The sequence below is a fragment of the Pseudoalteromonas sp. HM-SA03 genome (genome assembly GCF_002289345.1).
Classification (GTDB): domain Bacteria; phylum Pseudomonadota; class Gammaproteobacteria; order Enterobacterales; family Alteromonadaceae; genus Pseudoalteromonas.
The window spans coordinates 74,613-132,283 of record NZ_NSDG01000002.1 but is presented as its reverse complement, the minus strand read 5'-3'; the positions used below and the strand labels follow the sequence as shown (position 1 = coordinate 132,283).

50 protein-coding genes and 1 pseudogene (1 of these 51 only partly in view) are annotated in these 57,671 nt (G+C 42.6%); 19 read left to right on the top strand and 32 right to left on the bottom strand.

Translation table 11 applies throughout. From position 1 onward, the window contains the following. The 3 genes from CKO50_RS00525 to CKO50_RS00515 form a co-directional block, all read right to left on the bottom strand. On the bottom strand, positions 1-310 hold the beginning of the coding sequence (locus CKO50_RS00525; protein ID WP_095726591.1) for a DUF642 domain-containing protein. It extends 923 nt beyond the left edge of the window; only the first 310 of its 1,233 coding nucleotides appear in the window; its start codon is at positions 308-310; its stop codon lies off the left edge, out of view. A gap of 251 nt (positions 311-561) precedes the next feature. Then, positions 562-1,584 carry a substrate-binding domain-containing protein gene (locus tag CKO50_RS00520; protein ID WP_255228755.1) on the bottom strand — a complete coding sequence of 341 codons (1,023 nt, stop codon included), beginning with the start codon at positions 1,582-1,584 and terminating at the stop codon, positions 562-564. 90 nt (positions 1,585-1,674) lie between these two features. Further along, positions 1,675-2,562, bottom strand: coding sequence for a LysR family transcriptional regulator (locus tag CKO50_RS00515; RefSeq protein WP_095726590.1), 888 nt, complete (start codon positions 2,560-2,562; stop codon positions 1,675-1,677). Positions 2,563-3,321: 759 nt separating this feature from the next. Here CKO50_RS00515 and CKO50_RS00510 point away from each other — a divergent pair. Then, positions 3,322-4,545 carry an alpha-xenorhabdolysin family binary toxin subunit A gene (locus tag CKO50_RS00510; protein ID WP_095726589.1) on the top strand — a complete coding sequence of 408 codons (1,224 nt, stop codon included), beginning with the start codon at positions 3,322-3,324 and terminating at the stop codon, positions 4,543-4,545. A gap of 108 nt (positions 4,546-4,653) precedes the next feature. Next, positions 4,654-7,002: a hypothetical protein gene (locus CKO50_RS00505; protein ID WP_095726588.1), complete on the top strand. Its 2,349-nt coding sequence runs from the start codon at positions 4,654-4,656 to the stop codon at positions 7,000-7,002. Between the two features lie 579 nt (positions 7,003-7,581). Here CKO50_RS00505 and CKO50_RS00500 read toward each other — a convergent pair. Then, a complete protein-coding gene (locus CKO50_RS00500) occupies positions 7,582-8,766 on the bottom strand; it encodes an MFS transporter (protein WP_095726587.1) in 1,185 nt (394 codons plus the stop codon). A gap of 115 nt (positions 8,767-8,881) precedes the next feature. Here CKO50_RS00500 and CKO50_RS00495 point away from each other — a divergent pair, with 115 nt between their 5' ends. From CKO50_RS00495 to CKO50_RS00480, 4 genes are all read left to right on the top strand, one after another. Then, positions 8,882-9,769, top strand: a complete 888-nt coding sequence (locus tag CKO50_RS00495) for a LysR substrate-binding domain-containing protein (protein ID WP_095726586.1) — start codon at positions 8,882-8,884, stop codon at positions 9,767-9,769. 101 nt (positions 9,770-9,870) lie between these two features. Further along, the gene (locus CKO50_RS00490; RefSeq protein WP_095726585.1) at positions 9,871-10,992 is read left to right on the top strand and encodes an alkene reductase; all 1,122 of its coding nucleotides are present in this window, start codon (positions 9,871-9,873) and stop codon (positions 10,990-10,992) included. 213 nt (positions 10,993-11,205) lie between these two features. Then, the gene (locus tag CKO50_RS00485) at positions 11,206-13,101 is read left to right on the top strand and encodes a S9 family peptidase (protein WP_095726584.1); all 1,896 of its coding nucleotides are present in this window, start codon (positions 11,206-11,208) and stop codon (positions 13,099-13,101) included. A 96-nt stretch (positions 13,102-13,197) separates the two neighbouring features. After that, positions 13,198-14,142 (top strand): hypothetical protein, encoded by a 945-nt coding sequence (locus CKO50_RS00480; protein ID WP_095726583.1) that lies wholly within the window; start codon positions 13,198-13,200, stop codon positions 14,140-14,142. A 61-nt stretch (positions 14,143-14,203) separates the two neighbouring features. Here CKO50_RS00480 and CKO50_RS00475 read toward each other — a convergent pair whose 3' ends face one another. Together CKO50_RS00475 and CKO50_RS00470 are read right to left on the bottom strand one after the other, a co-directional pair. Then, positions 14,204-15,910: an alkaline phosphatase gene (locus CKO50_RS00475; RefSeq protein ID WP_095726582.1), complete on the bottom strand. Its 1,707-nt coding sequence runs from the start codon at positions 15,908-15,910 to the stop codon at positions 14,204-14,206. 106 nt (positions 15,911-16,016) lie between these two features. Next, positions 16,017-16,940: a sensor domain-containing diguanylate cyclase gene (locus CKO50_RS00470; RefSeq protein ID WP_095726581.1), complete on the bottom strand. Its 924-nt coding sequence runs from the start codon at positions 16,938-16,940 to the stop codon at positions 16,017-16,019. Positions 16,941-17,142: 202 nt separating this feature from the next. Between CKO50_RS00470 and CKO50_RS00465 the strand changes: the two genes are divergently transcribed. The 3 genes from CKO50_RS00465 (at position 17,143) to CKO50_RS00455 (ending at position 22,002) form a co-directional block, all read left to right on the top strand. Beyond that, positions 17,143-18,318, top strand: a complete 1,176-nt coding sequence (locus tag CKO50_RS00465; protein WP_095726580.1) for an efflux RND transporter periplasmic adaptor subunit — start codon at positions 17,143-17,145, stop codon at positions 18,316-18,318. Between the two features lie 2 nt (positions 18,319-18,320). Beyond that, entirely contained in the window at positions 18,321-21,494 is a 3,174-nt protein-coding gene (locus CKO50_RS00460; protein ID WP_095726579.1) for an efflux RND transporter permease subunit, read from the top strand. A 139-nt stretch (positions 21,495-21,633) separates the two neighbouring features. Next, positions 21,634-22,002: an MliC family protein gene (locus CKO50_RS00455; RefSeq protein WP_095726578.1), complete on the top strand. Its 369-nt coding sequence runs from the start codon at positions 21,634-21,636 to the stop codon at positions 22,000-22,002. 54 nt (positions 22,003-22,056) lie between these two features. On the opposite strand, the gene CKO50_RS00450 is transcribed toward CKO50_RS00455, so the two are convergent. From CKO50_RS00450 to CKO50_RS00365, 18 genes and pseudogenes are all read right to left on the bottom strand, one after another. Next, on the bottom strand, positions 22,057-22,485 hold the full coding sequence (locus CKO50_RS00450; protein WP_095726577.1) for a hypothetical protein: 429 nt from the start codon (positions 22,483-22,485) through the stop codon (positions 22,057-22,059). Between the two features lie 101 nt (positions 22,486-22,586). Next, entirely contained in the window at positions 22,587-23,498 is a 912-nt protein-coding gene (gene secF / locus CKO50_RS00445; protein ID WP_095726576.1) for a protein translocase subunit SecF, read from the bottom strand. A 1-nt stretch (position 23,499) separates the two neighbouring features. Next, positions 23,500-25,332 (bottom strand): protein translocase subunit SecD, encoded by a 1,833-nt coding sequence (gene secD, locus CKO50_RS00440; RefSeq protein WP_095726575.1) that lies wholly within the window; start codon positions 25,330-25,332, stop codon positions 23,500-23,502. A 118-nt stretch (positions 25,333-25,450) separates the two neighbouring features. Then, positions 25,451-25,927 carry a hypothetical protein gene (locus CKO50_RS00435; RefSeq protein ID WP_095726574.1) on the bottom strand — a complete coding sequence of 159 codons (477 nt, stop codon included), beginning with the start codon at positions 25,925-25,927 and terminating at the stop codon, positions 25,451-25,453. Positions 25,928-26,072: 145 nt separating this feature from the next. After that, complete coding sequence (locus CKO50_RS00430; protein WP_095726573.1) at positions 26,073-26,348, bottom strand: HU family DNA-binding protein; 276 nt, start codon at positions 26,346-26,348, stop codon at positions 26,073-26,075. Positions 26,349-26,502: 154 nt separating this feature from the next. Beyond that, positions 26,503-27,027, bottom strand: coding sequence for a DUF2878 domain-containing protein (locus CKO50_RS00425; RefSeq protein WP_095726572.1), 525 nt, complete (start codon positions 27,025-27,027; stop codon positions 26,503-26,505). Then, on the bottom strand, positions 26,999-28,261 hold the full coding sequence (locus CKO50_RS00420) for a cyclopropane-fatty-acyl-phospholipid synthase family protein (protein WP_095726571.1): 1,263 nt from the start codon (positions 28,259-28,261) through the stop codon (positions 26,999-27,001). Before CKO50_RS00420 ends, CKO50_RS00425 begins: the two co-directional genes overlap by 29 nt. Position 28,262: 1 nt before the next feature. Then, positions 28,263-28,976 (bottom strand): DUF1365 domain-containing protein, encoded by a 714-nt coding sequence (locus CKO50_RS00415; RefSeq protein ID WP_255228741.1) that lies wholly within the window; start codon positions 28,974-28,976, stop codon positions 28,263-28,265. A 14-nt stretch (positions 28,977-28,990) separates the two neighbouring features. Then, a complete protein-coding gene (locus tag CKO50_RS00410) occupies positions 28,991-30,244 on the bottom strand; it encodes an NAD(P)/FAD-dependent oxidoreductase (RefSeq protein WP_095726569.1) in 1,254 nt (417 codons plus the stop codon). After that, complete coding sequence (locus CKO50_RS00405) at positions 30,237-30,953, bottom strand: SDR family NAD(P)-dependent oxidoreductase (RefSeq protein WP_095726568.1); 717 nt, start codon at positions 30,951-30,953, stop codon at positions 30,237-30,239. Before CKO50_RS00405 ends, CKO50_RS00410 begins: the two co-directional genes overlap by 8 nt. Then, positions 30,950-31,375, bottom strand: a complete 426-nt coding sequence (locus CKO50_RS00400) for a nuclear transport factor 2 family protein (RefSeq protein ID WP_095726567.1) — start codon at positions 31,373-31,375, stop codon at positions 30,950-30,952. The genes CKO50_RS00405 and CKO50_RS00400 overlap by 4 nt, the downstream gene beginning before the upstream one ends. A gap of 6 nt (positions 31,376-31,381) precedes the next feature. Beyond that, positions 31,382-32,757: pseudogene (gene phrB, locus CKO50_RS00395) on the bottom strand (deoxyribodipyrimidine photo-lyase). 2 nt (positions 32,758-32,759) lie between these two features. Next, entirely contained in the window at positions 32,760-33,719 is a 960-nt protein-coding gene (locus CKO50_RS00390; RefSeq protein ID WP_095726566.1) for a DUF523 and DUF1722 domain-containing protein, read from the bottom strand. A 15-nt stretch (positions 33,720-33,734) separates the two neighbouring features. After that, entirely contained in the window at positions 33,735-34,385 is a 651-nt protein-coding gene (locus tag CKO50_RS00385) for a ChrR family anti-sigma-E factor (protein ID WP_095726565.1), read from the bottom strand. Then, positions 34,382-35,002: a sigma-70 family RNA polymerase sigma factor gene (locus CKO50_RS00380; RefSeq protein WP_095726564.1), complete on the bottom strand. Its 621-nt coding sequence runs from the start codon at positions 35,000-35,002 to the stop codon at positions 34,382-34,384. The genes CKO50_RS00385 and CKO50_RS00380 overlap by 4 nt, the downstream gene beginning before the upstream one ends. Before the next feature lie 60 nt (positions 35,003-35,062). Beyond that, positions 35,063-35,635: an LON peptidase substrate-binding domain-containing protein gene (locus CKO50_RS00375; RefSeq protein ID WP_095726563.1), complete on the bottom strand. Its 573-nt coding sequence runs from the start codon at positions 35,633-35,635 to the stop codon at positions 35,063-35,065. Between the two features lie 80 nt (positions 35,636-35,715). Then, entirely contained in the window at positions 35,716-36,036 is a 321-nt protein-coding gene (locus CKO50_RS00370) for an MGMT family protein (protein WP_095726562.1), read from the bottom strand. Continuing rightward, a complete protein-coding gene (locus tag CKO50_RS00365) occupies positions 36,002-36,916 on the bottom strand; it encodes a LysR family transcriptional regulator (protein ID WP_010377177.1) in 915 nt (304 codons plus the stop codon). Before CKO50_RS00365 ends, CKO50_RS00370 begins: the two co-directional genes overlap by 35 nt. 100 nt (positions 36,917-37,016) lie before the next feature. Here CKO50_RS00365 and CKO50_RS00360 point away from each other — a divergent pair, with 100 nt between their 5' ends. Then, positions 37,017-38,096, top strand: a complete 1,080-nt coding sequence (locus CKO50_RS00360; RefSeq protein WP_095726561.1) for an efflux RND transporter periplasmic adaptor subunit — start codon at positions 37,017-37,019, stop codon at positions 38,094-38,096. A 1-nt stretch (position 38,097) separates the two neighbouring features. Continuing rightward, on the top strand, positions 38,098-41,163 hold the full coding sequence (locus CKO50_RS00355) for an efflux RND transporter permease subunit (protein ID WP_095726560.1): 3,066 nt from the start codon (positions 38,098-38,100) through the stop codon (positions 41,161-41,163). Between the two features lie 82 nt (positions 41,164-41,245). Here the strand turns inward: CKO50_RS00355 and rnd are convergent, their stop codons facing one another. From rnd to CKO50_RS00340, 3 genes are all read right to left on the bottom strand, one after another. After that, positions 41,246-42,376, bottom strand: coding sequence for a ribonuclease D (rnd, locus tag CKO50_RS00350; RefSeq protein WP_095726559.1), 1,131 nt, complete (start codon positions 42,374-42,376; stop codon positions 41,246-41,248). A gap of 77 nt (positions 42,377-42,453) precedes the next feature. After that, positions 42,454-44,100, bottom strand: a complete 1,647-nt coding sequence (gene fadD, locus CKO50_RS00345; RefSeq protein ID WP_095726558.1) for a long-chain-fatty-acid--CoA ligase FadD — start codon at positions 44,098-44,100, stop codon at positions 42,454-42,456. Positions 44,101-44,292: 192 nt separating this feature from the next. Further along, positions 44,293-45,165, bottom strand: a complete 873-nt coding sequence (locus tag CKO50_RS00340) for an alpha/beta fold hydrolase (protein WP_095726557.1) — start codon at positions 45,163-45,165, stop codon at positions 44,293-44,295. Positions 45,166-45,352: 187 nt separating this feature from the next. Between CKO50_RS00340 and CKO50_RS00335 the strand changes: the two genes are divergently transcribed. Beyond that, complete coding sequence (locus CKO50_RS00335; RefSeq protein ID WP_095726556.1) at positions 45,353-46,645, top strand: alkaline phosphatase; 1,293 nt, start codon at positions 45,353-45,355, stop codon at positions 46,643-46,645. Positions 46,646-46,933: 288 nt separating this feature from the next. Here CKO50_RS00335 and CKO50_RS00330 read toward each other — a convergent pair whose 3' ends face one another. The 4 genes from CKO50_RS00330 to CKO50_RS00315 all read right to left on the bottom strand — a co-directional run bounded on the left by CKO50_RS00330 (position 46,934) and on the right by CKO50_RS00315 (position 50,468). Beyond that, positions 46,934-47,230, bottom strand: a complete 297-nt coding sequence (locus CKO50_RS00330) for a hypothetical protein (RefSeq protein WP_095726555.1) — start codon at positions 47,228-47,230, stop codon at positions 46,934-46,936. Between the two features lie 44 nt (positions 47,231-47,274). Next, entirely contained in the window at positions 47,275-47,961 is a 687-nt protein-coding gene (gene tsaB / locus CKO50_RS00325; protein WP_095726554.1) for a tRNA (adenosine(37)-N6)-threonylcarbamoyltransferase complex dimerization subunit type 1 TsaB, read from the bottom strand. Next, the gene (locus CKO50_RS00320) at positions 47,951-49,789 is read right to left on the bottom strand and encodes an ATP-dependent DNA helicase (RefSeq protein WP_095726553.1); all 1,839 of its coding nucleotides are present in this window, start codon (positions 49,787-49,789) and stop codon (positions 47,951-47,953) included. Before CKO50_RS00320 ends, tsaB begins: the two co-directional genes overlap by 11 nt. Positions 49,790-50,123: 334 nt before the next feature. Then, a complete protein-coding gene (locus CKO50_RS00315; protein WP_095726552.1) occupies positions 50,124-50,468 on the bottom strand; it encodes a hypothetical protein in 345 nt (114 codons plus the stop codon). A 278-nt stretch (positions 50,469-50,746) separates the two neighbouring features. On the opposite strand from CKO50_RS00315, the gene CKO50_RS00310 reads away from it, so the two are divergent. After that, positions 50,747-51,751, top strand: a complete 1,005-nt coding sequence (locus CKO50_RS00310; RefSeq protein ID WP_095726551.1) for a lipopolysaccharide assembly protein LapB — start codon at positions 50,747-50,749, stop codon at positions 51,749-51,751. Between the two features lie 92 nt (positions 51,752-51,843). On the opposite strand, the gene CKO50_RS00305 is transcribed toward CKO50_RS00310, so the two are convergent. After that, positions 51,844-52,080, bottom strand: coding sequence for a hypothetical protein (locus CKO50_RS00305; protein WP_095726550.1), 237 nt, complete (start codon positions 52,078-52,080; stop codon positions 51,844-51,846). A 333-nt stretch (positions 52,081-52,413) separates the two neighbouring features. Between CKO50_RS00305 and hisG the strand changes: the two genes are divergently transcribed. The 6 genes from hisG to CKO50_RS24320 all read left to right on the top strand — a co-directional run. After that, on the top strand, positions 52,414-53,313 hold the full coding sequence (gene hisG / locus CKO50_RS00300; protein WP_095726549.1) for an ATP phosphoribosyltransferase: 900 nt from the start codon (positions 52,414-52,416) through the stop codon (positions 53,311-53,313). 4 nt (positions 53,314-53,317) lie between these two features. Then, positions 53,318-54,613 carry a histidinol dehydrogenase gene (gene hisD, locus CKO50_RS00295; protein WP_095726548.1) on the top strand — a complete coding sequence of 432 codons (1,296 nt, stop codon included), beginning with the start codon at positions 53,318-53,320 and terminating at the stop codon, positions 54,611-54,613. After that, positions 54,606-55,673, top strand: coding sequence for a histidinol-phosphate transaminase (gene hisC / locus CKO50_RS00290; RefSeq protein ID WP_095726547.1), 1,068 nt, complete (start codon positions 54,606-54,608; stop codon positions 55,671-55,673). The genes hisD and hisC overlap by 8 nt, the downstream gene beginning before the upstream one ends. Further along, positions 55,670-56,731: a bifunctional histidinol-phosphatase/imidazoleglycerol-phosphate dehydratase HisB gene (gene hisB / locus CKO50_RS00285; protein WP_095726546.1), complete on the top strand. Its 1,062-nt coding sequence runs from the start codon at positions 55,670-55,672 to the stop codon at positions 56,729-56,731. The genes hisC and hisB overlap by 4 nt, the downstream gene beginning before the upstream one ends. After that, a complete protein-coding gene (hisH, locus tag CKO50_RS00280; RefSeq protein ID WP_095726545.1) occupies positions 56,728-57,318 on the top strand; it encodes an imidazole glycerol phosphate synthase subunit HisH in 591 nt (196 codons plus the stop codon). The genes hisB and hisH overlap by 4 nt, the downstream gene beginning before the upstream one ends. Positions 57,319-57,329: 11 nt before the next feature. After that, the coding region (locus CKO50_RS24320; protein ID WP_255228709.1) for a HisA/HisF-related TIM barrel protein at positions 57,330-57,671 on the top strand (342 nt) is incomplete at its 3' end.

Here is a 57,671-nt window from a genome sequence, read left to right as displayed (position 1 = left end):
GCGAGTAATAAAAACTCACTTTATACTTTTTACCAGCTGTTGTTGGAATATTCTGGTAGATTGTATAATTTGCAGTTGAGTCAAGCTCTAGGTATTGATTGCCGTTTTGAGGCGCGATAATACCAAGGCTTTGCTTTTGAATTTCGAATCTGGCACCTTCTCTATTCCAACCTTGGAGGTTGTCAAATAACGCCCAATCACCAGAAATATTGCCTGATGTTTCAAACGAGCCGTTAACGACTAAATTGTCGGCAGCACTTGCTGTACCAACAACTGATAATAATGCTAAGGTTGCAAAGTTAAGTTTCATAGCCACTCCAATAAAATAGAGTTAATGTAAATTTATTGTTTACAATAACATCACTTAATATACTACCATTGTCGTATTTTTTAAGTTAATGGTCAATGAATCACCGAAAAACCAGATTTTATGATGTTTTACGTCTCTAAATAGACTTTTAAATTGGTACTTTAGTATTGTTTTTTGCGTGAGAAATAGATATCGAAACCTATCCGTGATTTTGACCGAAGCTTGGGTTACGTATAATAAAGTCATTAAAGCTAATGGTTAACGGTACATCTAAGAGCGTTTGTTTGGTTGCAGTAATGAAAGTCTAAGTAGTAGTTGTCCTCGGAAGGTGTCTGGTCAAGCGCTACCCTATTGTAAAGTAATTCCGCTCCTTTTCGGCCCATTTCAAAGGGGTTTTGGCCAATATTGATTGTTGAAAGTCCCTTTTCCAAAGCGTTAAGTTGCATCTCTTCTGTATCTGCGGAAATGATCACTGCATTGTTATTTTTGATCTTCTCTTTGTGTGGTAATACGCGTTCAATATAATTAGAGTGAAATTGAGCGAAGCCTGCGACAGCAATAAAAATCGGGGGATTTTCATAACTTAGTAAGGTCAATAATTGGCTTATCGCATCCTCGCGTTTACCCATTGTGTAAAGTGGGCATCGTTCGTATTCTTGCCACCCCTGCTTGAGACCATTTTCTGTTGTTGTGAGGTTGTTTATTGTGTGTGTAGAGAGTGCATATCTAACGCCATTGATTCTTTTATCCAAATTAGGTGTTGAGTGATGACCTGTCTGAATACAAAACGATTGAAGCGCAGCCTTTTTATAAGGTTTAGCGGCTTCTCCAAGTGCAACACCAAACGCAAAGTTATCGGTTCCTACATAGGCGAGACGGTAATCTTTATGCTCTGTTAAAAGGTCAGAGTCAAAAGTGATCACAGGGATCTTCAATTGTTTTGCCTTTTTGAGTGAACGTGACACGAGATAGTTTGAATCGGTAATTGATATTAATATCCCGTCTACCCTTTTAGTCAATAATTCATTAATGATAAGGCTTTGCGTTCTAAAATCTTGATAGTCGTCTGCACCATCATAGATACATTCTACATCTGTATGTTGTTTCGCAAAGTCTAAGCACCCTTTATACGATTGTTCATAAAAGGTGTCATTTTTAGTTTTGCCAACAACCGCAATGGTTATTTTCGCTTGAGTACTTTGGCTCAGTATCGCAAACAATATTAGCCCAAATACCAAGGTACAACGGGCGAATAGATTTTCCTTTAACTTCATGTTTAGAGTGAAATAATATTCTTAAACTACTGCAAGCATAACGTAGATTTTTAGTAACGCAAATGAGGACAAAATTCCATCAGGCGTTCACTAGTGCATCGCAGCATTTTTTAGTACAAATTGATGAGCATCCATATAGCTTTTAATAGCACTTTGCGCAATTCGTATCGTCGCGGGTACATCTGTACTACCCTTATGAATGCAAAATACTCCCACTTTTTCCAGCTCGAATTCGGGATCTACTCGTTCCAGGTTATGATTATTAAATGCGATGATCTCTGGTACTAATCCAATACCCAAACCGCTTTCAATGAGCCCTATTGTATCGCTAATGGAATTGGTTTTGTGATGTGCTTTGAATGAAAGCGGTTTAACGATATTTTGTGTTGTATGTATAAATTCATAATTTGTGACTTTACTTTCCCAAGAGTTTGCAATGTAAGGAGCGGTTGTGTCGTTAAATTCACTGTCCTTTGCTTTATATAGCACGTCTCTAAATGAACCAATATATTGCTGTGACTGCTCCAAATCTGTGCTTTTACCCACTCTAACAGCAAGATCTATCCCCCGCTCCACTAGATTGAGATGGCGATCTTCATTAATTAAATTCAGGCGGATTTTAGGGTGCGTTTTAATCAGCTTACATAGTGCGGGCGCAACGATGGTTTGCATCAAAGCATAGGATGTTGTCACTGTTAACTGCCCTGCAAGTACTGATTGCTTAGATCTTGCTTTCTCCCAAGCTAACTCTGATAATTGGCTGATTTCAAGGCAGTACGCATAGAAGTCTTTACCAACGTTGGTCAATGATTGGCTTCGTGTGTTTCTATATAGTAGTGGTGTTCCTATCTCTTCTTCTAGTTTCTTAAGATGTTGGCTGATCACTGATTTAGACAAAGATAACTTCTCCGCGGCTTTGGTCAGTGATCCTGACTCTACCACCCCTTTAAATATCATCATTCTTCTTAGTTTGTTCATTTTGACTTCTCTTTTCACGTTACTTTATAAGATAAAGACCGCTTAATTTAAATAAAATCACATAAATATTACATAAATTAAACATGTATTTTTAATAGTTATAAATGAAATATGCTTATTGGCCTATACCAAGTTTAGCGTCAATTTCCCAACCTAGTTAAAAGTGGTTATTGATAGTCTTCTTAATCGTTTTAGATTCGACCTTGTTTGAATTTTTAAGTCATTTTTATAACTTAAAGTGGTTGTGCTAATAACGAGATACTTTGAACTTTCTGACCAAGGCCAGATGGCTGACAATCGATTGAATTTATTTCTTCAACAATGAATGCACGTCTCACTCGCAGCGATAGAAACATTGAGTTCGATTTTATGAAACAGTTTAATTAAGATTAAATTTTGAGCGAAAGTAACTGTCAAAATCAACTAATGACTACCTGTCTGTAACAAAACCCCCTACATCTATAGCTATGGATGGCTAGGTTACAGCTCATTTTTGTTAACTTTTATTTACTTAATTCGTTACTTTGCAGATTGTATACTGTAGTGTTTGGTGTTATTGAAAATGCAACTAAACCACTCAATTTGTTAGAAAGTGTAGAAGTTCTTCCATTCTAATTATCCCTATATCAATAATATTAAAAGTACATATGCTTAACATTTTAACTACATGTACTTTGTCTTCAGTTGCACCCTTAGAGACAGGAAAAGGTCTCGTGCAACTTAACAGTTAGAACACCGATTGATTAAGGAATATGAAAGATGAAATCAATTAAGTTAAAGAAAAGCGCAATTGCTATCGTAACGTCACTCCAATTATTTGGGCTTAGTCAGCTCGCAACTGCGAATACCAATGTCCCAGAAATATCACCAATTATGTACGATACACTTCAAGGCGATATCGAAGGTTCACCGTTGTTTATAGATGTTGGCTCGAATGACTTCCTACTTACTCAGGAGCAATGGCATACAATTCAAGTTTTTGCTGAGTCAGCTGTTAGCTTACCTAATAACGAAGCTGCCTTTAGAAGTGCGACGCGATATCCAGCAGATACGCCTTTAAATAACGACTACATTGCACTAATGACAACCTTTGAATCAATCAATGCGTCGGGTCAGAATTGGAATCATAAGCTTTATCCTAGCATCATTGATCTTGCGACAAAATTAGCGAATTACTCCGATACGCATGTATTGCTAATTCAACCATTTATCGATGAACTAACAAAGCTACATGACGCATCGCTAGGCGGAGATTTGCAAGCTGCTGAGCAAAGCAGACAAGTAGCAATTTCATTTCTAAACACCTTCATGAATTTTGTTGATGGTAATCTAACAAAAACCCAAACAGTGGTAGATCAACTTGTTACCTTCCAGGGAGATTTAACTACGCACTCTGGACAATTAAATACACTAGAAGGCACTTTCGAGGACATTTTAAATAAAGACCAGCCAGCTAACATACGTGACCGAATTAGCACATTACAACGACGACTCAACGATCTGAATGATGAAAAGAGTGATTTGAAAACAGGCATTGGCTTAAGTAGTCTTGGCGGCGTACTTGGGTTAATCATTGGCGGTAGTATCCAAGGTGCTCAGTTAGAGGAAGTAAAGAGCGAGATTAATAAAGTAGAATCTCAAATTGAGACGGCGAATAAAGAACTCGCTCACGCGATGAGTCTTGCGGCCTCTTATCAAATTGCCAAAGGGCAAGTGGAAGGCATGAACGAAAAAATTGAAACTGCGCTGAGTAATGTACGCAAAGTTCAAGTGCACTGGCAGTCTTTGTATGGAGATATGCAATCTCTTCGAGATGTATTGACCCAATTAGACAGTGAAAATGCGTTACGTAATGCCAACGTGATTGTTGCAGGGATCGTTTCTTCACCTCTTGCTAGCAATGCCAGCAACTCATGGAAAGACATTGCAGACAAAGCAAGGACGTTTCTACAAAACGCCTATCTGCCTACATCACAGCAGTAGACATCAATAAGTTTGAATTTTTAGCATCATAGATCAACTGCTATTGAGCGACCAACTCTCATAGAGCGTTCAATAGCTTCGTGTTTTATGTTGCAACAAGGAGTTACTATGAAACCAACTTTACTCAGCCTATTGATTGGCTGCACTTTTTCGAGCCAAGCTGCGACTTGGAACGACCTATATAATCTTGAGCTAAGTCAAAACCTACCGAGCGTTACGACTTCAAATCAACAACAGATAGACACACAAAATTATTTGGTCTCGGCCTTACATGTCAATTTGAATGACGTGCTTACCAGTGCAAGATCTCATAATACTATCGTCATTGCTGCTGACACGGTAGAAATCGACCGAAACATGATTTTCGATGCGCCAAACAAACGAATTTTTATCGTCGCACGTAAAATAATGGGTAAGGGTACGGTGAGTATCAATGTAGACACCCAAAATGCGCAAGCATCAACATTGGTATTTATGGCCGATAAAGTTGAGGCTAATATCAATATAATCACAGCTCATTCGCCAAGCGATGGTGAAATTGAACGCTTTAGTATTGCTCCAGACTCGTTTGGTACGCTATATCAAGTTATACAAGGCAATAAGTTCGCAACGCCTATTTCGCCAGCGTTAACGTCACTTATCTCTGTGCATAAAGCGTACTTTTTAGATGCATTTGAAAAGTCATTCGATATGGCGGCGGCCATTTATGATCAAAATCCAGCGTTAAGTATTGAGATGTTGAGCTGGCCTGAAGCTATTTTAAACGCAGCTCATGATGTTAGAGAATCTTCCGTTCAAGCAAATAATTTTTACTTGCAGCTTGCTAACTTTAAACAGTTTTTGTCGTACGCAACACTTAACAAAAACTATGTGCCTAGCCTATCCCGCGACTTTTATGAGTTAACGATGAAAGCATATATTGAAGCGATGGAAGCATATCAGGATAGCTACGATAATTTTCAGCACCAAGGCCGAAGTTTAGAAAACAAGCGCCAAGATCTCACTTTGATGCAGGATAACCTATTCGACGTTGCATCAGCTGAGCAACGAATTATCTCTCGCTCTGTAGAGCAACTGACGAGCTTGGTAAAGACACTTGATGAACAAAAAGCAGCATTCAGCGGACAAGAAAATAATGTCTTCTATTCTGGGGTCGAGTTTCAACAAGGAATTTTGGACTACAAACTAGATAAAATCACTGAAATTGGGCTTAAAGTACTTGAAACCGTAATTAGTGCGGGCACTGCATTTGCGGGTGCTGCGGGGGGAGATACCAGTGGCTTGAAAGACTTGGTTGCGAGCTTGCCCGCCACAATCCAAGAGATCAATGAGTTAAAAACCAAAATTGATGATATCGCGTCATTAATGGATAAAGTACAAAAGGTTAGCGGCCAGTTAAACGTATTATCGCAAAAAACTGCGGATCCGTTTTCTAGTAGTGAGCTTGCACAAGAGTTCAATCGCCTTAACTCACTCATTCCAACCAAAGAAGAGGCAAATCGAATTTGGGACGAATTTTTAATAACTGCTAAGGCACAAATGAAAAAGGCCATAGATGAAGACATTGATGGTGCAAGCGACTATCTTGTTGCTATCGAAAAGTTGATTAATCATGGTAAGGCAATTGTGGCGGTGGAAATTGATATTGCTCAGGAGCAGTCTAGACAGATAGATTTGCGGATCACCGCTGATGCAAAACTCAAGCAGATCAACCGTATAGATGCATTTTTACAAAACAATCAAAACAGTCTAGATGAAATTCAGGAAATGGAGGAGCAGCTATTTCGGACTCTGAATAATCTAAAACGTCCGATATTTGTAGCATTAACAAACTATCAGGCGGCATTTAGCTACTGGTCACTTGATGACACCATAGTGACACCAAGCCTTAATCAAAGTTATCAAGAATACCGCCGCGACTTAGCCTTGCTACGTGAGCAAGAGGCCGCGTCATTATTACGCTTTAACCCTCGACCTCAAGACTTTATGCTCACCATAGAAGAGTTGAATGCGCAGCAACAATTGCAGGATTTTGCGCAAGATGGTGAGATGAGTTTCACGCTGTCGTTAGAAGACATTGATTTTTCCCAATTTGATCGAGTTAGATTAGACGAGGTCAATGTTGTACTAGAAGGTTCGGGATTGAATGAGAACCAGCGCTACGATATCGAGGTAAGGTCAAGCGGTTCATATCAAGATAGGTTTAAAGGGCAACCCTATCAATTTAGTGCCGAATCGTTATACCGATTGGTGAGTTACGAGTTGTTAGATAGTGAAACGACACGCATAGATCCAATCACCAGTGGTGCAATAGCAAACGATTATGCGATTAATTACTTTAAACCAACTCCGTTTACCACTTGGTCAATTAAGCTGAAAAATCCACAGCTTTATGATTTAACTAAAGTGACGAATATCAAAGTGTCGTTTAAAGGAAATGCGATCCCCAAACAATAGTGCGCAGTTTAGTCTAGTAGGAGCCACTTCACGTGGCGATCTTTTAACAAAAGCTCGCAGGATTAACCTGCACCTACTTTGGTAAGACTTGAATATTCGCTAAATTAGATTACCTTTCGTAGGAGCCACTTCACGTGGCGATCTTTTAACAAAAGCTCGCAGGATTAACCTGCACCTACTTTGGTAAGACTTGAATATTCGCTAAATTAGATTACCTGTTCNGGAGCCACTTCACGTGGCGATCTTTAACAAAAGCTCGCAGGATTAACCTGCTCCTACTTTAGTGAGACCTGGAGATTTGCTAAATAAGATTGCCTTTTTNGGAGCCACTTCACGTGGCGATCTTTAACAAAAGCTCGCAGGATTAACCTGCTCCTACTTTAGTGAGACCTGAAGATTTGCTAAATAAGATTGCCTTTTTGTAGGAGCCACTTCACGTGGCGATCTTTAACAAAAGCTCGTAGGATTAACCTGCTCCTACTTTGGTGAAACTTGAATATTTGCTAAATCAGATCGCCTTTCGTAGGAGCCACTTCACGTGGCGATCTCTAAATAAAAGTCTCCATGATAAGCTACCACCTACTCTACAACTTGAGCCTTCAATAAAGACCTGTTATCTAGATAGCCACTAAACCGGGTTGCTAATAAGGCTACAGCGCTGATAAGTGCCCCTACCCAAGCGGTGTCCTGCAGCGACATATTTTCAACGATTTGGCCACCTAAAACAGAGCCGAGCGCAATTCCAACGTTGAAGGCGGCGATATTCAACCCTGATGCGACATCCACCGCTTTTGGACTAAACTTTTCGGCTAGCTGTACAACATAGACCTGAAGACCAGGTACATTTCCAAAAGCAAATGCTCCCCAAACTAGTACTGTGATCACCACGCCGATTTTCGACTGCATGGTAAATGTCAATACAGCTAAAATGACCGAGAGTAACGCGAAGATGATGGTCAGAGCGCTTATTGGCCCCTTTTTATCTGCTAATTTGCCGCCATAGATATTGCCAATGGCAACGGATACACCATAAACCAGCATAATAATACTGATTGTAGCGGCGTTAAAACCAGCTTCCTGTTGTAAAATTGGCGCAAGATAGGTGAATGCCGTAAAGGTACCGCCGTAGCCGAGTATGGTCATAACATAAACGAGCAATAATCTGGGTTGCAATAATACCTTTGCCTGCTCAGATAGACTGGCAGATGCGCTTTGCTTTAGCTCCTTTGGAATTGATAATGCACTTCCCAATAGAGCGATAACACCTAAAGCAGAAACTACTAGAAAAGTGGCTCGCCAGTCAAACTGTTGGCCAATCCAAGTACCCAAGGGGACACCTGTTACGAGCGCAACGGTCAGTCCCGTGAACATAATGGCGATAGCACTTGCCTCTTTGTCTTTTGAGACCAAGCTAGTTGCAATCGTAGAGCCAATCGAGAAGAATACACCATGAGCTAGTCCTGTCATGATCCTCGCCAAAATGAGGCTTTCATAACTTGGTGCTTGCCACGCAAGCAAATTGCCAAAAACAAAGAGTGCCATCAAGCTAAGTAATACAGACTTCCTATTCCATCGCCCTGTCAGTGCGGTTAAAACGGGCGCACCAACAGCAACGCCAATGGCATATAAACTCACCAGCAACCCTGCACTTGGCAGTGAAACTGATAAATCTGAAGCGATGGTAGGTACTAAACCAACAATGACAAATTCGGTGGTACCAATGGCAAATGCGCTTAATGTCAGCGCCAGTAATGCAAGTGGCATAAATAAACCCTTCTGAGGTGATAAGCAATAAGTTGATGTAGTGTGAAAGCTTTTTTATTTGCAAAAAACAGTAAAAATGACAAAATACTTTTGTAGAAAATGAAAAGGAACGCATATGCCCGTTAGCTCAAAAACCGAAGATCTAGACGCTTTTATCTGTGTTGTCGATACTGGCAGTTTTTCCGCTGCAGCAAATCTGATGGACGAACAAGTCGCAAAGGTCTCAAGAGCAGTAACTCGACTGGAAAAGTCCCTGCGTGTAACCCTATTCAATCGAACGACTCGACGGATAGAGTTAACCGAAGAAGGCGAGCTATTTTTACGCTATGCGCGGCAGGCACTTAATACCATTGAGCAAGGTGAAGAGGCGTTAAAGCTGTTACGATTTTCACCGGCAGGTAAATTAAGAGTTGATGCTGCAAGTCCTTTCGTTTTTCACCAGCTTACGCCTATATTAAAAGGTTTTAATGAGGCCTTTCCCGATATTACTTTGGAAATAACAAGTCATGACAGCATCATCGATTTGCTGGAGCATAAAACCGATATCGCAATACGAATTGGTGACTTAGCTGACTCTAATCTTCATGCGCGTTTGTTAGGTCGCAGTAAACTTCATCTTGTAGCAAGCCCTGACTATTTAAGTAAATTTGTAGGTAATGAACCACTGATTGATCTTCCACATCATAACTTTATAGGTTTTACCGATGCCCCACATCTCAACGTTTGGCCTTTACAAAATCCGCAACAACTCAAGTTTTCCATTAACGCATCCAGTGGTGAAACCGTGAGGCAATTATGTATTGCAGGCCATGGCATTGCACTGCTATCTAACTTTATGGTGAGGCAAGATATAAAAGCCGGAAGACTTGTTGAAGTTTTTACCGAGCAAATTATTTCGCCAAATCGCAGAGAAGCAGTACAAGCCGTGTATTATCAAAATAGTGGTGTATCCTCTCGGATTTCGGCATTTCTAGACTACATTGCGCCTAGGCTCACGCTATAGTTTTTCATTTTTTACAAATATATTTTGTATTTATTGCGGTTAATGAAAATATTTTAAATCGTTAAACTTCTCATTGTTAAAGTAAACGTTGAGGAGGCCAAATGGCTGATTTATTTGAGTCGATTAACTTAGCAGGTAAAACACTGAGCAATCGTATAGTGATGCCGCCTATGACCCGCTCGCGGGCAAGTCAACCTGGGGATACCCCTAACAGTTTGATGGCAACCTATTACGCACAACGTGCAACGGCTGGTTTAATTATTAGTGAAGGGACACAAATATCGCAACTCGGTAAGGGGTATGCTTGGACACCGGGGATCTATTCAGACGCCCAAGTTGCTGACTGGAAACGAGTCACAAAAAAAGTGCATGATACAGGCGGTGTTATGTTTGCGCAGCTTTGGCATGTTGGACGAGTATCGCACCAAAGCAATACAGGTGGGCTTCAGCCGATTTCAGCTTCAGCAATTCAAGCTCAGGGTGTAAAAGTTTTCATCGATGAAAATGACTCCCCTGATTTTATTCAAGCACAAACACCTAGAGCAATGACCCAAGCAGATATCAATAATGTTATTAACGAGTATCGACACGCAGCACGCAACGCGATGCAAGCAGGATTTGATGGAATTGAACTACATGCAGCGAACGGTTATTTGATTAATCAATTTTTAGACTCTTGCTCAAATCAAAGAACAGATAGCTATGGTGGCTCTGTTGATAACCGCATTCGCTTTTTGCGTGAGGTCGTGACGGCGGTGAGTGAAGAAATTGGCAGTGACAAAGTGGGTGTTAGACTTGCGCCGCTTACTACCTTAAATGGTACAGTAGATGAAAACCCTGAGCAGACATACCTCGCAGCAATTAAACAGCTAAATGCGCTCAACGTGTGCTATGTACACATCGCAGAAGCGGATTGGGAAGACGCGCCAGATATGCCTCTGAAATTTAAATACGCAATTAGAGAGGCATTTAATGGCGTGTTAATTTATGCCGGAAAGTATACGAAAGCGCGCGCCCAACAAGCTCTTAGTGAAGGTTGGGTTGATATGATTGGATTTGGTCGTCCTTTTGTCTCTAATCCTGATTTACCCTACAGACTGGCAAATGACTTGTACTTGAATGAACACCAGCCTGAGACATTATTTGGTGGAGGTGAACAAGGTTATACTGATTATCAAACCCATGCCTCAAATCCAATTAACGTAAAATCGACTAAAAGTTAGCTTTTGATCTGCGTACGAATTATTTAGTGCGTACGCAGTGCCAACAATGGCCATTTTAAGATGAGAACAAGGTAGCTAATTTCTGAGCTTGTTTTTCCTAAATTGCCGTTAATGATAGGTTGTTTGAATGTATATGGATTGGAGTTTGGTCTAAAAATAGGGAATAATGTCGCCAAATTAAAGACACATAAAAAGCTCTACTTCTATCAGAAAATGAAAAATATAATTCTATTTGCCACTGCACTACTCTACACCATCTCTGTTAAAGCCCAGTTACCCGTAGAGAGTTATGCACAACTACCTAATATGAGTAAAGTTTCACTTTCACCCAGTGGTAAGACTGTTGCGTATTTACAAAATTATGAAGGTGAGTTGGTTTTAACGACTTACGACCTTAAAGCCCAGAAAAAAAGATATATCCTAAAAACGGATAACAAAACCATTGCGTTAAGTTGGTATGACTGGGCAACAGACGAATTGTTAATTCTCGGTGCTGATTACACTGAGGTACAAAGAGGTGTTAAGTATACCTCATCACGTTTGTTCAAATATGACTTAGCCGATCAATCAGCAAAGTTAGTGCAAATAAACCAGCCTTATCGTAACCAAGTTTTAGCGCAGTTTCAGGATGGCGTGATCGGTTTACTACCAGATCAACCTAACAAAGTCTTGGTACAGAGCGATTTTGATATCGTAAATAAACCAAGTGTTTATCTTTTGGATATAAAGAGAGACCGTCGCCAAATAGTTGTTCGGGGCCGGAGTAAAATCTCCAGTTGGATAGCCGATCAGCAAGGTAATGTAAGAATAGGTTATGGGCTTGAAGGGATCACAGCCTATTACATGCTCTATGATAACGAGACGAAGGATCTAACCGATTTCTACACCTTTCAGGCCCGTGGCCCGGAAGCTATCCATATTCTTGGATTTGATAAAGACCCAAATATCATTTACCTCACTGCACTTCATAATGGTAAAAATGCGCTGTTTAAAGCAGACATTACTAAGCGCCCGCTTTTACCCCAGCTTATTTTCTCCGATCCAGACTATGATTTTGATGGCAGTATCATTTATTCACACGACGGCAGAGCCATAGGCTTCAGCCATTCCAACCTTGATAACTCGAGAGTCTATTGGGACGAAGACCGCAAACTCCTTCAACGCTCACTTAAAGCAGCATTACCAAGCTACGACACCGTTGTAATAAGTATGAGCGCGGATAATAAAAAATACATAGCGTACTGCGATTCTGGCCAAGACTCTGGTACGTACCTGATTGGTGACAGAGAAATCAGCTCTTTAGCAGGGTTAGGACGTTTATATCCTGATATTACTGGTGATAATTATTTGGGCAAACAAAGGGTGTCGTTTAAAGCGCGTGACGGCCTTGAAATTGAGGGTTACTTAACCCTACCTAAAGCATTCGATGCGGCTGCTCCCACAATCATCCTTCCACACGGTGGACCATACTCGCGTGACTACGCAGGTTTTGATTACTGGTCTGAACTATTGGCAAGCCGAGGCTTTGTGGTTTTCCAACCTAACTTTAGAGGCTCTTTTGGTTATGGCTTTGACTTCTTTAATGAAGCAAATCAAGGTTGGGGAGGCAAGATGCAAGATGACTTACAAGATGCGGCAAATTGGTTGGTTGCAGGAAAGTATGCGCTTAAAAATAAAATTTGTATCGGTGGTGCAAGTTACGGCGGCTATGCGGCACTAATGGCTGTGGTAAAGCATCCTGAAACGTTTCAATGTGCAGCAAGTTTTGCCGGCGTTACAGATTTAGAATCGATAGTCACTCGTGCGCGCTTTTTCACAAACAAAGCGCTTGTCCGCGATCAATTTGGACAAGATATTGATAAACTTGAAGCACAATCTCCTGTTAACTACGCTAAGCAAATTAACCGTCCTGTGTTACTTATTCATGGTGATGACGATAAAGTGGTGCCTGTGAGTCATAGTCGTGACATGGCAGACGAACTTGAGGATCATGATAAGAAGTTCAAATATATAGAGCTCGAGGATGGCAACCATTATCTGAGTTATCAAGCACATAGAGTGAAGGTGCTCACTGAGTTTTTAGCTTTTTTCGAAAAACATCTTAAGTAGCAAAGCGCCGCAATTAGCGGCGTTTTTTATTGAGAGCGCGACTTCTTCTGTCACAGAGTTGATGTATGATAGGGGCTAACATAAAGGAGAATTATTGTGCAGCTCGTTAAATTATTCGCCATGGCGTTGATGCCTATGCTCAGTGTATATCAGGCCTCGGCGACGTCCTTTTTAGTCTTTGGTGATATGCCCTATACGGAGATAGACAGAGGCATGTTGATGCCCAATGGTGCTCTGCATGAAAAGGTAAACGATATACAGCATGATTTTATGGTACACGTAGGGGATATGAAATCAGGTGCTGAGCCCTGTACTGACCAACTGCTTAAAGATAATTATGCTCTGATCTCAAGTGTGAGTAGTCAACCATTTATATTCACGCCTGGAGATAATGATTGGACAGACTGTGACCGCGAAACTCTGAACCCTAGGTTTGATGAGTTAGAAAGATTGGATTTCATCCGTAAACACTTTGCGGTGCAAATACCTGACCTTCCAAAGTTTAAACGTCAGCAAACAGTACCTGAAAATCAATCTTGGATAGTGGATGATGTGCAGTTTTTAACTTTGCATGTGCCTGGTACCAACAATGGTCGCAGACAAATCTTATTATCTGACAAAAAAGCAGTGCATGAAGAGTCCCATCGCCGTGATGTAGAGAATATTAAGTGGTTGGATAGCTTGCTAACACCAAGCCATAAAGCCGCGGTGATATTTCTACAAGCTGACCTGTATCAAAAAGAGAAGCACTCAGGACGTTGTGATAAAAACTCAAAAGCTAAATGTGATGGTTATCAGTTATATCGAGAGACACTTGCAGAATATGCGGCTCAACTCAGTTATCCGTTGCTGTTGATACATGGAGACACGGGAGAGTTTTGCTTTTCTGAACGGTCAAAGAATTTATGGCGTCTTAATGCCCCTGGAGACTTTCAATATTTAGATATTGCAAAGGTTAAAGTTAAAGGGGATAAAAAGAAGCCGTTCAAGGTTACAGCACTTCTTTCGCAAGGTAAAATAGCTAAATGCAAGGGGCTGTAAAGCCCCTTTACACACTTTTTACGCAGCTGTAATGAAGCGTAGCGCGAATAGCTAGCCGTACCTACAGTATAAGCTCGCGCTGTTTATTGTGGCTTTCAAACTGCTCTTGCTTGACTGTATTGACAAAATGCCACTCACTTTCCACCTTCTCTTTTGTGAAATTAAGCGTTAAATAACCACGCTGATGAATATTGGCATATTCAAGGTCATCGACTAGTAATTGTAATGCCTCAGCGAATTGTAGCGCCTGCTCATCGCCTAATTGCAAGTAATGCTCAAGCCCCGGAGAGCTGACAGAGGCTGTCGCATATTCTTGACCACAAATGGTTCCGCTTGCATCGCAGAGCTTACCGGACCATGCGTTGTGGGTATCTCCAGCAACGACTACTAAATTTTTATTGGCCGCTTTTGCTGTTTGTAAAATTACTTCACGTTCAATTGGGTAACCGTCCCATGCATCCAAATTATAAGGTGCGGTAAACGTGACTCGCGCTTTTTCTTGTTCAGATAACGTTGAGTCACCAGCAAGCAGTCTCCCCTTTATTTGAGCAAGCTCTGTTAATTGCGTCGACATCTGTGCGGAAGGGTTTGCAAGAGACATAAGTAGCTCGGCTGGGATCATCATTTTGGTCATCAATACTTGTTGCCCCAATACTTGCCATTTCGCTGCAGATGTCTTTAAGTTATCTGTGAGCCAAGTCAATTGATTTAAGCCCAATAGCTGTTGCGAAGGCGTGGTGAGATCCGCCTGAAATCCGACAAAATCCACTTGTCCTGTTGTAGGGTCAATGTAATCTTGATAGTTGAGTGCTTTAGCGCGGCTCTCGTGACGAGTATCTAGCATATAGAGTGATAACAAGTCGCCAAATTCAAATTTACGATAGAGGCTCTCAAGTTGATCCTTAACCATCGGACGCACAGGCATCCATTCATAGTAGGCTTGCAGCGCGGCAAGCTTTCGGGCAGTGTACTCCCCTTCTCCTTCGTTATGGTTCTCGGCGCCATCCATGTATGAATCATTACATACTTCATGGTCGTCCCATACCGCGATAAATGGCGTACTGGCGTGGAGAGCTTGTAGGCCAAGGTCCGTACGATATTTTGCATAGCGACGACGATAATCATTCAATGAAATAATCTCGCTCGCATTATCTGCATCCAGCCCGCGCCCCATGGCGTCGGCATTTTCAGTGGCATACCCACCCATACCATATTCGTATATGTAATCACCTAAATGTAACACCGCGTCTAAATCGCTGCGTTTTGCAGCCTCTGCGTAAACATGAAAGTAACCTGCCGGATAATTTGCACATGACATGACGGCAAGTTTTACCTGAGTTACATCGTTAACGGGCAAGGTTTTGCATTTACCTATAGGGGAATGCGTTTCCTTAGTGACGAAGCGATAAAAGTAGCGGCTATTTGCAGCAAGGCCATTAAGATCTACTTTAACGGTGTAATCGTTTTTTGCCAATGCGCCCAGCTGGTGGCTTTGTAGTAAAATGCCAAAATCTTCAGATTCTGATACTTGTAGAGTGACATCCACACGGTTAGGTGTACCTTCAGGAGTGACTCGCGTCCACAATATAACGCTGTCAGCTAAAGGATCGCCACTTGCGACACCATGGTTAAATGCGACAGCAAAATCGTTGCTCGCAACCGCTTTACTATTACTACTACCGCAACCAATTAACGAAACGCTAATTGTTGCCACGCCAACGCCCATAAATGCACTTTTAATAAAATCTCGACGGGTAATACTTGCCATTATTATTGTTCCTTAACTGCAAAATGCGCCATATTGGGCGCACTTATCTACTACTTGAAGGAACTAGCTTAGTTAAGCATTATTACAATTTAACGATTGGTCTTAATTAGTGCGGGTTTGGAACAACTCGATTTCTGCCACTGCTTTTGGCTTCTAGTAACATCGTATCTGCACGACGAATAATGCTCTCAACGCCAGACTCACCCTCGCCAAACTCAGCAACCCCAAATGAGCTGGTAATATCAACCTCTTCGCCTACCGCAATTTGAAATGGTGCCTGCTCTATTACATTGCGCGCCCGCTCGGCGACTAAGATTGCCCCCTCTAAGCCGGTATTAGGGAGTACCAGGGCAAATTCCTCTCCACCTAGCCGCGCTATTAAATCCGTGTCTCGTAACATTTCAGAGAGTAACGAGCTGACGTGAACCAGCACGATGTCCCCCGCTTCATGGCCAAATTGCTCGTTAATTGTACGGAAATTATCAAGATCGGTCAGTATCACACTAAATGGTGTTTTGTAACGTTCATATAACCTAATTTGACTGTCAATTTTATCGCTTAACTGCCTACGACTGGCTACGCCCGTTAATGGGTCAGTTTTGGTAATAAAATCAAGCTCTTTACGTAAGTGATCGAGTTCGCTATGCATTGCTTTTGTTGTGGTAATGTTGTCTCCGTAGATAACAAAGGCATCATCTTGCAGCGAAAAACATCGTAATCTGAAGAACTCACCGCTTAAGGTATCAATTTCAATTTCTGGATAGTCTAATTCACAGCCGTTGCTTAAGCCTAAAAACCATTCCGTGAGTTCATCCCCGTCGATTCTGTCATCAAACGTATCGTCTGTTTGTGGGTCGAAGATATTACTCAATGTGCGTCCTGTTATGTGGGACGAGGGTTGTCCAATTAGCTTCGCCATTGCTTTATTGCAAAATTCAAGAACCGACTTGTTGCTAACAATAGCAACTGCATCGTCACTTTTATTGAGCACGTCACTCAGTAGGGATTGTAAATGGTTAGCGTTAGACATAATTAAATTCCGTTAGGCTTTTTGTTATTTTAAATCAATCGGGAAGAATTATCTTAGATCTCGCGCAAATCACACAAAAAGACATTTTGATTTCGTTATCTACATCAATTGATTCTAATTTAGCACCAATCATATTCCATTTAACTTATGTTTAATGCAACAAATGAAACGTATAGTTACCTCCATACACAAAGGAGGAACTATGTTAAAACCAACGCAACTCGCAACGATTATTTCTGCTTTGCTACTGCTAAGTGCATGTGGCGAAGCTGAGCAGGCAAGCAGTCAAACTCCGCCTCTTCAACCAATTGATGTAGCAGCAACACCGCAAATTAGCATTGCTGATTGGCACACCTATACAACACGCCTTTCTTCTCCAAACGAAGTCGCACTTCGCGCTCGGGTCACGGGAGTGATCGGCTCGGTAAACTTCAAAGAAGGAGATACGGTGCACCAAGGCGATGTGTTATTTGAGCTGGACGATAGAACTTTCTTGGCTGAGGTTGCCAGTCTTGCCGCACAAGTGAAACGTGCCGAAGCGGCCCTTTCGCAAGCAAAAAGTGAGTCAGCGCGTGCGCTTCGATTAAGCAAGCAAAAAGCGATTTCAACCGAAGAAGTCGATGCCCGTGTTTCGCTTACCGCGCAGCGTGAAGCTGAACTAGATGCGCTTCGCGCTTCATTTAAAGCAGCTCAACTAAACTTAGAGTTTAGCAAGATCACAGCACCAATCAGCGGCAAAATTTCCTTTGCTGAGGTCACTCAAGGTAATACCATTAGAGCAAACGACACCTTGCTTACTACGATAGTCGCAACCGATAAGATGTATGCGTATTTTGATATCGACGAGCGAACTTGGAATAGCCAGTTTGCATCAGTGACGGAAGGTGAGCCGCTTCCTGTGAAATTACAGCTATTGGGCCGTGAGTCACAGCCAGTCATGGGTGAGCTAGACTTTATTGACAACGCCATTGATGACCACTCCGGAACCCTAAAAGTACGCGCTTCTTTTGCTAACCATAGTGGACAATTACGACCTGGCTCGTTTGCGCGAGTGAGTCTTTCATCCGGTGAGCAAAACGATCGAGTATTAATTCCAGACCGCGCAGTGGGTACGGATCTTAAAAATCGCTTTGTTCTTGTCGTCAACGACGCGAATACACTTGAATATCGTCTGATCACACTCGGTAATCGCTATGGCGAATTTCGTGCTGTTGAGTCGGGTTTAGCCGCAGGAGAGCGCATCGCGGTGAATGGTCCAGCGCGTGTAGGCCCAGGCATGCCGATAAGCCCAAATTCCGTGACGCTTACCTTGCCAGATAACATTGCCACAGAAGTGGTTGCGATGACGCCAAGCGATTCTTCACAAGGATTAAACTAATAATGAAATTTTCCCATTTTTTCATTAAGCGCCCTATTTTTGCGGCGATGATGTCGCTTGTGATATTAATCGCAGGGGCCATTTCCCTTTTCCAGCTTCCCGTGAGTGAGTATCCAGAGGTGGTACCGCCGACGGTTGTGGTATCTGCAACCTATCCCGGTGCAAACCCAAAAGTCATTGCTGAAACGGTCGCAACGCCGCTTGAGCAAGAAATTAATGGTGTTGAGAACATGCTGTATATGTTTTCTCAAGCAACCAGTGATGGTCGCTTAACGCTTACCGTGACTTTTGCACTTGGTACTGACCTGGACCGTGCCCAAGTGCAAGTACAAAACCGTGTAAATAGCGCTATTCCAAGATTACCGCAAGAAGTACAACGTTTAGGGGTTGTGGCTGAGAAGGCGTCACCAGATCTTACTATGGTGGTGCACTTGGTATCGCCAAGTGGCTCGCATGATACAAGCTACCTCTCTAATTATGCCGATATTTATGTCAAAGATCAGATAGCGCGCTTGCCGGGAGTTGGTGATGTAAAGCTATTCGGCGGCGGTAAATACGCGCTGCGGATATGGCTAAACCCCGAGCAATTGGCTGAAAGAAACTTAACCGCAAGCGATGTGGTCCGAGCAATCCAACAACAAAACCGCCAAGTAGCAGCTGGCTCTTTGGGTGCTCAACCCACAACGAATGAAAATCAATTCCAAATTCTGTTAAACGTTAAAGGCCGTTTGGCAGATACCAGTGAATTTGACAATATTATTGTTAGCGTATCGGGCGATGGTGCGATTACTAGACTCAAAGATATTGGTCGTGTTGAGCTTGGACAAGATAACTACGCGTTAAGAGCTTTGCTAGATGGAAACGAAGCGGTGGCAATGCCGATTTTCCAGCGTCCTGGTTCTAATGCGATAGAGCTGTCGGATCAGGTGCGTGAAACCATGAAAGAGTTATCGACACGTTTTCCTGAAGGGGTTGAGTACGATATCGTTTACGATCCGACAATTTTTGTTCGTGGCTCAATCGATGCGGTAATTTCGACATTATTAGAAGCCATCGTACTTGTTGTATTGGTTGTTATCTTATTCTTGCAAACATGGCGCGCTTCGATTATTCCGCTGGTGGCAGTGCCTGTATCATTAGTTGGTACCTTTGCGGCAATGCAGTGGCTTGGTGTTTCTATCAATACTTTGTCGTTGTTTGGTTTGGTACTAGCAATTGGTATCGTAGTCGATGATGCCATCGTCGTGGTTGAAAACGTTGAGCGTAATATTGAAAACGGCCTAGCGCCCTTTGAAGCAACTAAACAAGCGATGTCTGAGGTGACAGGCCCTATTATAGCGATTGCATTGGTGCTTTGTGCAGTGTTTATTCCAACTGCATTTATTACCGGGTTGTCAGGCCAGTTTTACAAACAGTTTGCCCTCACGATCACGATTTCGACGCTGATCTCAGCATTTAACTCATTAACATTATCACCAGCGCTCGCTGCACTACTGTTAAAGCCGCACGGTGCTAAACCAGACAAACTCACAATGGTGTTAGATAAATTGTTTGGTCAGTGGCTATTCAAACCGTTTAATCGCTTTTTTGATAAGGCAGCTCACGGCTATGTTGGACTGGTAAAAAAACTTATTAGACTGAGCACCATTGTGTTGGTGGTTTATTTAGGGTTAATTTTTGCTACTACTAAGTTGTTTAGCACCATCCCAGGTGGCTTTATTCCACAACAGGACAAACAGTATCTTGTTGCGATTGCCCAACTGCCAGACGCTGCGAGTTTGGATAGAACAGAAGCCGTTGTACGTGAGATGGAACAAATTGCATTACAAACTCCAGGCGTTTTACATTCCGTGTCTTTCCCTGGGCTTTCAGTAAATGGTTTTACAAACAGCCCAAATAGCGGGATTGTATTTGTTGCCCTAGACAAATTTGAAAATCGCACATCGCCTGAGTTATATGCGTCTTCAATCGCTGCGCAGCTTAATCAGAAGTTTGCCATCATAGATGAAGCGTTTGTCGCGGTTTTCCCACCGCCACCAATACAAGGGTTAGGCACCACAGGTGGATTTAAACTGCAAATTGAAGATAGAGCAAACCTTGGCTTTGAGAAGCTATTCTCTGACTTACAAGCTGTGATCGCAAAAGCGCAGCAACAACCGGAGCTAATGGGACTGTACTCAAGCTTTAGGATCCAAGTACCACAAATGGACATTGATATCGACCGTGAGCAAGCAATGGTACAAGGCGTACCGCTCGAGGAAGTGTTTAATGCATTACAGATCTATTTAGGTTCAATGTATGTCAATGACTTTAACTTATTTGGTCGCACTTATCAGGTCACCGCTCAGGCTGACGCGAACTTTCGGGCAGATCCAGCGCAAATTTTGTCTTACAAAGTCAGAAACAACTATGGTCAAATGGTGCCACTTGGCGCGGTACTCAAAGTCACGCCGACAACGGGACCTGATCGTGTTATGCACTATAACGGGTATCCTACTGCCGAGTTAAATGGCAGCCCTGCGCCCGGCTATTCTTCGGATCAAGCGCAAATGGCAATTGAAGCGGTGCTAAACGAAACGCTTAGCGAAGGCATGGCATTTGAGTGGACTGAAGTCACCTATCAGCAGATCCTCGCGGGTAACGTGATGGTGTATATCTTCCCACTGGTTGTACTCTTGGTATTTATGGTTTTGGCATCGCAATACGAAAGTCTAAAGCTACCATTTGCAATCATCCTCATTGTGCCAATGACCATACTTTCAGCATTGGTTGGGGTGTGGCTAACTGGGGGAGACAATAATATCTTTACCCAAATTGCACTTATCGTTTTGGTTGCTTTGGCGTGTAAGAATGCAATCCTAATGGTGGAATTTGCCAAAGAAGAGTACGAGCAAGGCAAGACTAATTTGGAGTCAATTATTGAGGCATGTAAACTACGTTTACGCCCTATTCTGATGACGTCGATTGCCTTCACCGCAGGAGTTGTACCTCTGGTACTTGCAACTGGTGCGGGTGCTGAAATGCGTGAAACGATGGGAATTGCAGTATTCTCTGGAATGATAGGGGTTACCTTGTTTGGTCTATTGTTTACGCCTATTTTCTTTATGGCGATGACTAAGCGATTATACACGCCAAAAATACGCGAAGCGCAGAGTACTATTCCAGTAAACGATTAATAACTTGTAATCATGTTTAAAGGTCCATTGGGCCTTTTTTATGTTGCTTTTTATTGCCCTGTAACCGCACCATTCACCTTAACTTCATCCGTTTACGCTACATTGTCAGATACCGTCTTTTTCTCGCCGGAGTCTGTTTATGAAATCTCAAATTGCCTTTGCTGTTTTAATTAGCGCTGTTCTCGGTGCGTGTGGCGAGGACGTCTCAAGTCGTAAGATTGAGCTTAGTGAAACACTTAGCCGCTATCAATGTGATAATGATTCGGTGATAAAGGTTGACTACAACGACAGTGATAAAGCAACGGTCCATTTTAACGAACAAGTGGTTAAGATGAAGATTGCTCGTTCAGCCAGCGGTGCAAAATATCAAGGTGATGGGTTTGTGTGGTGGACAAAAAATGACGAAGGTATGTTGCTTAGACAGGAAGAAGATAAAAACAACCGCATCATCGCACGTTGCGAAATGCGGCCCAATGAAGCCTTAACAGTGAAGGCGCAATCAAATTGATTATAAATGCTCGTCCCAATAGGCAACGTCACTTATATATAAAATTAGGATGCCTTATACCGACAACTTTTCAGGTGTAGCTAAAGTACTTTTTACAAACTCAATGGCAGCGCTTACATCAGCAAATAAAACTTGATCCAATGGCTCTGGCATACCTATTTCTTTGCGCATTTTTTCGATCTGGCTTTTTGCAATTGCCGACTTCAACACATACGCAGCACTAACACAGCCTAACTGCAAACAGCGCTTTGCAGTGTTTACCAGTAACTTGTAGGCTTCTGGTGTTGCAGCTATGGCCTTTTCGGAATAACTTACGTAACCCCATGTCGATGCGTGGATCTCAGTTCGGCATTGCTCTAATGCTCTAGAAAAATAATGGATCATAGACTCATTAATATTTCCTTCGAAACAGGCAAAGAGGATATTTTGCTCGGCCCAAAGGGTTACTTTCCCGCACCGAGTTTGATAACTATATTTTGACATTAATCCTTATCCGGCTCCTTTCGAAGTGCGGATTATACATCAGCACGACAAGGTTAAAAAAGAGCTATTGCTACTTTTTCAACCTAAATCAACTATAACGCTTATGGCTCAGCGAGTTGCTGTTTCGCTGCCTCAGATTCTTCCTTTAGGTAGTTATTAAATGACAAGCCTAAAAACTGCGGTAAAGTTGCGCTAATTGCCAAGGAAGACAAAGTACCAATGAGAATGCCACAACACAACGCCATGGCAAAACTATTAAGTCCTGCGCCGCCTAGCCACCATATCGCTAACACCGTTGTGAGCGTCGTTAATGAGGTGATCAGTGTGCGGCTCATTGAATCCTTTATCGCTTGGTCTATGGTATTGCCCACGGGACTGGTTTTCCACTGATCTTCGAACAAAAGCTCTCTAACTCTGTCACCAATTACAATCGAATCGTTGAGTGAGTAACCAATAATCGCCAGCAGCGCTGCCAACACCGTTAAGTCAAACTCTACTTGCGTTATTGCAAATAAACCAAGCGTCACAATCACATCATGAAAAAGCGCGATACTTGCGGAGACAGCTAAGCGCCACTCAAATCTAAACGCCAAGTAAATCAATACACTAAGTAATGCGAATATAGCTGCAAGGCCACCTTGTTCGATTAACTCATTACCCACCTGCGCACCAAGGTAACTGGCATCTAATACGCTTGCTTGCCATTGTGTTTCAAGTCCTTCTATCCACTGTTTGACGTGTGTTTCATCGGTGGACTGAGGGGTTTGGAAAACTCGCCAGCTACCATCGTTTTGTAGAGAGATTCGCGCATTTTGAACGCCAAGTTCAGCCAGCTTGTTTTGCATTTCTGTTTGGCTCGTTTGCTTGGGTAAGTCGATAACCGTAACGTAACCGCCGGTAAAGTCTTGGCCTAACACAATGCCTTTTTGGGTGATGGCTATGAGACTTGCAAGGACAAGTAACAATCCTGAAATTAGCCCGGCGAATCTTGCCTTTTGCGTTTTACTTGTCATTTTACTTTACGCCTTTACGTGATTTTGAATAAAGAGATTCTGATAACATACCGGAGACGACCACACCGGCGAAAATACTGGTTACTATGCCCAGCGCCAAGGTGATCGCGAACCCTTTTACTGGTCCATAACCGATACCAAGTAGAATAAGAGCAGTTATCATTGTGGTTAAGTTAGCATCGATAATACTCGACATGGCTTGTTGATAACCTTGCTTTAATGCAGTAACCATCCCGATGCCTTTACGCCTTAATTCGCGAACTCGCTCAAAAATAATCACATTGGTGTCGACAGCCATACCGATAGTCAAAACTAGGCCCGCAATGCCGGGTAAGGTAAGCACAACACCAGGAAGCAGAGACATTAATCCAATCAGGCAGACTAAGTTTACCAGTAATGAGGTAATGGCCACTGCGCCTAGCTTGCGATACCATACTGCCATAAACAGCAAAGTTAGGCTTAACCCTAACGCCAATGCTTTAAAGCCGCTTTCAATATTCTTTTCGCCCAATGAAGGACCAATGGTTTGCTCTTTCACAATAGTGATTGGTGCGTCAAGAGAACCCGCCCGCAACAATAATGCTAACTCCTGCGCGCGTTCCATTGACTGCATATTGGTAATACTGAATCGGGTATTTAATACTTGTTGAATAGTGGCTACTGAAATTACTTCCGTTTTGCGCTTAATCTCTCCTTTTGGATCCGCGTAATATTCGCTGAATACAGTAGCCATTGGCTTACCAACACTGTTTCTAGAAAATCGGTTTATCTTTTCACCACCTTGAGAAGATAAGAATAGTTGCACTAGAGGCTTTCCGTATTCGTCTCTTCCTGCTGTTGCGGACTCTATTTCATCCCCACCAAAAATGGCAACTGGGTCGACTGAAACCGGAGCACCAGATTTGTCTTTTAATTTTTGACCTCCCATTTCTTGTAATGCATGAAATGAAAGCTTTGCTGTTGCACCGATAATACGCTTGGCTTGTTCTGGGTCTTGCACGCCAGGTAGTTCAATTCGTATATAATTAGTGCCTTGACGTTGCGTAACCGCTTCTGTGATCCCGAGTTCCTCAATACGCGAACGTAAAGTAGACAGTGCTTGGGTCATTAACTGCTTATCGAACTCTGCTTTTTTTGCTTCGGCAAAGCGGAAATTCACTTTCGTTAAACTGCCTTGTTTATGAGTTATACTGGTAAATTGTGGATAGAGCTCGCGCAGTGTCGCGGTAAGCGCTGCGAGTTCATTTTGCCCTTGCGTTTTAGCAATGACCTCAACCTGCTCGCCACTGATAACTTGAGGAGTAGATAGGTTACGATAACGATTTTTGATCCGTAGGCTATTGGCTTCGTCTGCGAGTGACTGCAGTTTATTTTGCGCCGCTTGTTCTGTGTCAACCTTGAGTACGAACAACACACCGCCGTCCAAGTCGAGTCCAAGCTTGATAGGTTTGAGTCCAGTGCTTTCTAACCACTGTGGCATCGTTGAAGCACTAACAACCTTAACACTTAGCTTGGAGTTAGACTCTGCCATATAAGCACGTGCCTCGGCGGTTAGCGTGCGGTTTTCAAGTTCAACTAAATAGCCACCTTGATGAGACTCGATTTGCTTGACTTTGAATCCCTCTCCTTCTAGCTGAGATTTAAGTTCAGGCAACGACAGAGACACTACTTCGTTACTGCTTGCTTGAATTTGAATCAAATTCTTATTGGGATACAAATTTGGTAGTGCGCAAAGGATCAACAGGAACACAATAAGCGCAGTAAAAAAGCGTTTCGCACGCGCGCTGGTACCACGAGGGGTTGATGGCCTCGTTGGCGGATTTATATCTTTCATATTTTTCTCATTATCTATCTGAGCGATACCGATTTGCTAACGAATACTGGTCATACAGACGTTAGGGTACTGGTATCAAAAACTACTATTTGGGTGCTTTATTGGTAGTAGATAATGATTAAGAGGCGAAGTTGAGACTGCCTTTGAAGGTTAAGTTTGCCGGCTTACAGTTGTCGATAAAGCCATTGTTTGGCCGAGTATCACACATATACCAAGGTACAGGTCTAGGTCTATTGATGTCATAGACTGAGGCTGGTACATATTTTTCTGCTGCAAGCTCATATACAAGCGCATATTCGGCTTGTTGTTTAGGATGTAGAAAATAACTAGGGTGGCTAGTACGCTCACGTTCCGGCAATAAACCCTTTTCGTGATGCGTGGTTTCACCACTGAGCTTTATTGGAGTCGCAGGACTTGGCTTACTGGGTAACTGATTAGAGTCAGCGAGGCCTTTTTGGGTGATGTTTTCGAAGCTCGTACTGTGAGTATTAGCGGTATGGGATAAGTGCTTATCAGGCGTTCCTGTCGCGCACGCAGCAGCTACCCATAACAACATGAGTAATGACATAACGGCAAAAAGGTTAGAACGCTTCATGAAAACTGATTAAACAACTTATTAGATATAAATATGAGATTGGGGCGATAGTAGCAAATTCAAGATAGCGATACCAATTATAATGAATATGGCAGATATAAAAAAACCTCCACCTTGGGAGGTTTTTCTTGTCCAGCGAAGTGGATTAAAGATTTACTTGGTCTTTTAGGCCTTTACCTGCTTTGAACGAAGGAATGTTCGCCGCTGGGATTTGGATTTCAGCGCCAGTTTGTGGGTTACGACCAGTACGCGCTGCGCGCTCTTTTACTGAGAATGTGCCAAAACCAACTAAAGCAACAGAACCGCCATCTTTTAGTGTGTTAGTTACTGCGCCAGTAAACGCCTCTAAAGCGCGAGTTGCCGCTGCTTTTGAAATCTCTGCGTCTGCCGCCATCTTTTCAACTAGTTGAGCTTTATTCATTATTAGATTCCTATAACTTTATAATTTGCCTAAGCAAAACCTATGTTTATGCATTTTGCGCTGATGTGCAACCCCAAAATTGCGAAATTCGACGAAATATTTATTATTTTATTGCGTTTCGCCCCAGATCCTGTGGGTTTGTAATCAAACGCTATCAATTTGCTCGCAACTGCGCAAGCTTTGTACCCCATAAAATGCGATTAAAACTCACTATCAGGTAGAATCCCACGCTCCACAGCGCGCCGAATACAGGCCAAAAAACGTACCAAGGCATTGAAATAGAAACTACATTAAAGTTTGCTGCACCAAGATAGCTTGGTGGCGCACAGACTAAAAGTATCACTACTAATATTGGCGCTTTGAGAGTTAATAGTTTGGAAAGTGCATTATTTATTGTCAGTACCAATGCAATCCATAAAACCCAAAGCCAGATCGGAAACAACTCACTATCTTGGTAATTGATGAGCTGGGCTTTGACCGCAATCAATTCAATGCCCATTCCTATGGCGGGGCCCACAAGTGCAAGCACTAAGTTGAGACGCTTATTTTGGTGACCCGCGAACATGACGAGACAGCCTAGCAACATGAACCAAAGCGCGTCTGCTTGAAAAAATAATGCCGCAAACCAAATACTTTGGAAAAGTAGCGCGTTAGTAATCCAATGTTTGAGTACAGACATTTGACTGGTATCTTGGTTTTCTTGCGACTATATGTATGGCACTGGTTGCTCTTTGTTTAAATGCCCCTTCACAGTAGCATAAATAAAATTGCCAAAGGCGATAAAAGCGCTCATCGAAACGTTTACCGTCAAGTGAAGGCCAAGCTTTTTCAAACCGAACACGCCAATCGTATAGTGTTCTGGCATAGTGCAGGCCGATATCATGGAGTTCGTGGACAACCATATCGGTGGAATTTACAATTTGCTTGCTCATTTCGCTCACGGAAGGAAGACAACCACCAGGGAAGATGTACTGCTGAATAAAGTCTGATTGCTTTAGGTAATGCTGATAACGCTGACAGGCGATGGTAATGGCCTGAATCAGCATCGCGCCTGTCGGCTTTAACAAGTCGTTGCATTTGGCAAAAAAGCCCGATAAATATGCGTGTCCAACCGCTTCAATCATTTCAATAGACACCAGTTTGTCGTATTGGCCGTCCAATTCGCGATAATCTTTTTTTAGTAGTGTGATGTGCTGCTGTAACCCTTCTTTTTCAATCAGTGTTTTTGCGTAGGCATGCTGCTCTTCTGAAATAGTTGTCGTGGTTATATGGCAGCCGTGGTTTTTTGCAGCGTAAACCGCAAATGCGCCCCACCCGGTGCCAATCTCAACAACTTTGTCAGTTGCCTGAAGATCCAAGCGCTCACAGATTGCGGCTAATTTATGTTGCTGCGCTTCTTCAAGCGATGCCTCCTTTGAAGGATACACAGCACTAGAGTACAGCATTTCTTCACTTAAAAATGATTCATACAGGTCATTACCAAGGTCGTAGTGGGCGACAATGTTACGTTTTGAGCCTTGTTTTGAGTTTTTGTTTTTAAGATGCTTTATCTTATTTGCAATGCCAGAGAAAAATGCAAACTTATGTTCAAAGGCATCCAGTTGAGCTTGGTTTAGGACGAAGATCTCAATCAGTTTGGTTAAATCCGAACAACTCCAGTGACCAAGAATGTATGATTCACCTGCTCCGACACTGCCGCCAAGTGCAAATAGCTTATACATTTGCGCTGAATGAACTTGAATATCAACGCTTAGGCTTGTTTCTGACTCACCAAAACAGTATTTTTGGTTGCCTTCGACAAGTACCACTTTTCCGATTTCTAAGGTATTCAACGCGCCAAAGACAAGCTTTTTGTACAATCTATCGAATGTAGAAAGCGAAATTGATGAGGATATTGTCGTGGTATTTTCCATCTTATACTCTTCCGGGATGCCCAACAAAAGGCACTCTTTTTAAAAATAACTTCAACGCTTGCCAGTAAATGCCTTTAGCTATGCTCCATGTCATTGCAGGAAACCGCTTAAGCAATTGATTAATATTTGCTTCATTGAGCTCCTGCTTTTTGAGCGTCATCGTGGCATCAAACAGCAATTCGTCACCTTTTCTATTTTCAATATGGATCAGCGTACTACTACCGGGTGGCTTGACTTTCCAATGGTAGTGCATATCCAAATTCATAAAAGGTGATACGTGAAATTGCTTTTTAAAGTTCACTTCTTTATTTAATTCAACTAAATAAAAATGACGCTCATTCCAGGGTGTGTTACTTACCTCTGCGAGCATATGGCTAAAACCAGAGCCCTTCTCGTTTTCAAAAAAGTAGAAATTAACCGGACTGAAGTAAAAGCCTAAACAGCGTATTTGCGCCATTAAATATACTTTTGTTTGTGAAGAAACAGGTTTTCCTAGTGCATTTGACTTAGCACGTGCGCGCTCAACTAAGCTTTCGCCTTCTGTGAGGATATAGTCAGCTTGATTGAATTTAAGCAGTTTTAAGCCGGATGTACCAAACTTTGACGAAATACTATTGAGTGCGTCGAGCTCACTTAAATCTAGCCACATCATATACATGGGGTAAGAAAATGCATGCTTGGCATGAGCGAATCGCCGATGCCGAACTTTTCCCACCAGTATTGCACTGTTCAAAATGAGATACCCAATTGCTCGGCCACATCTACGGCACTTCTCACCCCATCTTCATGAAAGCCGTTGAACCAGTACGCACCACAAAAATAACTATGGTGTTTACCATCGATGTCGGCTTTACGTTTTTGGGCCGCAATGCTGGTGGTATTGAATACCGGATGATGATAGACAAAGCGGCGGATCACTTTATCTTCAGCTATCCCTTCATCATGATTTAACGTGACACAGTATTGATGTTTGGCATCAAGCCCCTGCAGTATGTTCATTTGGTAGGTGACAACAGCGGCTTTGTCCGTTGCTTCGTTTAATAAATAGTTCCAACTGGCCCACGCCAGCGGACGTTTTGGCAATAAACGGGTGTCAGTGTGCAGCACCACTGAGTTTGCAGTATAAGGAATTGCGCCAAGTATCGCTTGTTCATCACTCGATGGGGTATTTAGTAATGCTAAAGCCTGATCGCTATGACATGCAAAGACGACTTTATCGAAGTACTCATTACTGCCATCTTTAAAGACGATGGTCACACCAGACTCATCACGAACCACTGTCTCGATGTTGGTATTAAGCACAATATTGTCTTTAAATTCTGCGACCAATGGTTGAATGTATTCTCTTGAACCTCCGGGTATAACATACCATTGAGGGCGATTTGTGATGTCCAAGAGCCCATGGTTGAAGAAAAACTGGACAAAGAATTTAGCTTCAAAGTCGAGCATTTCTTTGATACTGGTTGACCAAATTGCAGCGCCCATCGGCAAGATGTAGTGCAGCTTAAAAAATTCATTAAACTGGTGTTTCTGTAGCAGTTTGCCGAGTGTTTCAACACCTCGATAGTCGTCTTTTTCGTATAATGATTTACAAAGATCATTAAAACGCACAATATCCCTTAGCAATCGCCAGAAAGTTGGCCTCAGTAGATTACGTTTTTGTGCGAATAACGTGCGGAGTGAATGACCATTGTACTCAAACTTGGATTGACTGTTGTGAACACTAAAGCTCATTTCGGTTTCTTGGCGACTAACACCAATTTCAGCCAGTAGTTTTTCAAACTTTGGATAGGTTCTGTCGTTAAATACGATAAAGCCGGTATCAATCGCGAGTTTTTCACCTTGGTATTCAACATCAATAGTTGCCGTATGTCCGCCAATATAATCATTTTTTTCAAAGACTTTTATGTCATGTTGACGACTTAACAGGTATGCTGCGGTCATACCTGAAATACCGCTTCCAATTATTGCAATCTTAGCCACGGGCTATCCTTTTTGCGAGAGGTAACCACAACGAAAATGGCAGTAACCTGAAAAGTTTTAAAAATAGAGTAAATCTCTTTGGGAAATGTATTTCTTTGCTGCGTTTTGCTATTCCTTTGCTAATGTAACCAACGGCCTCATCGACACTCACAATAAATGGCATCGGAAAGTCATTCTTATCTGTCAAAGGCGTTTCAACAAAGCCTGGGTGAACTAAGGTTACATCAATGTCTTTTAATGTTGCTGTCAGGGTGCGCGCTAAATAGCTGACAGCAGCTTTTGATGCACCATACGCTTCGGCGCGAGGCAAAGGTAAAAATGCACTACTGGAACTTACGATACAAAGTTGCCCACCGGTTTTAATTTTTGGCAGTAATACGTCTAAGCAGTGGCCGAGTGAGATGACGTTGATATGCATTATTCGCTCAAACAAATGGCCGTCAAATTGGTTGGGATTATCGATATACTCACAACCACCTGCGTTGAGGATTATGAGATCTAAGCCGTCAATATCTTTGAAGTTATCTTCTATCTCTTCGCGGTTTGTTAAATCAAATGCTTTGTGCTTTGCACCTACGCTGTTTTCTAATTCGTTTAACACTTCTTTGTTGCGGCCACAAGCTGTTACTTGATGGGACTGTTTTGCATAAAATTCAGCAAGAGCTTTACCTATCCCTGATGTTGCGCCAGTGATTAAGATGTTACTCATGCCGTGATCCTTTTATCTAGTAGCCGAATAACACCACCGAGTAGCGGGACTTGGCGATACAGCATTTGCGCGCTGTCAAAGTAATCCCGATGTTGCGCCACTTTTTCGCCAATAAAACTCAAATGACTATGACCATCGACTTCTATGGGCTTACCGCCATTTAGCTTGGGGTGTTGATAGGACATAGTCCAGTAGATAAAGCTGGCGTCATCAACTTGATAGGCGTTCGTAACAAGAAATTCGATTTCAGAGACATTTTCATATAACCCCTGAAAATAACTCGTTAGCGCATCAAGTCCATGAATTTTATGTAAAGGGTCTACGAAGCTGATGTCCTCAGTGTAAATTGAAGCCAATTTACCGAGGCAGTGTTTGTCTATATCATTATAAATTGCCACGAATCGCTGCGTTCTGTGATCCATACCTATTTAAACCTTAAATGCGTCAAGTGCTCTTGCCCTTGCTTCTTTATGATCAACCAGCGGCTTTACATAGTCGTCCTTTCCGCCAAATGCGGCTAAATAGTCATGGGGAAAATGAATATGCTTTGCTGGAACATTTTTCAATTCAGGCACATATGTACGAATAAAGGAACCATCGGGATCAAACTTTTCGCCCTGCGTGATGGGATTAAAAANAAATATGGCTGCGCGTCACACCCCGTACTTGCAGCCCACTGCCAGCCACCATTATTACTGGCAAGGTCGCCATCTATTAATTTTGACATAAAATAAGCTTCACCTTCACGCCAGTCGATGAGCAAATGTTTGGTTAAAAAGCTGGCAACAATCATGCGTAGTCGATTGTGCATCCAGCCGGTTTTGTTGAGCTGACGCATTGCTGCATCGACAATCGGATAGCCAGTTTTACCATTACACCAGAGCTCAAACGCTTGGCTGTCGTCACGCCACCTAACCGCGTTATATTTATCGTTGAAATTAAAACCTTTACATAAACGCGGGAAAGCGACGATAAGATGGCGATAAAACTCACGCCAAATGAGTTCGTTCACCCAACAAAACTCTGGCTTACTTGGGTTTTCAAGCACTTCAGGGTAATGAAGTTGGATCTCTGCGATGAGCTGCTTGGGCGACACAATACCTAATGCCAAGTATGGACTGAGCCCCGAAGTTCCTTTGATTGCAGGGAAATCACGGTCATCTTGGTAGTCTGCTAGTTTGTCCTTAATAAAACGATTTACAATCGTGACAACGGCATTATCATCCACTGGCCACTTTTCAGATCCATTGGTCATCTCGAAAAAAGTTGGCTTTTTGAAGTTTGCTTCATGTTGTTTGTCCAATGGCCAGCTAGAGAAGTGAAATTGCTGCCCCACAAAGCACGTTAACCATGCTTTTTTAAAAGGAGTAAACACCTTGAACATCTCACCGGAGCCCGTAAGCACAGAGCCCGGTTTGGCGACGAGATCGCCATCGAATAATTTTAACGAAATCACAGTTTCACACGCTTCATCACGGGCTACTTCATTTACTTCGTATTCTTTATTTGCATATAAGCAATCAATGCCTTTATCGTCACAAACAACCTGAAGCTGCGTCGGCAGATCAGCGAATGTGCTCGCTTCAATGATATGTAGCGTAATGCCAAATTCACTAAGCTGATTGCCAAGCTCAAGTAATCTGCGCTCAAGTAGGTCGAGCTGAATACTGGCTACGTTATGTGATTGCCACTGTGGCTTGCAATAAAAAAAGAGCGCATCGCGTGCGCCCTCATTCACGGCTTCAATCAAAGCCTCGTTGCCGTAAATCCTGAGGTCACGGCGAAACCAAAAAGCTGTTTTCATTACTAAATTCCGAATCTTAAACGCAGTTCGTTGGGGTATGGGTCAAAGTACACTTGGCTTTGCAAATATTCTTTAGGATGTACGGTAAGGTGATGCTTGAGCAGGGTCAGCGGCACGTATAAAGGTACGATACCTTTGCGATATTGCTCTATTGCGCTGCACATCTCTTGCTTCTCGATGCTCGAAAGCTCGTTCTTAAAATACCCCTGTAGATGCGTTAACGTGTTTGCTTGATTTTTGCGATTGGCAGGCTTACTCAGTGCTGACATCAAACCACTGATGTATTTATGTTTTAGTGTCTCTTTGTCAAACTGTTTACCGTCCCCAAGTAGACGCCCTAAATCTTTATAGGCTTGGTAATTATGGCTCATCAGCAGATATTTATGTTTAGCATGAAACTTCGTCAGCTCGTGTAGACCGATGTTTTCGGATTGCGTTAGTTCCTGCCAGTTTTTATAGACAAATACCCGCATTACGAAGTTTTCTCTGAGGTGCATGTCATTTAATCTGCCATTTTCCTCGCAAGGCAAAAGCGGATTGTGTTTTATGACTTGCTCAGCAAAAATACCAATACCTTCAGAAGTATTCCCTGTTCCTGCTTCGTTATAAACCTTAACGCGCTCCATTCCGCAGCTTGGACTTTTGGCGCAAAACACAAAACCGGAAAGACTTTGTGTCTGTGAAGTTGCAACCTTTTCGCCAAACTCCTTAAGCTTTGGTGCGACATCTTCTTTACCGTCAGGGCGACTAACTTTGATAATGTTGCCTACACGGATCTGTCTGATGGTTGGTCTTGGAATTGGCATGCCTATCGCAACTTCCGGACAAAAGCGCACATACTCAACATGTTCGGAAAATTCATCCATACAAAAGTTTGAACGCTTGTGGCCTGAATCAAATCGCACTTTGTCTCCAGCCAAGCATGCGCTAATGCCAATTTTTATTGGTGATGAAAATTTCATTTCGCAACTATTCCTTTAATAAATCAACTTACCAATTGGGTTTAACAGCTTACTTAACCCTTTATTAAAGTGTAGTGCACTGCTGACTACGGTAAAGCACAAACAGCCTTCTTTTGTGCGTGGAGAATGGTTATGTTTGCCGTCTTGCCAAATAAAGTCGCCCGGTACGTATTCCCCAGCCTCATCTGCAAAATCGCCGTCAAGTAACAAGGTGATTTCAAAGCCTGTGTGGGTGTGCTCTGGAATTTCGCCTTCTGCACCGATTTGCAGAAGACTTGAGCGTAAGTCACCGTCTTCTAGCAATAACCGAGAGCGGGCGATTTTGCCTACACCTGAAAACTTGGTGCGATCGATATTCGCAATAGCCCGAGGTAACAGAACATCCCTGCCCTGATAGTTAAATGAGGGTTGGATATATTCTTTAATTTCGTCTATTTCGTCGTCCAGTGTTATCGCTTGCATCATTGCCTCAAAATCGCTGCTTAGTGCGGAGTCACTATCTCCTCCAAGCTGAACACTCGCTTCTTGCGCTTCAAGCTGTTGAGTCTTTTTCTGACAACATGGACACATTTCGACATGTGCTGCAATTGCGACACTGATACTTGCAGGCAAATTACCTTCAACAAATTGGCTTAATAATGAATCATTAGGGTGATGCTTTATCATGCTTGATCTCCCATTTCTGCGCGAAGTTTTTGTAAAGCAAGCCGTAAACGTGACTTAACTGTCCCGACAGGTATATTAAGATGCTCTGCCAATTGTTCTTGAGACATTTCTTGAAAGTACACGCCTTTGACTATGTCTCGTTGTGCTGGCGGCAACTTATTGATGTATTTTTGAATTTGCGCCGTTTGCAAGTGATCTTGAAAACCGTCGTCGTCAGCCTGCGAGTCTTGAATTATCGGCCAGATGTCTTCACTGATATGTTCTTCTTTATTACTCTTCATTTTACGCAATGCATCGAACGACGCATTACGCATCACGGTATAGATCCACGTTGTAGCTGCGCCTTTATCATGATGATAGAGGTGGGCTTTACGCCACACTGACGTCATCGTGTCTTGTACGAGCTCCATCGCTTGGGCGTCATTACCAAATTGTTTCACACCAAAGCGCTTGATTTTTGGCGCAAAGTACTCAAACAAGAAGGCAAAAGCTTTGCGATCTCGTTTTTCTGCAACCTTAACTAAAGCGTCTGATAACGCTTGAGAGGGAGTTTCTTGCACTGCTTTGCGAGTTCCTGACTGAACGTTGCAATCGATAGATTGCTGTTGGCCTAACATAGCTCACCTTCCAATTTATAATTATAAGCTGTAATACGCTGTAAAACTTGGCATGGATCACTATTTTTCATCTAATACAGTATGTAAGAACTCTGCCACCTGTTCAAATGTTTGTGCTTGTTTTATTTTTAGTTTTTGGGTCATCGAGATGGGTAAGATTTCTAGCCAACGATAAGCAACCCAAAGAGGCTGAGTAAAATGCTTGTCGCGGTACAAATCATCAAGGATTGGGTTGGCGATAAAAACGCTCTGAAGTTTATGAGCAAGGGTTTCGTCAACTAGACTAAATGCTTCTTCACTACATTGCCATGGCGGCCCATCAATAATGTCACAATCGCCATGACGTAAAGATTGTGAGTCTACTTCCACATTACTGATCGCGACGCGCGATAGTGCCTCAACATCAATGAGCAGCTGACCATCATCATCTTGTGAAAAGTCGACAATTTTAACGTGCACGCCTTCTTTTGACACATTGTTCGGTGAATCAGCTAAATATGGGCATAACACAAAACCTTGCTCTGTTTTAGCGGCCTCTTTTACCATATATAAATAGCGCTGCTCAAAGATCCGCAAGCGGGTGAACCCACCTGGAAGCAAGAATATTGGCAATGGAAATAAAGCGAGTTTCATAATTCCCGTTCAAATATACAAAAACTAACGATAATTACGACTGCTCTATTTATCTGGATCAGTTAACGCTAAATTTATGACTATTCCCAAACGCAGTGTTTAGCTATCACGTTACTATTTGAGAATGTGACACCCTCAGCTTGCAAGCGTGACTTTTGCTCTTGAAATTTACTACTGTCTTGAGGAAAAGAAATGCGCCGTTGGCTATTTACTACTCTGTACCAAGGTAATGTTGAACCTTGTGGTAGGTTTTTCAGCAATTGACCAACCTTTCGGGCATGTTTTGGATAACCAGCTAACTTCGCTATTTGCCCATATGAGGCTACCTTCCCAAACGGGATACCGCCAATTACGGTGAAAACCTTTTCAGCGAGTTCTTGTTGAGGATTGCTGCTTTTCATATTGAATATTTAACTCTTTTAATTTGTCCCAAAAATATCTTGCTACCGGTCCATGGTGTGAAATATGCAAACGATACGCGTGGATTTCAGCTTCAAACTCGTCTTTTCTATCAAACACCCTCACTTGTTGCAAAACACCAGACTCTAATTCTTCTCTACAAAGGTCAAGGCCGATTAAGGCATAGCCCATACCTTGTAATAAGTATCTTTTTATTGCCAGTGCGTCATCGAGTTTCATGACATTGTTACTGTTTCTGTATGCCAAGCGTTCACTGTCAAACTTGAACTTACTTTCTTTCATTGCAAGAGATGGGTATTGCGCAAGCTCCGAAAAACTAAGCTCTGGTGGCATATAGCCTGTTAATGAGACTAAGCCTAATTTTACGTGTCCAATCGGCATTGACTCTAAATCGCCAGTTGAATGAAAAAGGTCAAACCAAGGGCCAATGCCAAGGTTTGCAATTCCCTGTGTGACTTGCTCAAGTGCAAAAAACCGTTTACCACTTGATATGTTCATTTCAGTTGCGGGAAACTTAATGAAAGCATTGCCTAATACTTGATCAATCTGGTTTTGATATACGATCGGTTCGTAACAGATGTTAAAGCTTGGTTCATTACCCGCCGCGAATTCAGTCGCGAGTAATGACAAATCTCTATGATGATTAAGTAATTTTTCGGCTTCAAAATAAAACCGACGACCTTGCTCTGTTAACACATTGCGATATTTCTCACGCTCAAAAAGGGCAAATCCCAAAGATTGTTCTAATCTTTTAATTGATTGAGAGACCGCAGGCTGTGTCTTATGAAGCTTATTTGCTGCTTCGGTAAGGCTAGGCGCTTCAACAACGGTGCAAAACGCTGCTAAGTCCGAAATCTTCATAAATAAATCTTATGCAGTATAGAATGTTTTATAATTTTTATTTTATATATAATTCCATTATTCTGCACGCATTAAAATTGACGTTGTCATGGAGAACAATATGTTAAGAGTGTTTTCTGGAATTGTGCTGGCTATCCTATTAGTGGGTTGCCAAGAGCAAGCAGAACAAGCCCCAACAGAAGCCCCTAACCGACCAGTTAAAATTCACACGGTTTCGGATCCCAATAGTAGTATGCTTCGCAGTTTCCCTGCTGAAGTGGTGGCAAACCAAGGCTCCTATCTTGCCTTTCGTGTGAATGGTGAACTTATCGAGTTTCCAGTTCTCGCAGGCCAAGACGTACAAAAAGGACAATTGCTAGCCAAGCTTGATCCTGAAGATTTCAATCTGCAGTTTGAGCAACGTAAAGCCCAATTTGAACTCGCTAAATCGCAGTTATCGAGAATTGAGCCGTTATTTGAAAAAGGCATAGCGACTAAAGCTGAGTTTGATAAAGCAAATGCAGACAAGCAAGTTGCGGAGTCAGCTTTTAAAATTGCTAAAACAAATCTTGAATATAGTGAGCTAAGAGCACCATTTAGCGGCACGGTTGCTAAGGTATTCGTTAAAAATTATGAAAACGTGGTTGCCAAGCAAAACATCTTGCGTCTTGAAACACGTGATATGATGGATGTAATTATTCAAGTGCCTGAGCGCATAGTTGCACGTGTTGATAAAGATTCGGATTACAAACCGACCGTTGTTTTTGATGGTTACCCAAGTAAGTCTTACCCGCTTACGATTAAAGAATGGGATACGCAGGCAGACCCAGCAACCTTAACCTACAAAGTCGTATTTAGTCTTCCAATTCCTGAGGATTTTAATTTGTTCGCAGGTATGACAGGCCATGTTTATGTCGACCCAAGTAAAATCACAAACCGTGAAAATACGGCAATTATCGTACCTAACCAAGCCGTATTCTCTGATAAAAAGCAAGGCACAGAGGGGAATAGTTACGTTTGGCTGTATCAAAGTGATAAGCAGACCGTAACAAAACGCGAAGTAACCGTTGGCCAACTTAACCATACCGGTATTGAGGTATTGTCGGGCCTTGATCCCGGTGAAGAAATTGTTGCTGCGGGCGTGCATTACTTGCAAGAAGGCGCAAAAGTGAGACCTTGGACTAAGGAAAGAGGTCTGTAATATGAGTTTAGCCAAATGGTCAATTGAGAATAAGGTCATCAGCTGGATGTTTGCCTTGCTCCTGCTTATTGCAGGAGCGGTATCCTATTTAGGTCTAGGCCAGTTAGAAGACCCTGAATTCACATTAAAAAAAGCCATGGTCGTGACCATGTATCCGGGTGCCTCACCGCAACAAGTGGAGGAGGAAGTTACCTTTCCGATTGAAAATGCAATCCAGTCTTTGCCGTATGTTGACTACGTTACTTCAATTTCTTCTCCGGGAAAATCACAGATTACTGTTGAGATGAAGAGTAAGTACCGTAAGAAAGACTTACAGCAAATCTGGGATGAGCTTCGCCGCAAAGTAAATGATCTCTCGCCGAAGTTACCACCAGGTGTTATGTCGCCAAGTGTTATTGATGACTTTGCGGATGTGTATGGTGAACTCTACGCGATTACTGGCGAAGGCTATTCGTATGATGAGCTAAAAGACTACGTTGATTTCTTAAAGCGTGAATTAGTACTTGTTGAAGGTGTCAGTAAAGTCACTGTTGCGGGTGAGCAGCAAGCGCAAGTAATAGTCGAAATATCAACACAGAAATTATCGCAACTTGGCATTCCGCCCAGCCACATTTTCTCGCTTCTACAAGCTCAAAATACGGTTTCTAATGCGGGTAAAATAAGAGTTGGAGATGAGTCTATTCGCTTGCACCCTACTGGTGAGTTTACAGACGTTGCTGAGCTAGAAGGTTTACTTATCTCAAAGCCCGGTGCCAAAGAGCTTATTTATTTGGGTGACGTGGCAAAAGTGACACGCGAATATGCGGAAGTGCCGAATCATATTACACGTTTTGATCAAAAGCGTGCACTGCTGGTTGGGGTTTCTTTTACTTCTGGTGTAAATGTTGTTGAGGTGGGTAAAGAAATCGAACATCACTTACAGCAATTAGAATATCAGCGCCCTTACGGTATTACGATCAACACGGTTTACAATCAACCAACAGAAGTAGAAACCTCGGTTGATGGTTTCATCGTTAGCCTTTTAGAGGCCGTTGCCATTGTAATTATCGTTTTGCTTATTTTTATGGGTGTAAAGAGTGGTATTTTAATCGGCGGTATTTTGCTTATTACCGTGCTGGGTACCTTTATCTTTATGAAGATATTTGCCATTGATTTACAACGTATTTCATTAGGTGCTTTGATCATTGCACTGGGGATGCTAGTCGATAATGCCATTGTAGTGACTGAAGGCATTTTGATTAATATTAAACGGGGTCAATCTAAAGTAAAAGCTGCTGTGAACATTGTTGAACAGACAAAATGGCCACTTCTTGGCGCAACTGTTATCGGGATCACCGCATTTGCACCGATTGGCTTAAGCTCCGACGCCAGTGGTGAGTTTGCAGGCTCGCTATTTTGGGTGTTGTTAATTTCACTACTGCTAAGTTGGGTAACGGCTATTACACTGACGCCATTTTTTGCCAATATGATGTTTAAAGGGCCTAAAGAAAAGTCATCAGATACCAGCGGAGAAGACGACCCTTATAAAGGTGTGATCTTCACCGTGTATAAATCCATGCTGACCTTCTGCCTTAAAAATCGTGCTATTACGATTATTTCTATGGTACTGCTATTAGTCGCTGCAGTTGTTGGCTTTAAATCGGTTAAGCAGTCTTTCTTCCCAGCTTCAAATACACCGATGTTCTATGTGGATTACTGGCATTATCAAGGTGCCGATATACGTAGCACGGCGCAGAATGTTGAGAAAATTGAATCCTTTTTACTGGCCGATCCGATGGTTAATGAAGTAACTGCAACGATTGGGCAAGGCGCGCCTCGTTTTATGTTGACCTATTCGCCTGAAAAACAATACGACGCTTATGGTCAGTTAATTGTACGTGTAAAAGACCGAGAAGCAGTAGTGGCTATGATTGCCAAGCTTCGCGATTATGAGCTTGAAAATGAGCTAGACGGACGTCTCAAAATAAAGCGTATGGAAATTGGTCCTTCAACTGATGCAAAAATCGAGGCTCGGTTTTCGGGACCAGACCCTGTTGTGTTACGCCAACTAGCTGAAAAAGCCAAAGGTATTATCAGCCAAGACGATAAAGCGTTTAATATTCGTGACAACTGGCGACAAAGAACCAAGTTGGTGCGCCCACAGTTTAATGAATTGAAGGCGCGTCGATTGGGGATCAGTAAATCAGACTTAGATCAGTTGCTACTGACTTCGGTGTCAGGTAACAAGGTAGGGTTATATCGAGATGGTACACAACTGTTGCCTATCATTGCGCGCTCTCCTGAGGAAGAGAGGCTCAATGTTGAAAATCTTGGTGACTTACAAATATTCAGCCCTGTCCTTAGCGTCTACGTACCAGTTTCACAAATCGTGGATGATTTTAGCGTCACTTGGGAGGATAGTCTGATCATGCGCCGCGACCGCAAACGTACCATCACGGTAATGGCTGACCATGATGTGATAGGTGATGAAACGCCTGCTAAGTTATTTGCAAGAGTGAAGGCGGATATCGAAGCCATTGAGCTACCCCAAGGGTACGAGATGCAATGGGGCGGCGAGTATGAGTCGTCAAGCAAAGCGAAGAAAGCCATTTTTGGCTCATTACCAATCGGTTATCTAGCTATGTTTATGATCACTGTATTGCTCTTTAACTCTGTGAAAAAGCCATTAGTGATCTGGTCTACCGTACCACTTGCTATTATTGGGGTAACGGCAGGCCTTGTATTACTACAAGCACCATTTAGCTTTATGGCGCTGCTAGGCTTGCTAAGTTTATCCGGCATGTTGATTAAAAATGGTATTGTACTGATGGATCAAATAAATATCGAAATTGACTCTGGTAAGTCCCCTTACCAAGCGGTATTTGATTCTGGTGTGAGTCGTGTAAGGCCGGTGTCTATGGCGGCTATCACAACCATACTGGGTATGATCCCGCTATTATTTGACGTGTTCTTCCAATCCATGGCGGTCACCATTATGTTCGGTCTTGGTTTTGCGACCATACTGACGTTGATTGTATTACCTGTGTTACATTGTGTGTACTTTGGTATCGAACAACCGAAAGACTAGTTGAGTAACATCCACCTTCTTCGGAAGGTGGATGTTACTATCGCTTTGGCTTTTTTCTTTCACCTTTTAATCGACAGAAGTGCTACTGCCACCAACTGTCTAACTTATCTCCAACAAGCTCAGCTCTCCAGCCTAACACAAGATCGGGTTTCATCAGTAATTGCTTTTCTTCTGGTGACTTTTTCCACGACCAGCTGATCACCTGATTGATTTGCTTTTTCGAAGCAAACACATCAACCGGAATATCGTTAGTTTTGGCGACTTCGGCGATAACCTGTTTAATATCCTTGCACGCTGCTTTGTAACCTTTAAAGTCGATAAGTCTTCTCACGCGTTGTGGACAATCTTGTTCACTCACTTCTTTTGCTTTTTCTATACAGGCGAGAATTTCCTTACCAGAGCGATTGACTTCCATTGGTTCAACACCTGGAACATTACGTAAACTACCCAGTGAGCTTGGACGACGTTTGGCAATTTCTACCATGTTATGTTCTTTAAGCACGAAATTTAGCGCTAAGTTTTTTCTCTCTGCCTTGGCTCTGCGCCACGCTGCAAGTTCTTTTAGAGTAGCAAGATCTCTAGGCTTAAGTTGCCACACGTTTTTGATATCGAGATAAAGTACTTCATCTGGTTGACGGAAGCTTCTCTTTTGGGCAAGCAACTCACTCTCTTTAAGCACTATGTTAAATAGCTGTTTTTCATGTACCCGCGCATGGACAGTCTCAAAGCATGGCAGTAAATGATATACATCGGAGGCGGCGTAATCCAATTGGCTTTGAGTTAAAGGACGGCGTAACCAATCTGTTCTAGATTCACTTTTGTCAATGTCTACGTTCCTAAGTTGCTTCACCATATTCGCAAAACCAATACAACTCCCCTCCCCTAACAATTGTAAAGCAAACTGGGTATCGAATATTGGTGATGGGATGAAACCCGCAAACTTTAGAAATACCTCGATATCCTCTGACGGAGAATGAAGCACTTTTAAAACACTAGTATCGGAAAGTAATGTCCACAGGCTACTAAAATCCATAGTGGCCAGTGGATCGATAAGGGCTAGGTGGTTACCATCAAAGATCTGTAACAGAGCAATTTCTGGGTATAAGGTGCGGCGACGCATGAATTCGGTGTCGACGGCGAGCACTTTGGCTTTCGAAATAGACAAGACAAATTCATCTAGTGCTGTTTGGCTTTCAATAACTTGATACTGCACTGTTACTCCCATGCAATTTAGATAACTAGCAAAATCACGCTAGTTATAAAAAAGCCGGCTAGTGCCGGCTCTATTTGTTATTCTTTTAACGCTCTACGTAATATTTTACCAACGTTAGTCTTTGGTAGTTCATCTCTAAACTCAACTAGTTTTGGTACTTTATAGTTCGTTAGATTATCTCGGCAATGTGCAATTATATCTTTTTCTGTTAAAGATGGGTCTTTTTTAACAATAAAAACTTTAACTTGCTCACCACTAACTTCATGAGGCACGCCAACCGCTGCAACCTCTAACACGCCTTCATGCATGGCAACGACTTCTTCGATTTCATTAGGGAAAACGTTAAAGCCAGACACTAAGATCATGTCTTTTTTACGATCAACGATGTAGAAGAAACCATCATCATCATAAGTAGCNCCCGTTGCAAACCAGCCGTCTTTTAAACATTCGGCGGTTGCGTCTGGACGGTTGTAGTAACCAGCCATCACCTGCGGGCCCTTAACACATAGCTCTCCGGGCTCACCTTTGGGAGTTTCATTGCCGTTATCATCAATAATCTTAATGTCAGTGCTTGGTGCAGGTAAACCAATAGAACCGTTGTAGGCTTCAAGATCATGTGGGCAAATAGTAACTAACGGCGCGCATTCTGTAAGGCCATAACCTTCCATCAGCTTTGATTTTGTCACCTTCTGCCAGCGCTCAGCGACAGGCCGTTGTACGGCCATACCACCGCCTAGAGACATTTTCAGGGTTGAAAAGTCAAGGTCGGCAAAACCAGGTGTGTTCAACAAGCCATTAAATAACGTATTAACACCAGTAATAGCGGTAAATGGAACCTTTGCTAGCTCTTTCACAAAGGCCGGCATATCTCGTGGGTTAGTGATCAAGATATTGTGACCACCGTACTTCATAAAGGTCAAACAGTTCGCTGTTAATGCGAAGATATGGTATAGCGGCAATGCCGTGATAACGACTTCTTTTCCTTTGACTAATACGGTATCTAAACAGCCAGAGACTTGCTCTAGGTTTGCTACCATGTTGCCATGAGTCAGCATCGCGCCTTTAGATACGCCAGTTGTACCACCTGTATATTGCAAGAAAGCAAGGTCGTTCAGTGATACATCAGGTTTGCTGTATTTTGCAGGATCTGCTGCAATTACTTGTTTGAAAGGAATGGTATTTGGCAGACTAAAGTCAGGCACCATTTTTTTGAAGTGCTTAACAACAAAGTTCACCAGATGCTTTTTGAAGCCACCTAACATGTCACCAATTTCTGTCAGCACTACATGCTTCACACTGGTTTTTGGTAAGGCCTGCTCCAGCGTATGGGCAAAGTTTGCAAGAATAAAGATAGCTTTTGACTCGGAGTCATTTAGCTGATGCTCTAATTCGCGCACGGTGTAAAGCGGATTGACGTTTACAACGGTACAACCAGCACGTAGTACACCTAAAATAGTAACTGGAGTTTGCAACAAGTTTGGCATCATGACAGCAACTTTATCACCACGGCCAAGTTTCAATTCATTTTGTATATAACTAGCAACTGCTTTGGTTTTTTCATCAACTTGCTGATAAGTCAGTGTCTTACCCATATTGGTGTAGGCTGGATACTGAGCATAATCTGCAAAACTTTTTTCAAATAATTCAAGCAATGAGTTGTAATGCCCTGGGTCGATAGTTTCAGGCATACCTTCTGGGTAGCGCTTAAGCCAGATTTTTTCCACTCTTAGCTCCTGTGTTCTCGTTATTTTTATATTCACCCTAAACCATAAACGATGTAAGGCACTTTAACAATTGAGCAAATACTCTAAAAACGCCATATTCCCACAATATCTGAGGATTTACAATCTAGATGCTGTTGAAACGTGGGCTTTAGCGCTCTTTGTGAACTTTTCTTTCCATGATTAGTTTATTCTTTACGCTCCTTCAGTTGTAAACGCTGTTTTGTCGCGATTTTGGTGTGCTTCAATTAGCTTATAGCAAATTTCCGGGTTTTCCATATGGCAATGGTGGCCGCCGGGCACTTTCTCAAGCTTGAGCGAGTCGAAACAGCCCTTAAATTGATTATATTGTCTGACAATCATGTCATAGCCTTGTTCCGCTAATACCAATAAGGTTGGAACGGAAATCCCATTGAGCGCAGATTTTGCCTGCGAGATGGAATACCTAAATCCAGAGTGGTGCTTTAGCCTAGGGTCTAATGTAAGTTGCAGGCCTTCACTATGCGGCTGGGTATTTCTTGTCACAAGCAGCGCTGCTATTTCTACAGAAACATCACTGATTTTACTGCGCAGTTGCGCAAGTGTATTTATATCAGGATAAACCCTTGGTTCAGATTGTTTTAATTTATCTCGGGAATTAAACGCATTAATGAGCTGGGTTTTGGTATCACTCTCTGAGGTACTCACAATCCCTATACCCTCGATTAATACCAAGGATAAACAGCGTGTTGGATAGCAGCTTGCAAACAAGTTAGCTATCATCGCCCCCATAGAATGACCAACAACATGGCACGTTTTGATCTGTGCTAAATCTAAAAAGCACTTTAAGTCATAGGCATAATCGATAAAGTAATAAAAGGCGTCGGCACTTTTCCAATCTGAGTGTCCATGACCTGGTAAGTCAAGTGCGATATGGGTGTATTGTGTATTGCAAAAAGGCGCAAACGGCACAAAACTGTTGCTGTTATCTTGCCAACCATGCAGGTAGATAACGGTTTGCTTTCCCTCTCCCCAGCTTTGGTAGGAGAATGGCCCGATTTTTTGTTCTTTTATCGCATATAGAGACATCGACGAATTCTTTTAGTGTTCATTGTACCATCATTGATTTATCATCTTACCGTGACATATTTGAACTTACTACTTTGATTTGTTGAAAATATTTTTATCGAACATCCATTTTATTACGAATGCGTTTAAATTGATCAAATAGTAGAGAATCACAAACCTTCATCACGATAAGTACACGGGAATAACAATGAATTTCAAAACTAGCCTTTTGGCCTCATTTGTTGGATTAGTATTTGCGGCTCCGACATTGGCTGCTCCAAAAAACATTATTTATATGATTGGCGACGGTATGGGGCCGGCTTACACTACGGGCTACCGTTATTTTAAAGATGACCCTTCAACGAAAGTGGTTGACCCAACGGTTTTTGACTCTATTTTGGTAGGTATGGCGCATACCTACCCAGACGACGACACGGTTGTAACAGACAGTGCTGCGGGCGCAACCGCCTTAAGTACAGGAACAAAAAGCTATAATGGCGCAATTGCAGTAGATACCCATAAAGAACATTTGGAAACGATGCTTGAAGTGGCGAAAAGAAAAGGTAAAACAACCGCGCTTGTTGCAACATCGCAAATCAACCACGCAACACCTGCAAGTTTCGCGTCTCATAATGAATCACGTCGTAACTATGACGACATTGCCAATGATTACATAGACAATAAAATCGCAGGAAAACTACCAGTAGATCTTATGCTTGGTGGTGGCACTAAATACTTCATTCGTGAAGATAGAAACCTAGTTAATGAATTTAAAGACGCAGGTTATCAATACGTCGATGCTTTATCTAAGCTTGATACGCTAAATAAAATTCCTGCGATGGGTCTGTTCGCTGAAGTAGGTCTGCCATTCGCAATTGATGAAGAGCCGCAGCGCCTAACTAAAATGACGAAAACGGCATTATCATTATTGGAAAACCAAAATGATAAAGGCTTCTTCTTAATGATTGAAGGTAGTCAGATTGACTGGTGTGGACATGCTAATGATATCGCTTGTGCTATGCATGAAATGGACGACTTTGCAGAGTCAATTAAGCTGGCAAAGGCTTTTGTTGATAACAACCCAGACACTATCCTGGTGATCACTGCAGATCACTCTACTGGTGGATTAACGCTTGGTGCGAATGGTCAGTATCGCTGGGAGCGTGATGTGGTAGCTAAAGTGAAAGGTTCAGCGGGTGAGATAGCAAAAGCACTTGCAAAAACAAAAGACGTTAAAGCAACGTGGCAAAAGCTTACAGGCCTTGAGTATGACAGTGCGACTGAGCTAAAAGTAAAAGAAGCACTATCACAAGGTCCAAAGGCGCTAAGTGTTGTCGTTAAAGAAGCAATTAGTGATGCATCTTTTACTGGTTGGACAACGGGTGGTCACACCGCTATCGATGTACAAGTGTTTGCTCATGGGAAAGGTAAAGAAGCATTCATCGGCTCGCAAAACAATACCGCAATTGCGGATAAACTGATTGGATTTATTAAAAAGTAAAAATCTTCATCTACTATTCCAAACAAAGAAGGTCAGCATTTGCTGACCTTCTTTGTTATCGAGTCTTGGAAGAGATAATATACCAATTAGCTTTAATACTTGCTCAATTTGAAGGAGCAAATCTGACGCTAACGGCGTTAAAAATTTCTCATTTAGAACAACTAAATAGCAAAATTTTTGTCTTGCCTACATGGATGCAGGTACCTTAGCGATAGCAGGACGCGGTAGCGGTGTTATCGACAAGATTTTCTCGCCTCAAAATAGACCACTTAATTAAGCGAATTGGTATTACGCGTAAACAGAAACGCCAATCATACCTTTGATCTCATCTCGTCTTGCTTCGGTTGCAATTGCTTTGTATTCACTAATTGCCTGTCTAGTACGAAAGTTAGGGCGGTCGTAGATAGTCGAACGTTGCTGCGATTGGAACTGCTCCACCAACGCAATGCCCTTTTCACTGGTTTTGATCTGCGCGGTATTGAGCTTAGCCGTACTCATTTCTTCAATAGCAGGGCTCACCGCCTTTTTAGGCTGTGGCTTTACTTGGTATGTACCTGCTTGTTGAATGATTGAATTTAGTTTCACGTTCTAGCTCAATAAATACAATATGCTTGTATAAAAATACGCCTTTATTCTCGACCTGGCAACTTTTTCCACGTCACAGTATCCCTCACATATTGCGGCTGGGCGTCAGCCGCATCCACAGACAAGCCTTGTGTGAAACTATCGTCGGCTATAAACAGCATGTAATAAGCATCAGGTAACGTGATATTGTCAATGATTTCGCATTCAAGCTGTGTGGCAAGCTCTGAGAACGCTTGCCATCCTGTTCCAACACTGGCCGCACCACTTGATGTAAAGTCGATATTTTCAGGTTTAATAACTGTTTCTTCGGTGCTTGGTTGAATAACACCATGAGTTTCGCCCTTGTATTGGCATAAGTAGATCTCACCCATACGTGCATCTATTGCCGACACTACACTGGACTTGCCTGCTTCCATGTATGCCTGTTGCGCCATCGCCTGCAAAGTTGAAACACCAACCAACTTAAGACCTGAAGAATAAGCTAAGCCTTGCGCAACCGCTGTACTTATTCTAACCCCAGTAAAACTGCCCGGCCCACGTCCAAACACAATGCCATCAAGCTCACTAAGTGTGATATCGGCTTCGCGTAAAATACGTTCAACTAAGGGAAGTATCTTTTGGCTATGCTGCTGTGGGCAAACCTCGAAGTGGCGAATAAACTTGCCTTCATAGTGCAATGCAATACTGAGTGCTTCGGTGGAGGCGTCTATGGCCAACAGGTTATTTTTCATTTTTATCAATATTCTCTAAAAATCGAATTGCCTTGTTTAAGTCTCTCGTGCGAGACATATCAGGCAAACTACTTAAAAACGTCTGGCCGTATTTTCTCGTAACTAAGCGATTATCGCAAATAATCAGTACACCTTTATCGTTAGCATCACGAATTAATCGCCCAACCCCCTGTTTCAACGCGATAACAGCTTGGGGGAGTTGTATTGCATCAAAGGGTTCTAATCCACGCATTTCAGCGTCTCGCATGCGCGCTTGTAATAAAGGGTCATCTGGTGAAGCAAATGGTAGTTTATCAATGACAACACAACTCAACGTGTCACCTCTCACATCCACGCCCTCCCAAAAGGAGGCTGTACCAAGTAGTACGGCGTTACCGTGCCGAATAAATTGCTCTAAAATTATCCGTTTCGATGCTTGGCCCTGCATAAAAATGGGATATTGCAGTGCCGTATTCAGCCCTTCGTAGACTAAATGCATCGCGCGATAACTGGTAAAGAGTAAAAATGTACGCCCTTTTGCAGCTTCAATCACCTGTTTTGCAAGCTTTACCAGCGCATGTGGCATTAGATCGTCACGGGTTTCTGGCAAATAGCGTGGCAGGCAAAGCAAGGCTTGCTGCTTATAGTTAAATGGGCTATCAACAATAAATTGTGAGGTCGGTTTGAGTCCTAAGCTACGACTAAAGTGCTCAAGGGAATTATCAACGGATAAGGTAGCGGAGGTAAATACAAAGCTTGCCTCAGTGGTTTTGACAATTTGTGCAAACTTACTTGATACATCAAGCGGCGTGATATGAATAGATAAAAAGCGTCTTGTGGTTTCGAACCAGTAACTAAATCCAGTTTGACTGGTGTCAAAGGCACGTTCAAACTGATTTTTAAAGGTCATGACCTTTTCAAATGGGTGTTCTATTTTTTCGCTTCTATCTAGACAAAGCTTGAGCACTTTATAGAGAAAGTCTAAGTTAGCTATGACTCGATGCATGGCATCGCAAATCGGTTTATTGGCCAGCGCCTCACGCCAATCACCACGAGCACCATCGCCACCAAATACCAAACGCAAATCGGCGACACTGGTTTCCAATTTATTGAGTGTTTTGCCAAGTTGCAACATATCTGGAATATCAGAACGGTAGATCACCCTTAAATCGTTAATAAGCGCCTGCAAAGCTTTAGTGCCGATAGTCTCACCAAAGTAGTCACTGGCTATTTCTGGAAGTTGATGCGCTTCATCGAAGATATAGCTATCTGCGGTTGGCATTAGCTCAGCAAAGCCTAAATCTTTTACGGCCATATCGGCAAAAAATAAATGATGGTTGATCACCACAACATCGGCATCGACTGCCTTTAATCTTGCCCTTCGGATATAACAGTCTTCGTAGTCTGGGCACTCTTTTCCTAAACAGTTATCTGCGGTTGAGGTGACGTAGGGTAATACCTTAGCGTCTTCTTCGATACCCACACAGTCGGCTAAGTCCCCACTATGTGTTTCAGAAGCGAATTTTGCAACCATGGCAAGTTGGTGCATAACATCTGGGTCATCGGTTGGTACATGGCTCAAATGCTGTGACAAACGATAAGGGCATAGGTAATTGGCCCTACCCTTTAACAAAGTGACTTTTTTACCACTGGTAAGCACTTTTTTTAGGGTCGGTACATCACGATGGAATAATTGCTCTTGCAAGGCCTTAGAGCCGGTTGAGACGATGACTTTACCTTTAGACTGAAAGGCAGGAATGAGATAAGCAAACGTTTTCCCCGTCCCTGTTCCTGCTTCGGCGATGCATTGTCCACCATTTTGTATGGTTTCTTCTACCGCAATAGCCATATCAATTTGGGGCTGCCTTGGTTGATAGCCTGGGAAATGCTGGGCTAAAGGCCCCGTAGAAGAGAAAGTCGTAGATACAGCCAAAGTAATGTAGTTTGCAAACAGACAGGTCGCGAAATTGTATGTGGCTAAGCACCAAATCGCAACCGCTGTTTGGCAATTACTGAGTGTGGATACCAATTGAATTAATTCTCTAATCAATTTGAAGGGTGAAATAGCATATTAGCTTCGTTAAAAACTTCTCATTTAGAACAACTAAATAGCAAAATTTTTGCCTAGCTACTAAAGCTATTTCCCCGCTTCGAAATAGATCATTTACTTAATACAACTGATATTACCTGTTAAGTTGTCGTTTAACCTTAAGCATACCTACCCCACAAATAGTGAAATACACGAGATACAAAGCGATGCGGTTAAGCCAAGTAGGTTCTGGCGAAGGCATGATAACACGCAAGTAATCGTTCAAAACCAGCATACCGACACCGACAATGATTGCTGTCAATTGAAAGTGGCGGTGATTGGCTGAAGAAATGGTAAACAAGGAAACTAGGAGCAGTGCAAGGCTTAAGTAAAATGCTAAAACAGCCATGCTACCGGGCACAACACTGGGGGCTAACGCTAGCGCAGACAGACCTACAACGAACCAACCTATGAGATTTTTTACTGACTTATACGACATGTTATTTCTCCTTAAATAAATGGTCGTTAATTTATGCAACTTTGTTTGATTTATTGAATACAAACAGAACTATCAAATGTATCGGTATCGAAACAGAACATGGCGAGTGTATCGATAATGGCACGCAAAATACAGTAAGAGTAAAGCGATAACAGCCTACATCATATTGATTGTATGAATAAAAATATAAAAAGTAAAAGATGGTATCAAAACTGCAAATTAAGCTTACTTTAGAAAACACACAATAGTGATAATGGATGCACTAAAAAGGACACAGTATGTTTAGTAAATCGCTTATATATACCTCCTGCACGGTTTTTATTTTGTATAGTGCTTTAACACAGGCACAGCAACCCAGCTCTCAAATCACAATGCTTGAGTCTGCTTTTTATCATCGTCAGTATCAGCAAGTCACTAAAATGCTTAACTCGCTAAAAGATAAAGAGCTTGATGTAGAAATAATGGCCGTTTCAGTTGCGGTTGCACAAAATGATGATAATAAAGAAACACTGTTAAACACCTTGATTAAGCGCCATATAGACAGTCCAAAGGTGCATTTTACTGCTGGTAATTTATGGTATCAAATTAAACAGCAGTCTAATCTTTTTAATAAACTTAGCTTAGTTGAAAAGTCTAACAAGCACTTTATAAAAGCAGCAGAGTTGGCGCCAAATAATCCTGAGTACTTAGTATCTGCAGCGAAAGCACTAGCCATAGAAAGTGGTTTTTGGGATTCAGAAAAAAAAGCATCAAAAGTGATAGTTGATAGACTAAAAGCGATGGATGACCGCTACTATAACTTGGCTTTTATGGACTACTTACAAAACACACAAAATGAAGAATTAGCCCTAAAAACGGTAGCTTCTGTGGGTCAACATTATGCGCAAGATATCGTTTTGATCCATCGAGCTGCTAACTTATTGTGGACTTTTTCAGCGAAAGACGGCGCGCAGCGTTTATTCACTAACGGGTGCCTGATTGAGCATATTGCATTAAACCAACTACCAACGTGGAGAGATGCTTGTGTTTCATCGGCTTATTTAGCGCTCCAGCAGCACGGGGATAAGCGTAGGGCTGTTGACGCTATAAAACGCTTATTGGGAAAAGAGCGAGTACAGGATGAGCAGTATATTGAGTATTTAATGCTTCAGGCTGAGTTGTACCGGGAGCTCAAACAAAACGAAAAGGCTAGAAGTACGTACCTTCAGGCATTGAATTTAACCAAAATGCGCTCAACAGAGCGAGATATTCACCGGGCTCTCGCTGGTCTAGACGAAACATAAGCAAGGTTCGATAAAGCGGGTGAGGTATGGTGGGGAGTAGATAAACTCGGGAATTGAGAGACGTTTAATAGGTTATTTTATGCAAAACAAATCTACGCCCATGTATCTAGATTCTCACCTTTATGTTCTTCGTGAGATTTTTCCTCTTCATCTTCGCTTTCTTTAATTTTTTCATGCTCAGCAGCTTGGCGTTTAAGTTCGATCTCGGTTTTTAGATCTTTCTTAACTTTTTCAATCTTATAGTGCTGCACACCAGCTACATGAAATGCAGACTTATGAGTCACATCTAGCCGTACGATTGGGCCTAAAAAAGGTTTAAATGCATCCATCTGTTCCCCCTCTAACCTACTGTTGGTGTTACTTATTATCGGCTGTTATAAGCTATTCTTTAATTTGCGTTAAAAAATGATTGCCAAGTAGAACAAAATTATGTTTATCTATAAATGAACTTTTTGAACAGCAGATATATTACAAAGGTAACATCATGCTAATGACACTGACAGCAATTCATCACCATCATCATACGGGATAACCTGTCAGTTATTTCGCTGGTGGGTTATTCCTTAAAGGAACCTCCGGCGAAGCAAAAAGTATAGTCAAAGTTTATTTCGCCCCGGGGTTCCGCCTCGGGGTTTTTCGTTTAAAGAATTAGGAAATAAATAATGAGCAACAGCAACCGTTTAAGAATCGCAATCCAAAAATCAGGCCGTCTTTCAAAGGATTGCCAAGCCCTACTCAAACAACTTGGTGTAAAACTAAACCTACGTGAACAGCGTTTAATCGCTCATTCAACCAACATGCCTATTGATGTACTTAGAGTGCGTGATGACGATATTCCGGGCCTTGTAATGGATGGCGTGTGTGATTTAGGCATTGTAGGCGAAAACGTTTTAGAAGAAGTTCAAGCTGAGCGTGTTCGCAACGAGCAGTTTGCTGAAGTCACTAAACTTTCAAAACTGGACTTTGGCTTTTGCCGTTTAGCGCTGGCGTGGCCACAAGAATTAGGTCAACAGGAAAAAGCGTGGTTTAACGGCAAACGCATCGCAACGACCTACCCCGAGATTTTAAAGCAATATCTAAAACGTGAGAACATCGATGCCAGTGTGGTCATGTTAACAGGCTCGGTAGAAGTTGCACCTCGAGCTGGCCTTGCTGATGCCATTTGTGACCTAGTATCTACCGGTGCAACGCTTGAAGCCAATGGTCTGATGCAAGGTGATACCATATTAGAATCTAATGCTTGCCTGATTCAAAATGCAGCACTAACTGACCAAAGTAAGCTTGCCCTAATTGAAAAGCTAATGCCACGCCTTAAAGGGGTGAAGCAAGCAAAGGAGAGCAAGTACATCATGATGCATGCACCAAAGAACAAGTTAGATGAGGTATGTGCGCTTTTACCAGGTACCGGCCAACCAACTTTGCTTGCACTTGCTGGCAGCGATGAATACGTCGCACTTCACATGGTTAGCTCTGAAACCCTATTTTGGGAGACAATGGAAGAGTTAAAGGCGCTTGGTGCTAACTCTATTCTGGTTATGCCAATTGAAAAGATGATGGAGTAATAGCATGTTTGATTGGCAGTTAGCCACCAGCGAACAACGCATCGAATGTTTGAGCCGTCCTGCGGTCAAAGTGGGCGATAAGGTAAAAGCAGCAGTTGAAAAGATAATTGATAACGTCGCTCGCAACGGCGACAACGCATTACTTGGTTATGCCGAGCAGTTCGATGCACGTATTAATCCAAGAATACGGGTAACGGGAACAGAGCTTATTGAAAGCGAATTTGCGTTAACACCTGAACTTAAAAGTGCTATTGACCAAGCGTATAGCAACATTAAGAAGTTTCACCAGTTGCAGTTACCACAAAGCAAGACAGTTGAGACTCAGCCGGGGGTGATCTGCGAGCTTAGATATCAAGCGATAGAAGCCGTGGGTTTATATGTGCCAGGTGGTAGCGCTCCTCTACCTTCTTCTGTATTGATGCAAGGCGTGTGTGCGCAGCTAAGTGGTGCAAAAACAATCGTGTTGGCGACGCCAGTCAAAGGTGATTGCCAAATACATCCTGCGATTTTGTATGCGGCTAAATTGTGTGGTGTTACGGATGTGATTGAATGTGGTGGTGCAGGTGCAATTGCTGCTATGGCGCTAGGTACTAACAGCGTACCTAAAGTGAACAAAATTTTTGGCCCAGGCAATAGCTTTGTCACGATGGCAAAACAGCTGCTTTCTCAGTCAGTACCGGGACTTGCGATTGATATGCCTGCAGGGCCTTCTGAAGTATTAGTGATTGCAGATAAGGGGGCCAACCCAGAATTTATCGCCGCCGATCTACTTTCTCAAGCGGAGCACGGTGAAGACTCGCAAGTCATATTATTAGCATCTGATAGTCAACTTATCGAAGAAACTCAAGCTGCAATCGAGCGTCAACTCGGCGAGCTTAGTCGCGCTGATATTGCCAGAGCTGCGCTTAAAAACAGCACGTTGATTTTAGTTGAGAGCATAGAGCAAGCATTTGAGATCTCTGCAGAGTATGGGCCAGAGCATCTTATCTTACAGATAAGAGGTGCAGAGCGTTATCTGCCTCTAGTAAAAAACGCAGGCTCAGTGTTTGTTGGTGACTATACGCCAGAATCAGCAGGTGACTATGCGTCTGGCACCAACCATGTATTGCCAACTTATGGTTATTCAAAAACCTACTCAAGTTTAAACCTGATGGATTTTTATAAGGCCTACACCGTGCAAAGCATTACTAAAGAAGGGCTACGTGGGTTAAGTATTGCCATTTTACCTTTGGCGCAAGCTGAGGGCCTAGATGCACATGCGAACGCTGTTAAAGTAAGGCTGGAGAATAATAATGACTAATATTGCGCTACCAAATAACATCGAAAAACTAAAGGCTTACAGCTCTGCAAAAAGCGAAAAGCTGACAGGCACAATATGGCTTAACGCCAATGAAAGTCCATACACTCGTATGCTTGAAATGCGCTTTGATAACTTAAATCGTTATCCCGATCCGCAGCCACAAGTAGTAATAGATGCCTATGCGAGCTACGCAAAAGTCGAGCAAACAAATGTACTGATGACGCGTGGTGCCGATGAAGGGATTGAACTTTTAGTTCGAACTTACTGCGAGTCAGCCAAAGATAGCATTGCGATTTTTACTCCTACCTACGGCATGTATAAAGTTACGGCTGACACTCATAACATTGCGATTAATGAATTAAGCCAAGATCAGCTTGCCAATGACGATGTGGATACACTAATCGCTGCAATTGGCGACGCTAAACTTGTCTTCGTCTGTAATCCAAATAACCCAACCGGTGCAATGCAACCTGCCAGCAAAGTTGCAGCACTTGCAGGTAAGCTTCAAGGCCGTGCTATTTTGGTCGTTGATGAAGCCTATATTGAGTTCCGTGAAGAAAAAACCTGTGTCGAGCTTATCCAAGAGTTCTCAAATGTCGTCGTGCTGCGCACGCTATCTAAAGCGTTTGCACTGGCAGGACTTCGTGTTGGCTTTATGTTAGCGAGTGAAGCGCTATTAGCACCGGTGAAAAAAGTGATTGCACCCTACCCCGTTTCTACGGTAGTGGCACAAATTGCAGCAACTGCGTTAACGTCAGACGCGATAACGCAGATGCGCCGGCAAGTCTCTATTTTGAACCTAGCAAAAAAGAAGCTTATACAATGGCTACAAGACAGCGAGTTCGTAAGCGCAATGTTATGCGGCGAAGGCAACTTTGTTACTTTACAGCTAACCGACAAACAGTTTGTGGAGCAAGCGATGCGCCAAGGTTTAATCATGCGGCCATTTGTGCTGTTTGGCGAGGACAATTGGCTGCGCATCTCTATCGGCAACGAGCAGGAATTAAAACAAGTAGAAAACTGGCTGAAACAATGCCAAGTGACTGAGGAAGTATCATGAGCGCCCCCTATTTATTCATCGACCGCGATGGCACTATTATCGAAGAGCCAATAACCGATAAGCAAGTGGATAGCCTAGAGAAATTGGCACTATTACCCAATGTGATCCCAGCGTTATTACAACTGCAGTCGTTTGGTTACAAGCTAGTGATGGTATCTAACCAAGATGGTCTCGGTACAGACAGCTTCCCTAAAGCTGATTTTGATGCGCCTCAAGATAAAATGATGCAAATCTTAACAAGCCAAGGGATCCGTTTTGAAGAAGTACTGATCTGTCCTCACTTTGACGAAGACAACTGCCAATGTCGCAAACCTAAAACAGGATTACTCACAGAACTGATGCGCTCAGGTAGAGTGAACCTTAGCAAATCATTTGTTATTGGCGATAGGCAAACCGATATTCAGCTTGCAGAAAACCTCTGCATTGAAGGTATTCTTTACGAAGATAACTGGCCTGCTATTGTGACGCAGTTAACCACCTTAAATCGCAGTGCACAAATTGCCAGAAATACCAAAGAAACGCAGATTTCGGTAGCGATAAATCTGGATCAACAAGCTAATGGAGAGATTTCAACGGGGCTTGGTTTTTTCGACCACATGCTAGATCAGATCAGAACTCACGCTAACCTTGGCCTGAATATTCAGGCGAAAGGTGACTTACATATAGACGAGCACCACCTAGTAGAAGACATCGGTATTGCCCTTGGTCAGGCTTTTAAGACCGCGCTTGGCACAAAATCACAAATCGCACGTTATGGCTTTGCGTTGCCTATGGACGAATGTAAAGCAGAATGTCAATTGGATTTATCTGGACGCGCGTCTTTTGTACTTAACGCTGACTTTACAAGAGATAAAGTGGGCGACTTGGATGTACAAATGGTTGAGCATTTCTTTAAATCCTTCGCGGATAATGCGGCAGTGAGTTTAATTTTGAGCGTAAGCGAAGGTAATGCCCACCACCAAGTTGAGGGGTTATTCAAAGCATTTTCTCGTGCTATTCGTATGGCAATTGCAACTGACGCGTCACAGCAAATGGCAAGTTCTAAGGGGTGTTTATGATTGCAATTATTAATACTGGTTGTGCCAATATTAACTCAGTGCGTTTTGCATTTGAGCGCCTTGGTGTCACGCCTGAAGTGATCACTGCACCGGAGAAGCTAGCCCGCTTTGAACGAGCCATTTTACCCGGTGTAGGCCACGCTAATGTGGTAATGAAGCGCTTAAATGAGCAAGGCTGGGCAGACGCAGTAGCTGACTATCAACGGCCTTTGATGGGGATTTGTTTAGGGATGCAGCTGCTTTGTCAATCGACTGAAGAAGGGGATATTTCGTGCTTAGGTCGCATTCCGGGTAAGGTTGAGTTATTAGAGACTAACGAGTTAACTGCACCGCACATGGGCTGGAATAATCTTCGTGTGGTGAAGTCTCATGCGCTCACTACAGGGCTTAGTGAACAAGACCAAGTGTACTTTGTACACAGTTTTGCGCATACCATCAATCAATCGACATTGGTGTCGGGTGAATACGGTCAGCCGTTCTCTGCGATTGTCGCAAACGACAATTATGCCGGCATGCAATTTCACCCTGAGCGCAGCGGCAAGGTTGGCGCGCAGCTTTTACAAAACTTTATTAATTGGCAGCTATAAAAGGACGAACAATGATTATTCCCGCTTTAGATGTATTAGAGAACAATATTGTTCGTTTGTATCAAGGCAAGTACGAAACCGCACAGTTTTACCCATTTAATTTAGCTGAGCGTTTACTTGAATACCAAAATGCAGGCGCAGCCAAGCTACATTTGGTGGATTTAGAAGGCGCTCGTGACCCGAGCAAAAAGCAATGGCGCACTATCCAAGCGGCGACTAAGGCTTTATCTGTTCCCTTTCAGGTCGGCGGTGGTATTCGCAGTATTGACGACGTAAAGCAATGGTTAGATGCCGGAGCTGCCCAAGTGGTGATAGGCTCGATGGCGGTAGATAAACAGCAAGAAGTTGCAGCA

Bases quoted from the DNA above. Each gene is read 5' to 3' on its own strand.
- CKO50_RS00430 (WP_095726573.1), bottom strand. From the start codon at position 26,348: ATGAATAAAGCTCAACTAGTTGAAAAGATGGCGGCAGACGCAGAGATT.
- CKO50_RS00485 (WP_095726584.1), top strand. From the start codon at position 11,206: ATGAAAAATATAATTCTATTTGCCACTGCACTACTCTACACCATCTCT.
- CKO50_RS00385 (WP_095726565.1), bottom strand. From the start codon at position 34,385: ATGATAAAGCATCACCCTAATGATTCATTATTAAGCCAATTTGTTGAA.
- hisD (WP_095726548.1), top strand. From the start codon at position 53,318: ATGTTTGATTGGCAGTTAGCCACCAGCGAACAACGCATCGAATGTTTG.
- CKO50_RS00475 (WP_095726582.1), bottom strand. From the start codon at position 15,910: ATGGCAAGTATTACCCGTCGAGATTTTATTAAAAGTGCATTTATGGGC.
- CKO50_RS00310 (WP_095726551.1), top strand. From the start codon at position 50,747: ATGTTTAGTAAATCGCTTATATATACCTCCTGCACGGTTTTTATTTTG.
- CKO50_RS00315 (WP_095726552.1), bottom strand. From the start codon at position 50,468: ATGTCGTATAAGTCAGTAAAAAATCTCATAGGTTGGTTCGTTGTAGGT.
- CKO50_RS00495 (WP_095726586.1), top strand. From the start codon at position 8,882: ATGCCCGTTAGCTCAAAAACCGAAGATCTAGACGCTTTTATCTGTGTT.
- hisH (WP_095726545.1), top strand. From the start codon at position 56,728: ATGATTGCAATTATTAATACTGGTTGTGCCAATATTAACTCAGTGCGT.
- CKO50_RS00305 (WP_095726550.1), bottom strand. From the start codon at position 52,080: ATGGATGCATTTAAACCTTTTTTAGGCCCAATCGTACGGCTAGATGTG.
- CKO50_RS00390 (WP_095726566.1), bottom strand. From the start codon at position 33,719: ATGAAATTTTCATCACCAATAAAAATTGGCATTAGCGCATGCTTGGCT.
- CKO50_RS00370 (WP_095726562.1), bottom strand. From the start codon at position 36,036: ATGAAAAGCAGCAATCCTCAACAAGAACTCGCTGAAAAGGTTTTCACC.
- tsaB (WP_095726554.1), bottom strand. From the start codon at position 47,961: ATGAAAAATAACCTGTTGGCCATAGACGCCTCCACCGAAGCACTCAGT.
- CKO50_RS00360 (WP_095726561.1), top strand. From the start codon at position 37,017: ATGTTAAGAGTGTTTTCTGGAATTGTGCTGGCTATCCTATTAGTGGGT.
- CKO50_RS00505 (WP_095726588.1), top strand. From the start codon at position 4,654: ATGAAACCAACTTTACTCAGCCTATTGATTGGCTGCACTTTTTCGAGC.
- CKO50_RS00405 (WP_095726568.1), bottom strand. From the start codon at position 30,953: ATGAGTAACATCTTAATCACTGGCGCAACATCAGGGATAGGTAAAGCT.
- CKO50_RS00375 (WP_095726563.1), bottom strand. From the start codon at position 35,635: ATGAAACTCGCTTTATTTCCATTGCCAATATTCTTGCTTCCAGGTGGG.
- CKO50_RS00510 (WP_095726589.1), top strand. From the start codon at position 3,322: ATGAAATCAATTAAGTTAAAGAAAAGCGCAATTGCTATCGTAACGTCA.
- secD (WP_095726575.1), bottom strand. From the start codon at position 25,332: ATGAAAGATATAAATCCGCCAACGAGGCCATCAACCCCTCGTGGTACC.
- CKO50_RS00460 (WP_095726579.1), top strand. From the start codon at position 18,321: ATGAAATTTTCCCATTTTTTCATTAAGCGCCCTATTTTTGCGGCGATG.
- CKO50_RS00400 (WP_095726567.1), bottom strand. From the start codon at position 31,375: ATGGATCACAGAACGCAGCGATTCGTGGCAATTTATAATGATATAGAC.
- hisG (WP_095726549.1), top strand. From the start codon at position 52,414: ATGAGCAACAGCAACCGTTTAAGAATCGCAATCCAAAAATCAGGCCGT.
- hisB (WP_095726546.1), top strand. From the start codon at position 55,670: ATGAGCGCCCCCTATTTATTCATCGACCGCGATGGCACTATTATCGAA.
- CKO50_RS00455 (WP_095726578.1), top strand. From the start codon at position 21,634: ATGAAATCTCAAATTGCCTTTGCTGTTTTAATTAGCGCTGTTCTCGGT.
- CKO50_RS00450 (WP_095726577.1), bottom strand. From the start codon at position 22,485: ATGTCAAAATATAGTTATCAAACTCGGTGCGGGAAAGTAACCCTTTGG.
- CKO50_RS00340 (WP_095726557.1), bottom strand. From the start codon at position 45,165: ATGTCTCTATATGCGATAAAAGAACAAAAAATCGGGCCATTCTCCTAC.
- CKO50_RS00465 (WP_095726580.1), top strand. From the start codon at position 17,143: ATGTTAAAACCAACGCAACTCGCAACGATTATTTCTGCTTTGCTACTG.
- CKO50_RS00320 (WP_095726553.1), bottom strand. From the start codon at position 49,789: ATGGCTATTGCGGTAGAAGAAACCATACAAAATGGTGGACAATGCATC.
- CKO50_RS00335 (WP_095726556.1), top strand. From the start codon at position 45,353: ATGAATTTCAAAACTAGCCTTTTGGCCTCATTTGTTGGATTAGTATTT.
- CKO50_RS00420 (WP_095726571.1), bottom strand. From the start codon at position 28,261: ATGGAAAATACCACGACAATATCCTCATCAATTTCGCTTTCTACATTC.
- CKO50_RS00470 (WP_095726581.1), bottom strand. From the start codon at position 16,940: ATGTCTAACGCTAACCATTTACAATCCCTACTGAGTGACGTGCTCAAT.
- CKO50_RS00520 (WP_255228755.1), bottom strand. From the start codon at position 1,584: ATGAAGTTAAAGGAAAATCTATTCGCCCGTTGTACCTTGGTATTTGGG.
- secF (WP_095726576.1), bottom strand. From the start codon at position 23,498: ATGACAAGTAAAACGCAAAAGGCAAGATTCGCCGGGCTAATTTCAGGA.
- CKO50_RS00500 (WP_095726587.1), bottom strand. From the start codon at position 8,766: ATGCCACTTGCATTACTGGCGCTGACATTAAGCGCATTTGCCATTGGT.
- CKO50_RS00515 (WP_095726590.1), bottom strand. From the start codon at position 2,562: ATGAACAAACTAAGAAGAATGATGATATTTAAAGGGGTGGTAGAGTCA.
- CKO50_RS00355 (WP_095726560.1), top strand. From the start codon at position 38,098: ATGAGTTTAGCCAAATGGTCAATTGAGAATAAGGTCATCAGCTGGATG.
- CKO50_RS00380 (WP_095726564.1), bottom strand. From the start codon at position 35,002: ATGTTAGGCCAACAGCAATCTATCGATTGCAACGTTCAGTCAGGAACT.
- CKO50_RS00435 (WP_095726574.1), bottom strand. From the start codon at position 25,927: ATGAAGCGTTCTAACCTTTTTGCCGTTATGTCATTACTCATGTTGTTA.
- hisC (WP_095726547.1), top strand. From the start codon at position 54,606: ATGACTAATATTGCGCTACCAAATAACATCGAAAAACTAAAGGCTTAC.
- CKO50_RS00425 (WP_095726572.1), bottom strand. From the start codon at position 27,027: ATGTCTGTACTCAAACATTGGATTACTAACGCGCTACTTTTCCAAAGT.
- CKO50_RS00490 (WP_095726585.1), top strand. From the start codon at position 9,871: ATGGCTGATTTATTTGAGTCGATTAACTTAGCAGGTAAAACACTGAGC.
- CKO50_RS00365 (WP_010377177.1), bottom strand. From the start codon at position 36,916: ATGAAGATTTCGGACTTAGCAGCGTTTTGCACCGTTGTTGAAGCGCCT.